This window comes from Halalkalirubrum salinum (assembly GCF_005543295.1).
Lineage (GTDB): Archaea > Halobacteriota > Halobacteria > Halobacteriales > Haloferacaceae > Halalkalirubrum > Halalkalirubrum salinum.
Window position 1 is genome coordinate 1 of the sequence record NZ_SRSG01000013.1, and the last position, 55,367, is coordinate 55,367.

Consider the following 55,367-nt stretch of genomic DNA (forward strand, 5'->3'; position numbering starts at 1 on the left):
CAACAAGTCGACCTCGGACACCATGCCGTACATGGAGATCAACGAGTCGAAAGTCGATGTCGCCCACGAGGCAACCGTCGGGAAGATCGGCGACGAGGACATCTTCTACCTCCAGTCGCGCGGACTGGACGACGATGACGCGAAACAGATGATCGTCTCGGGCTTCATCGAGCCGATCACAGAAGAGCTGCCGATCGAGTACGCTGTCGAGCTGAACCGGCTCGTCGAACTCGAGATGGAGGGATCGCTCGGGTAGTATCGCGCGCCGGACGTCGCTTCGGGCGACGTAGCGCGATATCGATCATCAATTGAGATCATGACACGTACCAACCTCGTCTGTCTCAGCTGTATGACAACCTACGGCTACATTGGCGACGGCCCGCATCCCGGCTCGTGCCCTGAGTGCGGGAGTCGCTGTGTTCCACCAGCCGGTGAACTCATTATTCGTGGGAACACGACCTGGCGAGCACCGAACGGGCTCGCGACCGCCCGAGTGTACGCATACGACGAGTGCGGCCGCCCGTTCGAGTTCGAACTGAGCGCACACAACGATCGCGGAACACTCACGGGCGTCAAAATCGACGGGATCGAGGTGCCACCGGCACTTTTCCAGCGATACCTCCGTGTACCCGATTCGGTCCACAGAACCTGCGCGTCGCTCGGAATTGCCTCCGCCGGACTGGCCCGTTCGGCGGACTGATTGTGCGACGACCGGAGTCAGTCCCGACTACGCGTCCCGTCACTCTAGTAGCTGCGAAGCGATCGTGTTCCGCAGAATCTCGCTCGTCCCCTCGTAGATCTCGTTGAGTTTGGCGTCGCGGTAGTAGCGTTCGACCGGGAAGTCCTTCGTGTAGCCATAGCCGCCGTGGATCTGGATCGCCTCGTTTGCGACCTCACGAGAGATCTCGCTGGCGTACAGCTTCGCCTGTGCGGCCTCTTTGATGAAGGTTTCCCCGCGCATCTTCTTATCGGCGGCCTGGTGCATGAGCAAGCGAGCGCACTCGAGTTTGGTGTCCATGTCCGCGAGCTTGTGTTGGATCGATTGGAACCCAGAGATCGGCTGGTCGAACTGCTCGCGCTGTTGGCTGTATTCGAGCGCGTCGTCGAGGGCCGCCTGGGCGATCCCAATCGATCGCGCGGCGATCGTGATTCGGCCACCGTTGAGCGTCTTCAGCGCGTGGATGAATCCATCTCCTTCCTCGCCTAGCCGTCGATCGACCGGGATCCGCATCGCATCGAAGCGAAGCTCCGCGGTTGGACACCCCTTATCACCGAGTTTGTGCTCGGTCCCCTCGACGATGAAGCCGTCGTCCTCATTGGGTCTGACGATGAACGAGGAGATTCCAGTCCGTCCCGCCTCGGGATCGGTTTTTGCGAACAGTGTCACCGTGTCGGCAACCGAGCCGTTCGAGATCCAGAGCTTGCCCCCGTCGATGACGTACTCGTCGCCGTCTCGTTCGGCGGTCGTCTCCATCGCTGGGACGTCGCTGCCAGCACCGGCCTCCGAGAGGGCGAACGCGCCGATGTCGTCACCACGGTTCAACGGTGAAAGGTACATTTGTTTTTGCTCTTCGCTGCCGAAGGCGTAGAGCATGTTCCCCGCGAGGCTCGTATGCGCGGCGACGATCGTCCCCAGCCCACCAGATCCTCGTGAGAGCTCTGCAAGCCCAAGTGCGTAGCTGTGGTAATCCAATCCTGCACCGTCGTATGCTTCCGGAAACGGCATGCCCATGAGGCCGAGCTCGGCCATTTCGTCGATTAGCTTCGCCGGAAACTCGTCGGTTTCGTCAATCTCTGCCGCGCGTGGTTTGACCTCCTCGTCGACGAACTCTGCAACCATATCCTTGATCTGTCGTTGTTCCGCAGAGAGGCTGAAATCCATGCTTTGTCCTTCGGCCGATCGCTCTTATGCGTTTCCACACGGTTGTTCATGCATTTCTGCGACAATCGATCGACTGCGGCTCGATTCGTGCCAATAACGGGTTCGAGCAAACCCCAAGAGACTTTTTATCCCCGCTACCTTACGATAGGATACTTGAATGAATGGACACGAATCCCGCCCGCCCGGGGCCGATGCTGAAGCCGACCTCGCGTGGTGTCGCGACGCGGTCCAGGACGTTTCGCGGACGTTCGCGCTGACCGTCGACGTGTTGGAAGAACCGATGTCGACGCATATCTGCTTGGGGTATCTTTTGTGCCGTATCGCAGACACAGTTGAGGACGCCGGTCACATCCCGCCCGCGGAGCAAGCCGCAGCCCTCGAAACCTACGATGAAGCAATTGATCCGGCAAGCGACGTATCGATCGACGCCTTTCTAACCGAAATCGACCCCTGGCTCCCACCGGAGCGCGACCGCTCGGCCGACTGGACCGTCGTTGCCAACGCCGATCGCGTCCTTGCGGCGTTCGAAACCCTCCCCGAGGACGTTCAGGCAGCGATCGTCCCGCCGGTGTCAGAGCTCGTCAGTGGGATGGCAATGTTCGTCGAACGCCACGCCGGCAACGGTGGGCTGCGGATCTCCTCGCGGGAGGAACTCGAAGAGTACTGCTACTACGCCGCCGGAACCGTCGGAAACCTCATTACGAACCTCCTGACACGCGGTGACCTTGCCGCTGAGAAGCGCCGAATACTCTATGAGACGGCTGAGGATTTCGGCCTGTTGTTGCAGCTCGTCAATATCTCGAAGGACGTCTACGACGACTATACCGAAGAGAACAACGTCTACCTGCCTGCCGAGTGGCTCGATGAGGAGGGGGTTGAACAAGACGCGCTCGTTGACCCGGCCAATCGCGACGAGGCCGCTGCGGTCGTCGATCGAACGGCCGACCACGCCCGATCATTCTTAGACGACGCAGAAGCGTATCTCACTGCAATGCCACTGAAACACGGTAACACCCTTGCGGCGTGGGGTGTGCCATTTTTGCTCGCGGTCGGAACACTCCGGGAGCTTGCCGCGAGGCCCGAAGACGCGTTGACCGAACGGGGTGTCAAGGTATCTAGAGAGGAGGTGTACGCCGTCGTTGCGGCGATGAGTTCGACTGGTCGTGACTCAGTCTCAGAACTCCGCCACCAGATCGCCGATCAGCCGTTTCACCGCGCGATTTCGAACCCACAGTCGCGATAACACACCTCATCACATTAGGTCTGTTCGAGGAGCTCTCGAAGCTGGGCCCGATCGCGGGTATCTTCCGGGAGCGAATCCGGGTGAAACCACTGTGCATCAGAGATTTCGCCGTCTGGGTCGTTCACCGTCAGCGCTGTAACGTTTGTTTGTGCTTCGAACACTGGCAGGACACCCCACGTGTTATAATTCCCAGAGCGGATCTGCACACGAGTGAGTGACGCCAACCCCTCGTACTGTGCATCGATTCCCGCCTCTTCATGTAATTCGCGAACCGCTGCGCGCTCGTATGTTTCGTCGCGGTGCACACCACCACCAGGAAGCACCCATTTGTCGACGCCGTCGTGTCTCACCAACAGAACCGATTGGCCGTCGTTGGGCGTGACGATCGTGTGTGCACCGTACGGTGCGCCGGAGTCGACAATCCGCGTCGCAAGCGTCCGAAACCGCCGGCGTCGAACTGTGTCGAGCCGTTCAAATGTATGGTACTCGCCGTACTCGCGACTCACGCGGTGATACCGCTGTTCGGCCCGTTGGGACGCGCGATCGGCGAGGAACCATAGGTCGTTGACGGTCGTCATAGCTCGAATCGATAGTGGCATTTGCCGTCGTGGCGAAGGGACAAAACATCTGTCTAGGCCGCGGCAAACACAGTTACGCATTTAATTTTGTCCGAACAGTACAAAAGGCTTCGCTGACGGCGCGATCGAATCCACGGCCCTTTTAGCGTCCCTTCGCCAACGTCAGGTATGAGCTTCGAAAAAGACGACAAGGTCGTACTCTCGGACAAACACAGCGAATACGACGGTGAAACTGGCACAATCACCCAGGTCGTTGAGACGATGTTCGGCGATGCAACGTATACAATTAGCTTTGAAGATGGCCAAGAAGCAGGGATCCCTGAGGATTCACTGACACTCGCTGCGGACGGCGATGGGGCTGAAGACGAAGAATAATACTGTCCAGTGGGAATGATATTCCACTGCTGTTCAGGAACTGCCGGCGCAACCGCTCTCGAACTGAAGGTCGTATCATCTGTTGAAAAGCGTTCCAAACGCTTCGGTATTTATTGAGTACAAAAAGTCCAGCCAAGGCGGCTGGACCGTGTGACTGACCAAGCCACTGCGGGAGCACTAGTCCACAGTGTGTCGGCGCGTTTGCGCCACCTGAACTTTGCACGCATGTCGATTAAAAAGCTTTCTTCCTGCCAAATATAACCAACTGCCCCCGTGTTTACACCTGTTTCTAATACCATATCTGAAAATTTTGTTGTTTATCCGTTTCTCTGCATTTGCTGTGAACAATTGTGGTTCTCCACGCTATTCGAACGCCGAGATTCGGTTTGAACTGATGATATTATGCATGAATGATCATTACTAAAGTTACGTTCGCCATTTCGTTCGAGATGCTATTTTGTGAAGGTTTCAAACGCTCTCCAACCGGACGGAGTATTTGTTGCAAAGCGTTGCAAATGCGACGAGAGGATTCTTGTCAACCGGAGGTCTGTGATGTACCATGGTCGATCGACACAGGACGATTCCACGCCGGATTTCGCTGACAAACACGATATTCGAAGGGAATAACAACGTCTATTTGCTCGACGGAGAGCGTACTATCCTTGTCGACACCGGTGTTTCTGTCCCGGCAATCCGGGAAGAACTCGCTGATGGGCTCGCGGCGTATGGTGTCTCATACGCAGATATCGACGAGATATTTCTTACCCATTGGCATTACGATCACGCGGGGCTTGCCGGTGAAATACAGGCCGAAAGCAGCGCAACTGTCTATGTCCATGAGGCTGATGCCGCCCTCGTTGCTGGCGATCGAACGGCGATCGACGCCGAATCGACACTGAAACGCCAGCGGTTCGACGAGTGGTCGATCCCAGAAGACGCACGCCGCGAACTCGAACAGTACCTCTCCACAGCGATGGAGATTGGCGGCCAAGCGGTTGACGTTACGCCGATCACCGACGGAGATACTTTTGAGCGGAACGGGGGTACCCTCGAGGCAGTTCACCTTCCTGGGCACGCGGCCGGGCTAACTGCTTACGCGTTCGAAGGCGAAACGGGTCGTGAAGCGTTCGTCGGCGATGTGATTCTCCCAAGATACACCCCGAACGTCGGAGGCGCTGACGTCCGGGTCGAACGCCCACTTGAAACGTATCTCAGGAGTCTCGAACGATTCATCGAATTAGATTTCGAACGCGCCTGGCCGGGGCACAGAGCGCCGATCGACGATCCTTCGAGTCGGGCGGCGACGATTATTGCGCACCACCGCGATCGGACCGAGCGCGTCATTTCAGTACTCGAAGACCAGGGCCCTGCAGATGTGTGGACGGTGAGCGCACACCTGTTCGGTTCACTCTCGGGGATCCACATTCTGCACGGTCCTGGTGAGGCGTACGCCCACTTAGATCACGTACGCGCTGCGGGAATTGTAACCGAAACCGATGGGGTCTACGCGCTGTCGCAATCGAATCCGTCGATAGAATCACTGTTCCCGTCGATCGATCAGTAGTGGGTCTTCGCGGGAATTCGGGCGATCTCAGCTGTGTTTCGAAATCCACAGCTGAAGCGCATGTCTGATGTGGAAGTCTTTTTCAGCAGGTTCGTCAGCTTTAAGTGCCTGTTGGAGTTGGTTCTGCAAGCGATCATCGACATCCTGTGCCATATTTGTGTAGTTTGAATAACAGTATATATCGGCTTTTCGGTCGATAGCTTGTGCAGCCTGATGACGACTCATGACGGTTCTTTGAGCCGGACGATGACAGCGATACGAAACACTGAAACAGCAACGTGACGAACTTGAACTATGGAACTTCGAGTCATCGACAAAACCGATGACGAGCTGCGCTTGGAGATCGCTGGTGAGGATCACACCTTCATGAACGTCCTCAAAGGGGTACTCTTAGAGCTCGAGACGGTCTCGGCAGCAACGTACGACGTCAACCCCGAACAGTCAGGTGGACAGACCGATCCGGTGTTGTCGATCAAAACAGAAGGCGGCGCTGACCCGCTTGACGTGCTGGCCGACGCCGCCGATCGCGTCGAAACACAGACAGACGCGTTCCGAGACGCCTTTGCTGCGGCCGCGTAGACGACAAAACAAACCGAGCGTTCTCAGAGACGGATTGCCAGGCCGTGATCGTCGAGATACTGTTTCGTTTCTTGGATGCTGTACTCGCCGAAGTGAAAGATTGACGCCGCAAGTCCGGCGTCCGCGTTCGCCTCGGTGAACACTTCGTACATGTCTTCTGGCCCGCCACAGCCAGACGAGGCGATCACAGGCGTTGAGACATTATCACAGACAGCTTTGGTGAGCGGGATGTCGTAGCCGTCTTTGGTCCCGTCAGTGTCGATCGAGTTTACGAATAGCTCACCAGCACCTCGTGTCTCCGCTTCTCTCGCCCACGAGACCACGTCGACACCAGTCCCTTCACGGCCGCCTTTGACGGTACATTCGAACCAGCAGGACTCGCCATCGATCTCGGCGTAGTGTTCGCCAGCCTCGTCGTAGCGCCGTCGCGCGTCGACAGAGATCACAATACACTGGCTGCCGAACGCAGCCGCACCCTCGCCGATGAGTTCGGGACGATCGAGCGCCGCGGTGTTGATCGACACCTTGTCCGCACCCGCCCGAAGCGTCTCTTTGATGTCCGCTTTCGTCCTGATACCCCCGCCGACCGTCAACGGGATAAAACACTCGTCAGCGACTGCCGAGACGGTGTCAAGCATGGTTTCGCGGCCCTCGGCGCTCGCGGTGATGTCCAAAAAGACGAACTCGTCCGCGCCGGCTGCGTTGTAGGCTTTTGCCATCTCGACGGGATCGCCGGTGTACTGTAGATCTTCGAAGTTGACGCCCGTGTACACCGCAGGGTTGCCGTCCTCGTCGAGATCGACGTCGATACAGGGAATGATGCGTTTCGTGAGCATTCGATATCGAACTCTTTGCGTGGTTGCGGTTTCACCGTTTCGGGTGCGTGTGCCCGCCCCGTCACTGCGTAAACAAACCAAACCCGACGACTCCCGACAGCGGGTTCTCAGACGCAACTAAGCAACTGGAACACCTCGACTGAACGCTACTGTGACTCCTCGATCGCGTACACCCGTGCCTCCCACGGACGAAGCTCGGCGTACCGGTGGCCGACGGCCTCCAGTTCGCCGTCCAGTGGATCGTAGTTGCCGACAAATCGTTCGACTTCGACCGAATCGGCGTCGAACGGAAGTTCGTGATCTGGCAGTTCGATCGCGCCGTCGTGATCTGCGAAGTTCAACAGCACGAGCAGGTGGCTATCCTCGAAGCTCCGAGTGTATGCCCAGATGTGGTCGTGGTCTCCCGCCAGGAGGCGGTACTGACCATAGACCATCACGTCGTTGTCCGCCCGCAGGTCGATCAGCTCGCGGTAGTAGTTGAAGACTGAATCTGGATCCTCGCGAGCGGCCACGACGTTGATCTCCTCGTAATTGGGATTGACGCCGATCCACGGCTCGCCGTCGGTGAAGCCGCCATTTTCGGTGTTGTCCCACTGCATCGGCGTCCGGGCGTTGTCGCGGCTGTTGTGTCGCAGCGCGTCTTTGACCGACTCGAAGGAGTCGATTGTCCCGTTCTCTAGGGCGCTCGTTACGGGGTTGATTGTCTCCACGTCGCGGAACTCCTCAAGGGAATCGAACGGGTAGTTCGTCATCCCGATCTCCGCGCCCTGGAAGATGTACGGCGTTCCACGAAGGGTAAATATCAGCGTCGCGAGCAACGTTGCGGATTCGCGGCGATACTCGTCGTCATTGCCGAATCGGGAGACGAGTCGCGGCTGATCGTGGTTGCTCAGATAGATGCTGTTCCAGCCGTCGTCGGCGAGGCCGTCCTGCCAGCGGGTCAAGACGCCACGGAGGTCGTGGAGGCCCCAATCACTTCGCTCCCAGATCTCACCGCCGTTGTCGAGCAACACGTGATCGAAGTGAAACAGCGTCGAGAGCGGACCGTCGCGGCCGACGTAGCGCTTTGCGGTCTCCATCGACATGTGCTGGCCGATCATCTCGCCGATCGTGAACGCGTCTTCGCCGGCCAACACCTCCTCGTGCATCTCAGCGAGGAATTCGTGGACGCGTGGGCCGTCGATCGAATCCCACATGGGCGATTCGTTCGTCGGCGGGTCGTGGTGGACGACCGAATCCGGCTTCGAGATGAGGTTGATGACGTCCATCCGGAAGCCGTCGATGCCTTTCTCGAGCCACCACTGCATCATGTCAAAGACTTCCTCACGGACCTCGGGATTTTCCCAGTTGAGGTCTGGTTGTTTGCGATCGAACAGGTGCATATACCACTTTTCGAGCTCCTCGTCGTACGCCCAGGCAGGGCCGCCGAAGAACGACTCCCACTCATTCGGCGGTGCCTCCCCTTCGGGCCCGTTGAATCCGGTAAAGCCGTCGACGTCGGTCCGACCGTCTCGCCAAATGTAGTAGTCGCGATATTCCTCATCGACGCGGGACTTGAGGAACCACTCATGCTCGTCAGACGTATGATTCACGACGAGATCCATGATGAGCCGGATGTCTCTGTCGTGGAGGGCGTCTAAGAGCCGCTCCCAGTCGTCCATCGTCCCGAACTCATCCATGATCGATCGATAGTCGGCGATGTCGTAGCCATTGTCGGCGTTGGGTGACTCGTACACCGGATTGAGCCAGATGATGTCGACGCCGAGCTCGTCGAGATAATCAACCTTCTCAATAATCCCGGGAATGTCGCCAACACCGTCACCGGTTGTGTCGTTGAAACTTCGCGGATAAATCTGGTACACGACAGATTCTTTCCACCACGCTCTATCGATCGCTGGCGGGCTTTCCGTCTCGCTCATAAACCGATGAACGTCACCGACACTCATAACGGAATCGACATCGCCAGCCGGCTGCGATCGGAACATGGACAACAGAGATGAATGTGTTTTAGTACGATCCGCCGCATCGGTCGGGTATGGCAGATCACGATCACGATCACGATCACGACCACGAGGAGGATCCAGACGCGCGCATCACATCACCAATGCAGGAATTCACGACGAGCCAGGCACTCACTGGCGGTGCAGTGTTACTCGTCGGATTGCTCGTCGTCTTCGGAATTCCGCTGCTTTTGGGCTGAACGCAGTTTCGTCGATCCGGCTACTCTGGGAACCACGCCAATGGATGATCGGCGACCAACTCGACGCGGACCCGCTCGCCGATTGTAAAGTCGGTGACGTGATTGTGCAGACAGTGAACCGTGTCGCCGCTGTCTAAGTCGACTCGATAAATGAACGAGGGGCCGACGTACTGCCGGGCAACAATCTCTCCGTTTGCGTCCTGCGGCGTCGCCGATCGCGCTCGGAGGTCGTCCGGCCGCGCTAACACCTCGACATCAATCCGATCATACTGTTCAGTGTAGCCTTCGAGCGTGGTCGCGTCGAAAGTGCCGATTCCAGTTTCGATAGTCCCATTCTCTAAGCGGGCGCTGAGGAAACTTGCCCGCCCGAGGAAACTCGCGACGAACTTCGATTCGGGCTGTTCGAACACCCGCTCTGGTTTCCCGACCTGTTCGATCTGACCGTCGTTCATTACCGCAACGCGATCGGAGATCGACAGCGCCTCCTCTTGATCGTGTGTCACGGAAATCGCAGTTACCCCGGCGCGTTTGAGGATCGATCGAACCTCTTCGCGCATCTGAACGCGCAAGCGAACGTCAAGGTTCGAAAATGGTTCGTCCATAAGCAGTAACTCGGGCTCCGGCGCGAGCGAACGAGCGAGTGCAACCCGCTGTTTCTGTCCACCCGAGAGCTGGTCAGGCCGTCGATCGGCGTGGCTTGGCATGTTCACGAGATCCAACAGCTCTTCGACGCGATTGGTCTTTTCGGCGTCAGACTTGTCTGTCAGCCCAAACGCGATATTTTCTGCGACAGTGAGGTGTGGAAACAGCGCGAAGCTCTGGAAAACGATCCCGACGTCACGATCTTCCGGAGAGACGAACGCCCCGTCACCGGCGACGGTGGCTCCTGCAAGCGCGATTGTACCCGTCGTTGGCTCCTCTAGCCCGGCGATCATTCTGAGCGTTGTCGTTTTCCCACAGCCAGACGGACCCAAAAGGGTCACCAACTCTCCGCGCGAAACGGTGAGGTCGATCCCTCGAACCGCCTCTTCTGTGCCAAAGGATTTCGAAACGTCGCGAAGCGAAAGAATTGCGTCCTCGGCACTTCGATCGTCTCGCGTCTGCCCTGCGGATTGGTCCGTCGTCCGCATCCGTTGTATCGTGTTCGAACTAGCCATCATTACCCTCCAGTGCGCCCAATGATCGCGAGCGACACAATGGACGTTCCGGGAACAAACACAGGTCAGCGATCACGGACATTCGTTACCGAGAGAATTGATTTAGGAACGCCTAAAGGATATCGCTCTTTCTCGCGGATCTGCACAAAACGTTGACCGACAGATTCGAGCAAGTGAACGTCACTCGAACGCCGAATCGATCGTCGATCGCAGTGCCGATATCGCCTCATAGTCGTACGTTCGCGAATCGTCTCCAACGCTAAGAGCTAGTTCGCCGTCGGTCGTCGCCTGCCCGAGCGATCGGACGGGGACGCCATTGGCGACGGCGTTGCGAACCGCGTCGGTGTCTGTCGTCTCAACGACGATTCTCCCTGGCGTCTCGTCGAACGCAGCAGCGATCGATTCGAGTGTTACCGCCGCGCCCGCAGTTTCGGTGACGAGTTCAGCGAGCGTGACAGCCAGTCCGCCGGTGCTCACATCGTGGGTCGCAAGTGTTGAATCGAGCGACGCGACACGTGCAATGGACTCGATAACCGCTGCGGGATCGTCCGGGAGCGTCGGGAACCGATCGCTGCCGTTGAACTCTGCGAGGTAGGTCGAGCCACCGAGGCGATCGCCCGTCTCGCCGATGACGAGCAGTTCGCCCTCGCCGGCCAGTGCGGCCGGTGGTGCGTCGTAGCCCGATCGCGCCCCGACCATCGCGAGCGTTGGTGTTGGCGGAATTGGGCCCGTCGCGGAGTCATTGTACAGCGAGACGTTCCCGCCCACGACCGGCGTCGACAGCGCAGAACACATGTCCGCAAGCCCGTCAACGATTGCTTTGAAGCTGCCGTACACCGTTGGCTTCTCAGGATTTCCGCCGTTCAAGCAGTCGACTGCAGCGAGCGGGAGCGCCCCCTTCGCGGCGAGGTTTGTCGCGTTCTCAAGCGCAACGGCCCGCGCGCCCTCGTAAGGCGCGGCGGCAGTCCAGTTCGGCACTGCGCCAGCGCTGATCGCGAGCCCGGTTCCGTCCCCGGAGGTGTCCATCGTATCACCGGTCGTTTCGCGGATCGCCATCACGGCCGCATCGTCGCCAGGCTTCACCGCAGTCCGAGTGCCGACCTCGTGGTCGTACTGTCGGTAGACCCATTCCTTGGAGGCGGCGCTCGGCGCGGAAACCACGGCTTCGAACGCCTCCACGAGGCCGATGTCTGGAACGGCGACCGTCGGCTCAGCGGGCGCTTCGGCGTCGAGATTGTTCATCGGCGCGCCCTCGGTGAGGAAGTCTGAATCCACGTCAACGACGACCTCGCCGTCGAACGTACAGACGTAGTTGCCCTCCGTAACCTCACCGATAACTGAACAGCCGAGGTCGAAGCGATCGGCAATCTCGGCGACTCGATCGACGTTTTCGGGGCGAACTTCGTAGCACATCCGTTCTTGAGACTCCGCGAGTAGGATCTCGAGGGCTTTCATGTTCGGCTCGCGCTGGTGAACGCGATCTAGTTCGATTCGTGCGCCGAACCCGCCCTTGCCGACGAGCTCGGACGAGGCACCGCCAAGTCCAGCCGCACCAAGATCACGAGCCGATTCGACGAGTGACTCGTCGATGAGCGCTTCATTGGCCTCAATGAGGAGCTTCTCCGTGTAGGGATCGCCGACCTGCACCGCCGGACGATCCTCGGTTTCGGCGTCCTCGCTGAGGTCTTCGCTCGCAAACGAGGCCCCGCCGAGGCCGTCGCGCCCCGTGGCGTTGCCGACCAACACGAGGCGGTTGCCCGCGGACTGCGCTTCGGCGGTGACGAGGCGATTGGCGTCGGTCAACCCGACGCAGGCGACGTTGACGAGTGGGTTCCCAACGTAGCCCTCGTGGAACTCGACGCTGCCACCGACGGTGGGGACCCCGATCGAGTTGCCGTAGTCGGCGATCCCCTCGACGACACCGTCAAAGAGGTACTTCGAGTGTTCGCGGGCGAACGGCCCGAAATAAATGCTGTCCGTCAATGCGATCGGGTACGCGCCCATCGACATTGTGTCACGGACGATCCCCCCAACCCCAGTGGCAGCACCATCGTACGGATCGACGTAGCTCGGGTGATTGTGACTCTCGATCCCAAGTGTGATGTACGTCTCGCTGTATTCGTCGGGCGATCGCTTGGCCGCTGGCGTGTTCGCGTGTTCTGAAAGCGGAACTGCGACCACAGCGGCGTCGTCGCCAGGACCGATGACGACGGCGTCACCCTCGCTGTCGAACGCCGACAGCAGCGGTCGAGACGATCGATACGCACAGTGTTCGCTCCATAGGTTCTCAAACAGCACCGACTCGGCAGGTGTAGGCTCACGACCGAGTTCGGAAACGATCAGATCCAGATCCGACTCCGGGAGGCTCATTCACGTGTTTGTTCAGATGCGCACGATTAAACCCTTTTCATGTGCACAAACGTGATTTTTTCGTTCTGGTGCGCGTAGCTTCCGCGGGCGGGCTTGGGGGATGATCGCACTGACCGCAGAAGTGACCGGACCGGCTGCTACGGCGGTCGCTGTTCACATTGATTTTGACGGCGGAAGTCCGAAACTGTTGAGGGTCTCTGGAGATTCGTACTGCCTTTGTTCAAGAGCTGGGGCTTCTTATTGCCCCTGCTCGCGGATCTCCGCGTACGTCTCACCGGACAAAAGCGCGGACACTTCGGTGAACGAGAGCGTCTCGATCATCGATTCGGCCTCACCGTCGACCAATACCGCGCCGATCGCCGGGGTTGTATCAACGATTGAGAGCCCGTCGAGTTCGTCGATATTCGATTCGAAGGCCGAGCCAGCCTCTTCGAGGAGTTCTTGTTCGGTCTCTTGGAGTTGAACCTGTGCTTCCTGTTGGCTGATCTCCTCGTCTTCGAGTTCGGCCTGAATTGACTCTTGGGCTTCTGCGAGCGCTTCTTGATCGGCTTGGAGTGCAACCGTTACCATTCCCTCCTCGACGATCGAGTCTTCACCGCCGGTCTCGTCATCGTCAGTCTGTTCAGTCGTTGTGTCCGAATCGTTCTCCACCGCAGCGGGGTCCGTGTCTGTGCCGTCATCGCCGAGGCAGCCAGCGATCGACAGCGCCGCACCAGTCCCAGCTAGTTCGAGAAATCGACGGCGACCGTCAGTTACCATATTCGGGTTTCAGGGCGGTATGCGTATAGGCCTTTTTGTGCAGACTGTCGAGGTTTCAACTCGGCGTTCAACCGAATCAAGATACCGCGGTCGAATAAAAATACAGGCAAGCGGAACCGGTTAGGCTGGGGTCATCGTCTCAGCCGCGACTTCCGCTTCGATCACGTCCTTGGTGTTCTGGAGGTGATTTTTGAACTGGCGGTTATTGTATCGCGTGGCAACCGGCTCAAGCAGTCGATCGCGGAGCGATTCTCCGAACTCGTAGTCGGCTTGGTGACGAATTTCGGTTCCGGCATCAGTCTCCGAGAAGTAGTTGTGTACTTCTCCTTTCATACCGGTGCTCTCGACAGTGACGAGGATGTGTTCGTTCGGCTGAACGATGGTCAATTCCATCTCAGTATCTAGTGCAATGCCGAGCAGTTTGTAGGTGGCCTGCATCCGGGCCCCATTTTCGGTCTCTTCGAGGACTTCAAGATCTTGAAGACTTGGCATCGTCCGAGACCAATTCTCAGGGTTGGAATCGAACGTGAAGACGCGTTCGATCGGCGCTGCAATCTCGACGATGTGTTCATAGGTTGTCATTAGTTGTAACTCTCTTGTCAAATCTTTCACGCGGTCGCCAACCACGACAGAACTCTCGGCGGCTACGTTGTCTGACTACACTATATAGACGCTCTGAGGTATTAAACAGATCGTACAGATTCTGAAACACCGTCGAATCAGAACGTGAGCGCATGACAGATTGGCCACCTCGCGCAGCACCTCCGCCTATATCCCCAACCATTCGCTGTTTCGGATCTCGTAGCCGTTCGTCCGACAGAACGTCGCCGCCTCCCGACGGACATCTCGAGAACCTGGCAGCGATTCTTTCTCTCGAATGTGTTCGACGATCCAGTCAGCGATCGCAGCGATCCCCTCGTCGTCGTCATCGGCGTCGATCGCTTTGAGTTCTTGAAACGTTTTTTCGTACGCGTCACGCTGTGAGTCCCCGAGTTCTGCGTTGGGAAGCGTATTAGTGGCCTCCAGGACTCGTTTCATCCCCGCAGCGATTGTTGGTCGCTGCAGTCGTACGTTGAGCGCGGACGGGGAGTCGAAGTGCTCTGAATCTACCTCCGGAACGAGTTCCTCAACAGTATAGTGCTCGTCGCCTAATTCGACCGCTCGATCGCCGATCACCGCGACGATCTCCGCCCCGGTTGCTGGAAACTTCAGTGAATCGAGTTCTGTTTCGAAGTAGTCGAGCGGCGAGGTGTCGACCGACGGTTCTGATTCGTCGCCACGTTCTATTTCTGTGTCAATCTCGCGCTCTCGCTGGCGCCTGTCTTCGTCGCGCGCTTGTTTGTCTCGGCCGCTTTTATCATCTGCCATTCGTAAATATTGGCTCTCCAGTCGCATAGACTTGTGGTTGGGTCTGGTAGTATCAGCGTCGCCCGATCAGTGCGACCGACCTGCCGTTTTATTCCCGCCGTAGTCGTAGCTAAGATATGATCTCACGAATTCTCGTTCCGATGGACGACTCGGAGATGGCACATCGAGCCCTTGAGTACGCCCTCGAGAACCATCCGGACGTGGAGATTACCGTCTTGCACGTCGTGGGGAGCCCGTCAGCGATGGGAGGCGTCGTCACCGCACTCGCTCTCGAGGATGATCTCGAAGAAGCTGCCCAAGAGCGCGCACAGGAGGTATTCGATGACGCCCGGGGTCTCGCCGCCACGTACGACGTTGAGATCACGACCGAGGTGCAACTTGGGCATCCAGCACGGGCAATTCTGAACAGGGCCGACGATTTCGATGTGGTAATCATTGGAAGCCACGATGGCTCGCTGGCCGATCGACTCGTCATCGGGAACGTTGCCCAGAAAGTGTTCCGCAACTCTCCGGTCTCTGTAATCGTCGCTCGGTGAGTGCAGCGGCTGCACCCGACGAATCGCCCTATTCGTAGTGTAAACTAATGCGATGATAATTGCGCTCTGGTGACTAATGCGATGATAATTGCGCTCTGGTGAGCACTGCTCGCCGAACGCGACCGGTGATCGTCTGTCACTTTCGTAATAAGATCGCAACCGGCATGAGCAGGAGGGCTCCAGAAATAAATGGCGACCAGTAGGTGAGCACGTAGGCAGCGGCGGCAAGCGGTGGCCCGATCGTCCGCCCGAGGCTCCCTGCTCCCTGTGTGACACCGAAGGCTGCCCCCTGTGTTTCTCCGCTGGCACCCTCCGAGACGAGGGCCGTGAGCCCCACGGTTATCGCGCCGTTGCCGAACGACGCAAGCGCTCCGAAGACGAGCAACACAACGAATCCGCCAGTCACCCATCCAGGCCCACTGGTGAATAGAGATGTTGTTCCGGCAAGCGGAGACGCCGCAAGCAACACAAGCGCAAGAAACAGCGACAAAACGCCGGCTTTGACGACGCGTCGAACCCCAAATACACGCGAAAGTCGGCCGATGAGGACTCCTTGATTGATTATCCCGAGTGCGCCGATATAGGCGAGAAACATCGCTGCCTCAGTCGCGCCGTAGCCAAAGAAATCAGCCATGAACGGAACGAACATCACCGTGATTCCAGTGAACGCAAGAGACGTCAGAAAGAAGGCAATTACGAGCGGACTGAGCTGCCGATCGGCGAGTGCGGTCTGAAACTGTGCGACGAACGTGACACGTCGTGGCGGTGCCCGGATTCGATCTGGCTCTTCCAGGACGACAGCCGCCATCACAAGTGCGAGAAACGAAAATCCCGCAGCGGCAAAACTCGGCACCGAGAAGACAGTCACTGGAATAAAACTCGGGAATACAGCACGGGTGATCGAGACGACCGTGTCACTGGCCAAGAGGCCACCGATCGCCGGTCCAAATACGAACCCCAGACCGAAGGCTGCACCGACGAGACCGAGTGCACCAGTCCGATCTTCTGGTGTCGTCACGTCCGCGATATACGCCTGGGCAGCGGCGATGTTGCCGCCCGCTGCGCCGGCCAGCAACCGGGCACCAAACAGGACGACGAGGCCAAATGTCACGCCGAGGGTGGCACCGATCTCCGCGGCGACACCAAAGACGATCCAGGCCAACCCGGCGACGCCGACAGACAACATGAGTACGGGACGGCGACCACGCTCGTCGGAGATCCGCCCGAGTATCGGCGCGGCGGTGAACTGCGCCAGCGAGTACGATGCCGCAAGCAGCCCGATAAACACGTCGCTCACTCCGAACGATCGCACATAGAACGGCAAAATTGGGATAATGATACCGAACCCGAGCAGATCGATAAAGACGATTCCAACGACGACGGCGACACGCCGGCGTGTTTCCGATGTGGAGGGCGTCGTTGCCTGCTTGCTCGTCGCTGCTTGACTAGAAGCCACTGATCATAGTAACGACTCCAACAAAATAAGAGCAGACGGTTCCCACAAGACGAGATACGAGACCGTCTACGCGGTTGCTTCGTCGCGCATATCCGGTGGGAGGAGGTTTGGAATCCCGTCCTCGATCGGATACGTTTCTCCACATTCTGTACACGTCAGGGTCCCGGCGATGATCTCATCATCGTCGCGTTCCTCGACAGACAGTTCGAGATCGCTTTTGTCGATCGGACAACAGATGACGTCCATCAGTGACTCTTTCATTACCAGAAAATGCGCCCGGAACGATCAAAAGCCTACGGGTTCGCTCTCGGCTCGATCGGATGAAAACGACCAAGCCCACCCCCAACAAACCGGACAGCATGTACGAGGCGGCCCCAGCGTATCCGAGCGCTGACAGCACGGCAAGCAGAATGGCGAAAGCCGCCGCGCAGTACGGGTATGATGGGATCGTCATCCAGACCCGGGAGGCGGAGTACGATCCGGCAGCGATCGCCGAACGCTACGGGGTTGACGTCGCTCGGGGAATCGAGATCCACGCAGAGACGCCGGAAAGTGCCTCCGGGTCGATTGGAAACTTCCGAAACGAGTACACCGTGCTCGCGATCCGCGGTGGGACGAACGCGCTCAATCGCTTTGCCGTCGAACAAGACCGCGTTGACGTGTTGACCCGGCCGATGGCCGGAGATGGGAATTTCAACCACGTCCTCGCCCGTGCAGCGGTTGAACACGGCGTTCGCGTAGAGTTCGATTTCGGCCCCGTCCTTCGCCAGACTGGAGGAAAGCGTGTCCAAGCACTCTCGGCGCTCCGAAAGCTTCGCGAGCTGGTCGCACAGTACGACACGCCGTATGTCGTGAGCGTCCGCCCGCGATCGCATCGTCATCTCAGAGCGCCCCGAGAGCTTCGTGCGGTGGGCGAGACAATTGGCTTCGATCCAGATTGGATCGAGGCAGGACTCGCCGAATGGGGTCGACTCGTCGCGCGCAACCGCGAACGAGCATCCGACTCTTTCATTGCGCCAGGGGTCAAACGAGGGAAATATGAAAAAGACGATCGACGAACACGCTGAGCGATTCTCCGAGAAGGCCACGGAGTACGACGGCTCGAAAAGCGAGGAGTACCACGCCTGCCGATCGCTCGTGATCGAACACGCCGCGCCGACCAGCGAGGACATTGTCCTCGACCTCGGGACGGGGACCGGCGCGATCGCGCTGGCGCTCGCCGCCGACGCAAAGAAAGTTGTTGGTCGCGACATCAGCGACGGGATGCTGGCAGAGGCTCGCCGGAAGGCCGACGAAGCCGGAATTGAAAACATCGAATTCGGTGACGGACGGTTCCGTGATCCGAACTACGACGGACCTGTTTCGATCGCCACGTCGAACTTCGCGTTGCATCACCTCTCGGACGATGAAAAACGTGACGCGATCGAGACGATCGCGGCGCTCGAACCCGATCGGTTCGTCCTCGGTGACGTGATGTTCTTTGAGACGCCAGACCCCGAAGCGCCGTTTTACAGTCCGGAGGTCGACGATCCGGCGACGGTCGGCGCGCTGGCCGATATGTTCACCGACGCGGGGTTCGTGCTTACGGCAGTCGAGCGGGTCCACCCCCAGGTCGGCGTGCTGGTGGGCGAACGAGTACCGATTGACCGCCAGACGATCGATTACGACTCGGATCGCTGAGCCCCGATGAAACACCTCCCGAAACACATCCGGCCACGGTGGCGGTATCTCGCGGTGGAAATCGACGCCCCGATCGACGCGTCGTTTGATCGTGGAGACTTCCAGCGCGAGCTGTGGTATAGCGCGGGGAACCTCCTCGGTGATCCTGGGAGTGCGGATGCGGATCTCACCGTCTATATGTTCTCGTTGACGGACGGCCGCGGCGAGGCGATCGTCAGAACCCGCCGCGGAGAGACTGGACCCGCGCGGGCGGCGATCGCCTGCGTTCACGCCATCGATGACACGCCAGTCGGCGTTCGTGTCCGGGGGATTTCAGGCACGGTTCGAGCCTGTGAAGAAAGGTATTTAGGACGCGCGACCGGAGCAATCTACGAGAACGAGGTCGCCTTCGGTGGCGATCGTCGGCACGCGGACTGCCGCAGCGACGAGCTGGCTATTCACCTGCCGACTGCCACCGTCTGTGCGACCCAGCTCGACATCGAGTGATATCATGCAGGGACAAGCCCAACAACAGGCCTACGATCGTGGGATCACGATCTTCTCGCCAGACGGTCGACTGTATCAAGTAGAGTACGCCCGGGAAGCGGTCAAACGAGGGACTGCCAGCATCGGCGTTCGGACCGAAGAAGGGATCATCCTCGCCGCAGACAAGCGGAGCCGATCGCCGCTCATGGAGCCCGAAAGCGTCGAGAAGATTCACAAAGCCGACGACCACATTGGCGTTGCCTCCGCGGGCCACGTCGCCGACGCCCGCCAGCTCATCGACTTCGCGCGGCGTGAGGCCCAGGTCAACCGGCTGCGCTACGGGGAGCCGATCGGAATCGAAACGCTCACCAAAACGATCACCGATCATATCCAGCAGTACACCCAGATCGGCGGCGCCCGTCCGTTCGGGGTTGCGTTGATCGTCGGTGGGGTCGAAGACGGGGAACCACGGCTCTTCGAGACCGATCCGTCAGGAACGCCCTACGAGTGGCAGGCACTCTCGATCGGCGCCAACCGAAGCGACATCCGAGAGTACCTCGAAGAACACTACGAGGAAGGAATGTCGCTCGACGAGGGCATTGGCCTTGCGCTCTCTGCGCTCGAGGAGGTAACTGACGACGGACTTGAGCCGGGCGGCGTCGGCGTTGCAACGATCGACGTAGAGACCGCGACCTACCACGACCGTAGCGCCGACGAGCTGGCGTCGATCCTGGAAGAACACGGGCTCGTCGCCGAAGACGACGAGTCGGACGCAGACACAGACGCAGAGGAGTAGCCGACACTCGATCGAAGCCTGTTCCGAAGGGCGGTGTCTTCGCTTTTTACAATCCGCGATCGGTTCGGTTGAGCCGCATGGCACCATCGTCAGTCACGACGACGAGGTCTTCGATTCGAATGCCAAATTCATCGGGGAGATAGATCCCCGGTTCGACGCTGAATACCATGCCCGGTTCGAGTTTGCGTTCGTTGCCGGCGACGATATCTGGCGCTTCGTGGACATCGAGGCCGACACCGTGGCCCGTCCGGTGGATGAACCGATCGCCGTATCCGGCTGCCTCGATAACTTCGCGGGCCGCGCGGTCGATCGATTCGGCAGTAACGCCTGGTTCGATCGCGTCGATTGCGGCCGCCTGTGCCTCCTTGACAACCTCGTGCACTGCACAGACCCGATCAGTGGGCTCACCGTCAAAGGCGATCGTTCGCGTCTGGTCTGACGGGTAGCCGTCGACTCTGGTGCCAAAATCAAGGACAACAGGCTCGCCCGGACGGATAGCTCGATCGCCTGAGGTGTGATGTGGGCGCGCACCGTTTGGGCCCGATCCGACAATCGTCTCGAAGGCAGTTCCGGTTCCACCCGCCTCGACGAGTTCAGTCTCGATTCGCCGTGCCAACTCGACCTCTGTCATTCCGATTGCGTCGGATCCGAGCGATCGGATCGCGTTCATCGCCGTGTCTGCGGTCTGTCCCGCGTGTTCGAGTGCGTCGATCTCCGTGGCGTCTTTGCATATTCGAAGCGCAGTGAGTGCCTCACTGGCAAGTCCATACGTCGCTTCAGGATAGTGTGTCCGAATGTCTTGGGTGAACCGTGCCCACATGGTGTCGTCGAGGAGAATCCGATCTGGGGCTAGCACATCGAGCGCGGCACTGAGTGCAGTTTGCGGCCCCTCCTCATCTGTCCACGTCCGGATATCGTCAACCCATGGCGCGGCCGAGTTGAAGTCCGCCGCCGAGAGTTCGGGGACGAGCGCGATCGGCGCTCGATCCGCAGGCACAAAGAACAAAAAGTGTCGTTCAGTCGGTTCCTCGTAAAATCCAGTCAAGTACTGGAGATTACGTCCCGGAAACATGATACAAACGGTGTTTGAATCGGATTCAAGCTGTGCTTGAAGTGAACGAATCCGCCTCGCGGCGTCGGATGACTCCATATGAATAAAACAGCGTTCAATCGGCTAAATCGTTCTGTACATTGATACCACTCGTTCACGAATCCACCGTAGTCAGTCCCTTCTCCCAATCAAGGAGCAATTACTTATGTATCACAACGTGGTATTTTATCACATGGCGGTCGAAGAACACGCACGGTTCGAATGTGGGCACTGTGGGGCAACGGCACGATCGACGGCAGTGGAGTACACTCTCCTCGGTTTCCCGATATGCCCGGTATGTGAAACAGAAACAGGCTATGAGACGATTGTTCGACGCGATCGTGAGTCCGGCTTCGAGTTCGCTGTGTAACTGCAGCTGCGAACACACACATTGCAGTCCTGTGGATGACGGTCTTGGGAGCGACCAGTTGTCCCGTAGGCTCATGAGCAGTGGCGACAACTGTTGGGTATGGAGTGGACCGTCCGCACGGAGACCGATCGGCTCACCGAGTGGCAACGCGAAGATGGATACGTCACGATTCGAAAGCGCGAGCGGCCCGACGGCCGCTTTGTTGTCCGCCTAGACAAACTCGAACAGGCCGAAGGAGGGAGGGCATACGACCACGCGATTGTTGATACCGACGAGGCCGCTGCAGCGATTGTGAGCGAGTGGCGACAGACGAATTCCACGTAGGTATCTCGCTCCCGTGGCAGGCAGTCGCAATTTTGTCGCTCAACCGCTTGGTGAGGTGCCCTCAATCCGTGAGGCGACAAACGTCTCGAAGGACCCAGCGTACTGCATCAGTGTCGTACCGAGGATCGCCATGACCAGCACGTATCCGACGGCAAATGCGTTTATTGTTGCGGCCAGCTCAGCCGGGAACGTCCCTGCCTGTGCACCAGCGAGGGCGATCGTCGCGATAATAAGCGAAAACTCGCCACGAGTCGTCATTCCGAGCCCCACACGCGTCGATCGCCGGGCGTCGAGTCCGAACGCGCGGCCGCCGAAGTAGCCGCTCACGAGCTTCGTCGGCGTGGTGACGACCACTGCAAGGGTGACTATTCCGACCACGCCAGTCAAAAGGAGCGGGTCGGTGATGAGTCCGATCCAAAAGAAAAACACTGCAGCAAACGTATCTCGGATCGGTTCGAGGAGCTGTTCCATCTGGACAAGATCGTCGTGATCGATTGACGAAAACGCCATCCCGACAAAGAACGCAGCTACTGCTTCGCTGACGCCAAGTGCAAGTGCAGCCCCAGCGATAAGGACGGTAACTCCGAGCGCTCGGAGTACAATGAACTCGTGGGTTCCTGTCGCAACGAGTCGCTGGAACCACGCCGTTCCGACATAGACGAGCAGTAATAATCCGAGAATAAACGCCATCGCAATGCCGACGTCCACGGCTGCGGCTCCAAGACTCCCGCCGCCGAGGACGACCGCCGTCGTCACCGCGAGATAAATGGCGATGACAAGGTCTTCGAAGACGAGTGTTCCGAGCATCGGTTCGGCTTCATTATTTGCAATCCACCCGAGATCGATGAGCGACTTGGTGATCACCGCCGACGAAGAGATGTAGACGATCCCTGCAAAGAGAAAGGTGGGAAGAAACGACCCGAACAGGAGCCACCCGAGGACCATCCCTGCACCGAAGTTTACCCCAAGATCGATCACGCCCGACAGTCCAATCTCACGTCGTCGCTCGATGAGCCGATCGAGATTGAACTCCAAGCCGAGAAAGAACAACAACAGGACGATCCCGAGCTCTGCCCCGAGTTCGATAAATTCCGATTCCGTCACGTACGGCAGTCCCGCGCGGCCGACGACAAATTCACTGAGCGCCATCCCGACGATAATGTAAAACGGGATGACTGACTGCCCGACACGGCTTGCGATCGCACCGACTGTCGCGATCGCTGCAAAGACGACGCCAACCTCCAACAGTAGCTCTGCCATGAATACGCTCCGGGCGATCACTCACCAGCCAGCATCGCTTCGAAAGCGTCGCAGTTTTTTCGGGTACCAACAACGATCAGCGTGTCTTCCTCTCGAAAACCCGTGTTCGCCCTGGGACTCGTTATCGTCTCCTCTCCACGCTGAATCGCGATAACGGAGATACCGGTTTTTTGTCCCACTTCGGCGCTTCCGAGTGTCTCACCAATGAGATCGGCACCGGGCGGTACCTCGTACCACTCCAAGAGCAATCCACCGGGGAGCGTCGTCTCGGTCGAGTCGGGTTCGACCGGCTGAAAGTACGCACCTTCGATGATCGAACCAATCTTGCGCGCAAGCGGGTCGTCGAACTCAAACACCCGCTCGGAGTCGCTGTCGGCGTCCGATCGGCGGAACAGCTCTCGCTTGCCGGTGTTGTGGATGACGACGATCATCTCGTCATCGCCGTCAAGATCTATTTCGAATTTCTTGCCGACACCCGGCAGGGCTGATTCGGAAATCGTCATACGAACAGTTCCGCGAAGATCTACATAAATGGCGGGTGTCGCTCGAGCCGCTGGCAAACTAATAGTGTCCAAGGACACCCAACCGTCGCGCCCGATCGGTCGCGCGCATGAAGACGTAATAGCCGATTAGAACGTATCCGACCGCGACGCCGACAAGGACGACGAGATCGGCGATCGGAAACTCCCACAGCCGAACACCTTCGCCCATCGCCGCCTGAAGCATCGCGCTTCCCTGGACGACTGGCAACACAGAAAGCACAGGACTGTCAGCCACCGGCGCAGCGACCAGCCCAAAGATGCCAAACTGTAGCAGGCCGATCAACTCACCGATCCGTTTGTACAGCACTGCGATTCCCGCAAGCACAAGTCCAATGCCGGCGATCGACGTGATCGCGAGCACCGCGATCGGTACGACAGTGAGCAGATCGACTCGAAGCGACACATCCACCGTCACGAGCATCAGCGCGAGAACGCTCACACCCCATAGGAAGCTGAACAGAACCGTCACAGCGGTGGTGACGATCGTCACGCGTCCGAACCCAAGCGGCGACATGTACAGCTGTTCAAGTGTGCCCCACTGTGACTCGCGGGTGATCTTGTTCGTCGTCCCCTGATACGCTGAGATTGACAAGACAACGAGAAAGTACCCAACCACGAGCGCCCCCAACGAGTCGGTGAACGCCTCGCCAGCGACAGCTTCACCCCCAAACGCCGCGAGTGCGAAGAACAAATACGTCGCGACGATCCCAGCGGCTGTGTTGAGCGGATACCGTTTCAGCAGGATCCACTCCTTGCGAACGATCGCCCGCGACAGAAGCCAAATCCCACTCATCTCGCGGGCTCCGATCGATCAAAACGATCTCCGCGCAAGCGACCCTCGCCATCGGTTATCTGGAGGAACGCCTCCGCGAGATCGGGCTCGGCGGCACTGATGGAGACAACGTGCCCGCCAGCGTCGAGCAGCCGCCCCAAGATTGGATGGAGTTCATCGCCGCTTCCCACTGCGACGGTGACCCGGACCTGTTCGTCGGTAGCTGGGGTGACGGTTGGGTTGTACTCGACCAACACACGGGTAAGACGATCGGCCGAGAGCCCGTCAATAACGAGCTCGTACTCTTGGGTTCGAAACAGTTCGAGAAGCCCCGAGACCGAGTCGTCAGCAATGATCGACCCCTCATCCATCACGAGCACGCGATCAGCCAAGTCGGCAATTACGTCCATGTCGTGACTCGAGAGGACGACCGTGAGCGACTCCTTGTCGACGAGCCGACGGAGCTCACGGCGGAGTCCGAGCGAACTCTCGACGTCAAGGCCGAGCGTCGGTTCGTCTAAGAAGACGATCGGAACATCCCGCGAGAGCGTGCATGCGAGCGAGACTTTCTGTTTCATGCCCTGAGAGAGGTCGTTGACGGCGGTGTCTGCCTTTTCGAGAAGGTCAAATCGCTCGAGGAGTTCGTCGTGGCGATCGCGGGCGGCAGCCGGCTCTGTGCCCGCAAGACTCGAAAAGAATTGGAGGTTCTCTCGCACCGTGAGTCGCCAGTACACGTTTCGTGCCCCCTCGAGCATCGCCCCAACAGATCGGTACGCCAGAGTTGGATGACGCCCAACGTCGACACCTGCAACTGTCGCACGCCCGCTCGTCGGCTCGATCAACCCGAGCAGGCACTTTATCAAGGTTGTCTTGCCCGCGCCGTTTGGTCCCAGTAGTCCGACAACAGTGCCCTGGTCAATCTCGACAGAGATGTCATCGACCGCCAACACCTCACCGTAGCGCTTCGTGAGCGAGTCGGCAGCGATCGCTGGACCTGTCTCACGGATTGAGCCGTTTTCGTGCGATCGGAGAGCACGGTCGCCTTGTGAAGAACCCATTGACGCTCGTAGGCGATCCAGCGGCCTGAATGTTGGCCAGTTCTCGAGGCGAGAACTAGCAGTCTCTCAGGCCGCCCGCGTTGTTTAATCGGCTGGGACGACCGAAGAAGTCGGGAGCCCCTGCCTCGCGAAATACGTCAAAGTAGAATTGAAAAACGCTGAGAGTTCACACGCACCACAGGCGCTACACGTGGATCACTGATGTGACCGGAACACTACTGTAACCGCTTTGTCCGCTCGATAAGCGGATGTTTCGCGTAGTCGAGAATCTCAATGTCGTCGATTGAGGTCAGGTTTTCTTTGCGTGCGGTTTTCGCCATCCCGAGCTTGATCGGCTGTTTGGTCTTGATGATGTATGCATCCATTTCATCGATTCCAAGCTGGTCTGCCGCGAGTACGCGGTGATGGCCGTCAGCGAGGTACAATGTTCCGTCGTTGTCGATCACAACGAGCGGTTCGGCGAGCCCACGATCGAGTTCGTACTTTCGACCGTCAAGTTCGTCGGCGTATACCCGCCCTTGGGTCGGAACTAACGATGAGATGTCTACTGTTCGACGTTCCTCGTCCAGTTCTACCTCATGGATCTGTTCGAGTGTTCGAACGAGTTTGCCGACTTTCCCGGGAGTCGCGCGCTCAATCTGGCTGCGGACGACATCTGTATTCGAAATGATGCCCACAAGATTACCCGCGTCATCGACAACTGGGAGTTTCCTAATGCCCGATCGGAGGATCACCCTGGCGGCATCGGTCACCTTCATGTCAGGATGAGCAACAATAAGATCCTCTGTCATTACGGTGAAGATCGGGGCATCGTCATCGGCCAACAACAGGTCGCGAGCGGTGACAAATCCCTCCACTTTGCGGCCCTCACACACCGGAAAGCCGTTATGGCCCTCGCTTTCGATGATCCGTCTGGCGACCGATCGCACCGAATCCATCGGAGACACCGTTGCGACATCCTTCGTCATATACTCGCCGACGGTCGGCTTGTCAGTCATTGCACGCGCTACGATACGGCAGGAAAAAAAGCTGCCTGCTGTGGCGGTCTCAATCGTTGGAGTAGGGCACGGTTCCTATTTTCGGTAGCAATCAGCAGTATTTTGCTGTGAGTGGCTGGGCCTCACTACGTTGCTACTTTCTATTTTCGTGCTTCTGGCGGGACGCACCGGGCGACCGGAGGGATATCCTTCAAATGACGTTCCCAGCACCAGCAACGTGCAGGACGCTTCATCGAAGCACGCACTCCAGCGGAACGGCTTGCTAGAGTGTGGAATGTCACAAAACCCTCCTGAACGTTCGTATAGACCGTGTTTGAGGGCCATGTGACTCTTGTACCTTCGCTACAGGTACTAGTAATAGTTTCGAGTATGAATCATACCATTAGATACTGTTTACTTCTACTTTTTGTAGCTGTTACGCAACCCCACCGATCGTTCTCAGTCTTCAGGGAACTCCACTGTCTGTCCTGCAGTATACGTCGGCGCGGTCGGCGCAGACCGAAGTGTCTCGAAAAATCGACCCGCGACGATGTCCCGAACGATCGGATCGAGGTCGTCTGAGGAGTCCGGATCGATATCTTCGAGGATACCAAGCGAGAGCTGCCCGCCTGCCATGTCTGCGTGGCCACCTGCATCGCCGATCTGATCGAACGCCTCTCGGAACGTCTCGCCGAGATCGATCATTCCGCCACGGGCCCGCCCCGACACGTACACTGTCCCGTCCATGTAGCCGTAGACAACTGTTGTGTCAACATCTTCCATGTTCAAAAGCAGGTCTGCAGCCTGTGAAAGGGTATCTCGATCGCGAAGCGAACCAACACCGGTTGCGAGCACGCCATCTTTGACTTCGCGGTTTCGGATCGCGCGCGCAGTCACTGACAGCACCTCCGCACTCAGACTCGGCGTCTCAACCTGATCAAGCACGTCGTGGTCCGTATACGGACGGAGAAATGCTGCCGCCTCGAAGTCCGCAGTCGCAACCTCGCGAACGAAGTCATTGGTATCCGTTCGTATTCCGTACACGAGTGCGGTCGCAAGCTGCTCGGTCGGTTCGATCCCCAACCGCCGGTAGTACTCTGCAAGTATCGTGCTCGTTGAGCCGATAGCCGGGCGTATATCAACGAATCGACCCGATTGAGAAAGCGGAACACGCGGCGGATGGTGGTCGATGACGAACGAAACCGCCGTATCAATCGGCAAAAAGTCATTGATCCCGGCCCGCGCGTGATCCACGAGCGCGATCGCCCCGAAATCCGCTGGATCAAACGTCGTTGGATCCACTCGAGTAATCGGCAATTCCAGGAGGTTCACGAGCGCGCGGTTTTCTTGATGAGAGATTTCCCCTCCGTAGTACGCGGTTGCTGGAACACCCACGTATTCGGCCAGATAAGCCAACGCCAGTGCGCTCGCGATCGCATCTGGGTCGGGATTGTCGTGGGCGACGACCGCAAGCGGCCCATCAAGCTGACGGAGCCTCAAGAGTAACTCGACAACGGTCTGTCCACCAGGTCCTGCTGCGGCGTCGAGGATTCGCGTTGCAATATATGCGGACATATCCATTGTCTCGTCGGTGCATGAGTCGATCGCTTTCCGTTGATCGAGATCCATCTCGGGCGTGACAACACCAAAGACGAACGCCCCGTCAATCGTATCACAAACCGTATGGGCGATCTGAACCGCAAGATCGGGATCGGTATCACCGACAATGACAGAATCAATGTCTGAGGGATACAGCGTCGAATCAGTTGGATCACCCTCAACTGCTGAGATTCCTGCGTCCCGGAGAGTGGTCACCCATCCCGTATTATTGGTTACTACGTACAACTCGCCGAGATCGTCTTCCATTGCCTCGACGAGTTCGGTCCCGACCGGACTCCGACCGAGTACCAACCGACGGTGCATACCGATAGCTGGAGACGAATTCGGAAAACGGTACCGAGTCACCCACAAAAGACGAGATACTTCAGCGTTTCAGGCGAACAACGCGCTCGCTGCGGCCTCAGCCGTTTCGAGCGCGATCGGGAAGCCGGGCAACAACAGCACGGTCGCGACCGCTGCAAAGATCACCGCGGCGTACAACCCGGTCGGCTTCGAGTCGATCACATCGAGATTCCCGTTGGGTTGCTCGATCCAGAGTGCCTTCACCACACGGCTGTAGTAGTACAGCGACAGTGCGCTCGTGATCGCGCCGACTGCAGCAAGCCACCAAAAGCCCGCTGACACCGCGCTGGCGAACAGCGCGTACTTCGAAAAGAAGCCCCCGAAGACGGGCAATCCAGCGAGACTGAACATGAACACCGCCATCGCGAGCGACGCGAACGGCGCCTTCGTCGACAGTCCAGCGTAATCCTCGAACGTCCGGCCGACGCCCCAGTACTCGACCATCGCGATGAACAGGAACGCCCCGGTGTTCATGAAGCCGTAGATCAACAGGTGCGCCATCGCGGCACCCATCACGTCGCCGTTGTGTGGGCCGCCGGCGGTCAACGCGGCGAGTCCGATCAACGCATAGCCGGCATGGCCGATCGACGAGTACGCCAACATTCGTTTGACGTTCTCTTGGGTCGCCGCGGCGAAGTTTCCGAGTACCATCGTCACCACCGCGAGAACCGCGAACGCGAGCGCCCAGTCGATCGCCGGTGTGGCGTCCAAAAGCGGCATGAACGACGTGGAGAACACCCTGAAGGCGACGACAAAGCCGGCGGCCTTCGAGGCACTTGAGAGGAAGGCACTGATCGGTGCCGGTGCGCCCTCGTAGGCCTCTGGTGCCCAGAAGTGGAACGGCACCGAGGCTGTCTTGTAGGCAAAGCCGCCCGCGATCATCAACACGCCAATGCCGGCGACTCCGGCAAAGCCTGCGACGCCGTCGTCGAATCCGGCCGCAACCTCACTCAAGAGGAGCGATCCGGTAACCGCGTACACGAGGCTGATCCCGAAGGCGAACACTGCCGACGAGAGCGCCCCGATAAGGAAGTACTTGAGGCTCGATTCGACGCTGCCGCGGTTCTTTTTCAAGAACCCGACGAGCGCGTAGGATGGCAGCGAGGCCATCTCGAGGCTCACGAACACTGTCGCGAGCGAGTTCGACACCGCCATGAGCGCCATTCCCAGCGTCGCAAACATCAAAAGCGAATAGTACGAGGCAGCGTTTTCGTGGCCGGCCAGATAGTCGTGGCTCGCGACAACGACGAGCGCGGCGACGCTCGTGAAGATCGCTGTGAAGAACAGCGCCATCCCGTCAACGACGATCGCCTCGCTGAACAGTGTGATCGAACCACCGACCTGACCGGTCCCCGAAACGAGGTACCAGACAGTCACCGCCAGCGCGGTGAGCGATCCAAGCGCAGAGACGATCGCAAACGTCGTGTTTCCGTTCCGCCCGGGCCAGATCGCGTCGATCGTCAACAGCAACAATCCGGTGAGAGCAAGGATCAACACCGGGGCGATCGCGGTCCACTCTGGAAGGACGATCTGCAGTGGCGCGGCCGCAACGGCGTTCGTAACCGATACGGCACTCATCAGAGCCCACCTCCGTTATCGAGGATTGGGCCAACCGCGTCGAATATCATCTCAAGGAACACCTCTGGAGCGACACCGAGTGCGATGATCGCGAGAAGCAGCACTGCCATTGGCGCAATCTCGTGCATTGGTGCCGGGGTAATCTCGTAGTCGGTTTCGAGTCGGAACGGTCCGAACAGTGTTCGCTGCATCGCAAGCAGCAGGTAGCCGGCGACGATCACGATGCCGAACATCGCAAGCGCCGTGAAGATCGGCGCATACGGCAACAGCGTCGAGTCGAACGAGCCGGCGAAGATGAAGAACTCGCCGGCGAAGCCCGCCATGAGCGGCAAGCCCATGTAGGCGAACGCGCCAGCGACGAGGATCCCCACCGCAACGGGCATCCGATCGGCCATCCCGGACATGTCCGAGACGATCCGCGTGTGCGTCGCGTTGTAGATCACGCCGACGGACATGAACATCAGTCCCGAGATGAGGCCGTGGGCGACCATCTGGAAGGTCGCCCCGCCGACACCAAACTCGGTGAACGCGATTAGTCCAAGGATGACGTATCCCATCGACGAGACCGACGAGTACGCGACGATGCGTTTGAGGTCCGTCTGTGCAAGCGCCAACATCGCCCCGTAAATGACCGAGACGACCGCAACGATCGCGATCGGAATCGCGAGCAAACTCGCCTGGTCTGGAAGCATTGTGAAGTTGAACCGCAACAGGGCGTAGGTCCCCATCTTCAACAGCACGCCCGCCAGCATGATCGACACTGGCGTCGGTGCTTCAACGTGGGCATCCGGCAGCCAGGTGTGAACCGGCACAACCGGGACCTTCACTGCGAAGCCGACGAACAGTGCGAGGAACGCGATCAGCTTGAGTGTCTCAGGCGCGAGGCCGAACCACGCACCAAGTTGGTCGTTCGCGAGCGCCTGGGTGATCTCGGGCAGCCCGAACGTCGAGGGGCCGAGCCCGAAGACCAGCGCCATGAAGCCAATGAACATCGCAAGCGACGCGATGTTCGTATACACGAAGAACTTGATCGCGGCGTATTTGCGGCGCGGTCCGCCCCAGACGCCGATGAGGAAGTACATCGGCACCAACACCGCCTCCCAGAAGATGAACCACAGGAAGAAATCGAGCGCGGTGAACACGCCCAGCAGGTTCGCTTCCATGAACAACATGAGCCCGTAGAACTGGCTCTGTCTGTCGTCGATCGGCGTCCACGCGCTGACGATCGAAAGCGTCGCGAGGAACGTCGTCAGTACGACGAGCGGCAGACTAATTCCGTCGACGCCGACGAACCACTGTACCTGAATTCCAGCGATTTCTAGCCACGGAATCACCGTCTCGAAGGCGATTTCGCCGCCGGTCAGTGCGTTCCCACCGGATTCGAACGCCGACCACATGTAGAGACTGCCGGCGATCGGCACCAGACTGAGTGCGAACGCTGTTTTTCCAGCGTATTTGTTCGGAACGGCGAAGGTGAAAAGCGCCGCCGCGAACGTGAACGCAATGAGTGCTTCGATGATCACAGGAACCACCCCCCGAGCAGCCCGAACGCGAGCAACAACGCGGTCAACCCAAGCGTTAGCAGTGCCGCGTAGTTGGTCACGACGCCGGTCTGGATCCGTCTGATCCGGCTGCCACTGAAGAGGCTCACCGAGGAGACGCCGTTGACGACGCCGTCAACCACACCCTGGTCGAACGTATCGGCGACCGAGGCGACAGCGCGGGTTCGGTTCGCGATCCATACCTGGAACTCGTCCTGATAGTAGTTGTTGTACAGCACGTCTTTAATCGCCCCGAGCTTGGCGGTGTGTTCGGTCGGTTCGGCGACGTTGTAGAGCTGTGTCGCCAACAGGAGACCCCCGAGTGCGAGGCCAAGCGAGACCGCCGCGCCGACCAGCACGGTCGTCGCCTCGCCACCGATGTAACCGCTTGAGTACGGCGACACCTCGGCGTAGTGGTGTGCAGTGAGTGGATCGAAGCTCTGGTCGAGCCACTGGTGCAGATAGTCGATTCCTTCGAGACCGAGGACCTTCTGGACCGGTACCATATTCACGAGTCCCGCGGTCACCGCGAGCACACCGAGCACCGTCAGGGGGAACTTGACGTTCCACCGAACGGGCTCTGGATCGCGCGCGGTGTCCGATCGCGGTTCACCGTGGAACGTAAGATACACCATCCGGAAGGTGTAAAACGCCGTCACTGGCACTGCGAGCAGTCCCATAGCGTACGCGCCAAGTAACAGCGGACTGCCGCCAAGACCGTGAATCAGCGCCTCGTAGAGCACCTCGTCTTTCGACCAAAAGCCCGAGAACGGGAAGATGCCCGCCAGCGCGAGTGAGCCAGCGAGGAATGTCCAGTAGGTTACCGGCATTTTGTCCTTGAGGCCACCCATGTCCCACATGTTCTCATTGTGGTGCATCGCAATGATGACCGACCCCGCACCGAGGAACAAAAGCGCCTTGAAGAAGGCGTGGGTCATGAGGTGGAACGTCGCCGCGACGTACCCGCCCGCACCGAGCGCGAGCATCATGTAGCCGTACTGTGAGATCGTCGAGTATGCCAGCACTTGCTTGATTTCGCGTTTGACGACACCCATTGTTGCCGCGAACAGTGCGGTGAAGCCGCCGATAAACGCGATGATCGCGAGCGCGGTCGGCGACACCGCATAGAAGCCGTACATCCGCGCGACGAGGTAGACGCCAGCAGCGACCATCGTCGCAGCGTGGATGAGTGCCGAGACCGGTGTCGGGCCTTCCATCGCGTCAGGCAGCCACGTGTGCAGTGGGAACTGCGCGGACTTACCGACCACGCCGCCGAGCATCAACAGGCCAACGATCGTGAACCACGTCGTCGGATCGAAGCCGAAGGTGTTCACCGTCACATCACCCGCGACTGCCTCCTCAGCGAGGACTGGGAACGACTCTGCGCCGGCGAAGGCGGCTGTGCCGAACGTCGCAAAGACGGCAACGACGCCAATGAGGAAGAAGTAGTCACCAAAACGGGTGACGAGGAACGCCTTCTTCGCCGCCGATGGCGGGCCATCTTCGCGGAACGAAAAGCCGATCAGGAGATACGAACACAGCCCAACCAGTTCGAAGAACATGAACGCCATGAGCAGGTTGTCCGCAACAACGAATCCAAGCATCGACGCCGTGAACAGCCCAAGCCCGGCGTAGTACCGCGGCAGGCCCGTTTCGCCCTCGTCGTTCATGTAGCCGAGACTGAAGACGTGGACGAGCGTCGCGATCAGCGTCACGATGACGAGCATCATCGCCGACAGCGGATCGATTAACACGCCGAAGGTCAGCTCCCACGGCTGCTCACCGAAGCCACTCGCCCACGTGTAGATTGTCTCCTGATACGCGCCCTGTGATCGAACCGTCAGGAACGCCCAGATCGACAACAAGAGCGATCCCGCAGTCGCCGCAATGCCGGCCAGCGCGCCGCCCTTCGGGAGGTATTTTCCCGCAAAGAGCGCGATCAAAAACGACAGGAACGGGAGCAACACGATCGCCGGAACGTACTCAAATGCCATCTGTTACCACCTCATTGTCGCTGCGTCTGTCACGGAGACGCTACCGAAGTTGCGGTACAGTACGAGGATGATCCCGATCCCGATCGCGACCTCGGCGGCCGCGAGCGCAATCACGAACAGCGCGAATGTTTGACCCGTCAGGTTCCCCCAGAACAGCGAGAACGCGACGAAGTTGATGTTTGCCGCATTGAGCATCAGCTCGACGGACATCAAAAAGTACAGCGCGTTGTCTCGTGTGAGGACCCCGAAGAGCCCGATACAGAAGACCGCCGCAGACAGGAGCAAATAGTACTGTGCTGGAACCATCAGCGAGATCCCTCCGTTGTATCAGTGCTGTCGGGTGTGTCTGTTTCCATGGATGCCTCCTCGGCCGTGGCCGCTGTGGTGGCCTCGGCGGTATCAAGCAGCTCTCGACCGCCGTCGGTCAAGAGCGCGACGATCGAGCCCTCCTCCTCGCGCTTTGCGAGAAAGAGCGCGCCGTCGACGGCCACATCAAGCCCGATCGCGATGATCAGGAAGGCGGCCAAAAAGCCCTCCGAGGCGATCGTTCCCATGTCACCCTGGAGATCGAACATTGCATAGCCGATGTGGGCCACGATGCTTTCGCCCTCAGGGAACGCAACTGCGGTCCCGAACGAGGACTGCACGATTGCGACCGCCATCACGACGAACAGGGCGACCGCCGCGAGGCCCGGAACCAGGCTTGAACCGGAATTACCGGTCTCATCGGTTGTCATACGCTACTCACCTCCGGATCGGTTCGCGTCAGCATCACGGCGAACGTGATAAGAATGAGAACCCCGCCGACGTACACGAGGATCTGCATCGCTGCGATGAACTCCGCTTGCAGCATCACGTAATGCACCGCGACGCTCAACAGCGCGCCGCCCAAAAGCAACGAGGCGTGAAACACGTCTCGGGCCAGGACGACGCCCAGGCTGCAGCCCAGTGTGATGAGGGCGAACAGCGCGAACGCGATGGTCTCATAAACCATTGTGTGTGTGTCCAGTAGGAATCCCTTTGAAGATTTCGAGAACGATCGGAACATCCCCCCGATAGCGGCATCGATGTATCACTAATCCGGACCAAAATTTTGCCTCAGTCCGAATATCCCAGCGGTTCACCGTGGATTCAACGGGGGTCGGCGTCGCGAGCGCGCGTCTGGTCGCTGATGATTACTGGTAATCGATTTCGCCGTCGCCCTCGCCAACCCACGCGCTCCGATCGGGGTTCCGCGAGTTGAGCGGGTCGATCCCTTTGTACCACGGAACGTTTTTGAGCTGTTCTTTGTTGTAGACGAAGTCGTTTTTCGTGTCCGCGGTGAACTCGAAGTTCTGCGTCAGCAAGATTGCGTCCACCGGGCAGACCTCCTCACAGAGCCGACAGTAGATACACTGCCCGATGTGAAGATTGTACTGTTCGCCGTTGCGCATGTCGTCTTGAACGATCTGGATCGTATCGTTCGGACAGACGTTCTCACACTGTCGACACCAGATACAGCGCTCTTGGCTGAACTTGTGCACACCGCGGAAGCGCGGACTCACCTCGGGTGCAGTTTCTGGGTACTCGACGGTGAACGTCTTGCCGTCCAGCGCGTGTTTCATCGTCGTTGCCATCGATTTGAGTAGTCCGATCATATTAGAGTAACACCCCCACGATTACTGCTGTGAGAACTAGGTTCCCAAAGGAGAGCACGAGCATCCCCTTCCAACCAATTTCGATAAGTTGATCGATCCGCACCCGCGGCAGCGCCGAGCGTGCCCACTGGGTGAACAAGAAGAACGCCCACATCTTGATCACGAACCAGACGAACCCTGGAACGAACGACAGCGCCGAAATCGGCGCAGCCGCCCCGCCGAGGAACACCACGGCCATGATCGCGCCGCCGAGGAAGATGTGGATGAACTCCCCGAGGTAAAACAGCACGAAGTACACAGAGGAGTACTCCGTCTGGTAGCCAGCGACGATCTCCGTCGGCGCTTCCGGAATGTCGAACGGATTGCGGCCGATCTCAGCCATGTTCGCGACGAGGAACAACACGAACGCGAACGGATTCACGAACGCGTACCACGCCGGAATCGAAACGCCGGCGATCGTCACGAGCGCATCGCCTTGCGCGGCGACAATCTCGCTCATCTGTAATGTCCCCGCAAAGATCACGACCGACAGCGCGGTGATAATAAGCGGGATCTCATAGGCGATGTTCTGTGCAACCGCCCGAAGCCCACCCATGAGCGAATACTTGTTGTTCGATGAGTAGCCGGCCATAATCAGCGCGACCGACGCAATCGAGGCGAACGCGAAGACGATCGCGAGTCCTGCTTCTGGATCCGCGAGGTGGAAATTAATCGGGCCGAGATCGCCCATCGGAATGACCGCAAACCCGAGCAGTGCCGACGCTGGGAGCACTATCGGTGCCAGATCCCACGAGGGACGATCGACACCCTCAGGGACGATCAACTCTTTCGAGAGCAATCGCACCGCGTCAGGGATGATCACGAGGATCCCGAACGGACCGATCCGATTTACGGCGATTCGGTCGGTGAACGCCGCGGTGATCTTTCGTTTTGCCCACGGACCGGCAACTGCCGTCATCGCGAGCATGATGTTCGCGATCAAGAACGCGCCGATCAGGCCACCGACGATCTCACCGAGCACGCCGCTCAGTCCTAACATGCTGGCGATCTGTTCGGGCAACAACGCCGACTGGAGTGGAGCCGCCATCAGCGATCCACCTCACCGAGCACGATGTCGAGGCTGCCGAGCGCGGCGATCATGTCAGGGACGTACTCGCCGTTGGACATCTCCGGTAGCGTCTGGAGATTCGAAAAGCACGGGCTGCGAATCTTAAATCGCGCGGGTTTTTCCGTTCCGTCCGCACGCATGTAGATGCCGAGTTCGCCTTTTGCGCCCTCGACCGCGCGGTAGATCTCCTTGTCGTCGTCCGGACGCAGCGTCCGTGGGACGTTCGACTGGATGTTGCGTTCGTCTTCTGGCCAGTCTTCGAGTAGGTCGATGCACTGTTCGACGATTTTCGCAGACTGCTCGACTTCGAGCATCCGGACGAGCAGTCGGCTGTAGTTGTCACAGCCATCTTTGACGATCACGTCCCAATCGAGTTCGTCGTAGTAGCCGTACGGATCGTCCCGGCGGAGATCGTAATCGATTCCCGAGCCGCGGGCGACGGGTCCGGTCGCACCATAGCTCTTTGCGACCTCCGGCGGCAGAATACCGGTATCGACCGTCCGCATCTGCAGGATCTCGTTGCCTGTCACGAGGTCGTGGTACTCCTCGAGGTGTTCGGGGAGTCGATCGAGATAATCGCGCGTCATCTCGAAGAACTCCTCGCGTGGTTCCGGCAGGTCCCAGACGACTCCACCGAGCCGGAAGTAGTTGAACATCAGTCGCTGGCCGGTCAGGTCTTCGAGGATGTTCTGGACTTCCTCGCGATCGCGGACCGCGTACATGAAGATCGCCGTGAAGTCACCGTAGACGTCCAGCGCAAACGTGCCGAGTGCGAGGAAGTGTGCGGCCATCCGACACAGTTCTGCACCCATTGTGCGGATAATCTGCGCGTACTCGGGGACCTCAATATCGTTGAGATCTTCGGCCGCCCGTGCATAGGCCCACTCGTTGAGCAGCCCTGCAGAAATGTAGTCCCAGCGATCGGGATACGGCATAATCTGGTGCCGATACGTCTTCGTCTGACACATCTGCTCCTCACAGCGGTGCAGATACCCGATGTCGGATTCGACGTCGGCAACCTGCTCGCCGTCCAGCGTCGCCTTTACGTGGAGCACGCCGTGGGTTGCCGGATGATGCGGCCCGATGTTGAGGAACATGGTGTCGCTGTCGGAGTCAGATCGTTGATCCTCCTGTAGCGGGTTCGCGTGCTCGCGGAGCGAGACGATCTGTGGCCGATCCTGATCGTAGTCCATCGACAGCGGATGACCTTGCCAGGTATCGGGCAGCAGAATTCGACGGAGATCTGGGTGCTCGTCGTAGTCAATCCCGATCAGGTCGTAGGCCTCTCGTTCGTGCCAATCAGCAGTCCGAAACACCGGTTCTGCGGACTGGCTGACTGGATGTTCTTTGTCTGCAGGCACGACGACACTCGCCTCCTGGGTCGGGTCGTCGTATTTTTTCAGGTGGTAAATCGACTCGTAGCGGTCCTCATACTCCTGGGCGGTGACACACGAGAGGTGATCGAAGCCCGCATCGTCGCGGAGGCGTCGAAGCGCGTCCTGAACGGTGTCTGGACGGATGACGAAGCCAGGCGCATTGACGTGGTCTTCGCGATCGATCACGAGATCGCCGAGCAGTTCGGCGAGTTCGTCCGCAGACTGTCCCTCCTCGACAGTGTCAGGCAGTTGTTCTTCGAGGCTCATGGTGAGTCACCCCAGTTGTACCGCATGACGAGGTCGTCGGTGTCAATATCCTCGGCGAGTTGCTCGACGATTTCGTCGCGTTCGAGGTCGCCGAACTGTTCGAGCTCGTAGGGCTTGACCACAACCGGCGAGGATTCACCGTTTGCGATCCGCTCTTGGAGCTTCGCGACTCCGTAGACGAGCGCTTCGGGCCGTGGTGGACAGCCGGGGATGTGGATGTCGATCGGGATAACCTCCTCGGCACCCTTGATGACGTTGTATCCCTCCTGAAACGGCCCGCCGGAGATGGTACACGAGCCCATACCGATGACAAACTTGGGCTCCGGCATCTGGTCGTAGACGCGCTTCATCCGCGGGGCGAACTTCGAAACGATCGTCCCGGGGATGATGATGACGTCGGCCTGCCGCGGTGACGCACGGGGGACGCCCGCGGCGAAGCGGTCAAGATCGTGTTTGACCGCGTAGGTGTGCATCATCTCGATGCTGCAGCAGGCGATCCCAAACTGCAGCATGAACATCGAGGAGCCACGAACCCAGTTCATGAACTTGTCGAACTTCGTGAGGATGAACGGGGTCGAGCCGAACGCCTCGCGCAGCCGCGAGTTAAACCGATCGTCCTGGCCCGCGAGTCGGGCGTCGCGCGTTTCGGTCAGTACTTTCGAGTCGTCGGTGACAAAGGGGTGTTGTTGGCTGCTCATGCGTCTTGTTTTTGTGTCTTACGACGGGTAGCGCGGGGACTTTTGATCCACTCGACCGCACCGTTCCGCCACGCCCATACGAGACCGATCACGAGGATACCGATGAAAAGCAACATCGGCCCGAGTGCTCGTGTAAGGCCGACCGTGCTCACCGCGTCGTTGTAGATGACGGCCCACGGGAACACGAGGACGGTTTCGATGTCGAACACGACAAACAGCAGCGCAACCATGTAGTATTGGATGTTAAACTTGAAGCTGCGGGCTGTGCCGGTCGGTATCTCACCGCTCTCGTACGTAGCGCTTTTACCTTGTTCGGGTACGCTTGGGCGAAGCAGCGCCGACACGACCATCATCGCGATGGGGATGCCCACGCCGATAAGCGCCAACGCACCGATTGCGATCCATGACATTCCGAATTCTCCGTAACGTCTGAGCGTTAGGAACCCACCGGTATAAGCGTTGATTTTCTGCCCCCGCTGTCAACCGAACAATACCTCACGACGATCGACCGATACCGCAAGACAACACACCGTAATCAAAAACAGTTACTCGTCGAAGCCGTCTCGGCCACGATCGTGCAGCCGCTTCGACACGTCCCCAACGCCGCTTTGCAGCTCTTCGTGGTAGGCAACGAGCCGATCGCGGAGTTCGGCGTGTTCGCGCGAAAGCACTTGTACTGCCGATAGCGCGGCATTGAACGACTTGCCCGCGTCGACGGCGACAATTGGCGCACCCGTGGGCATCCCGATAACCGAGTCGACGGATTTCTCCTGGACTGGGACGCCGATTACCGGAATCGGGTAGGCGATTGAGGCGGTCATGTTCGGCAGGTCAGCTGATTTCCCACCCGCCCCGGCGATGAGTACGTCAAGGCCGCGATCGGCCGCCGTCTCGCCGTAGACGTACATCAGTTCGGGTGTGCGGTGTGCGGAGACAACGTAACTCTCGAACGTAAATCGACTTTCCGGCGGATTCTCGAAGTCAGTCTGTTCAGCGAAGCCGAGTTCGAAGAGCGCCTCGTACGCGCCGTCCATCGTCGGCAGGTCCGAATCCGATCCCATGATGATCCCTACGTCGGGGGTTTCGGCGGGATCGCGGTTCTGTTCGGCTTCGGCTTCAAGTCGATCGATCAGGGTTGAAACGCTTTGTGGAAGTGCCATTTGTGATCACTCGAACGTCAGGTCTGCAGTGAGGTCTCTCGCGTTCGCCAGGAGTGTTTCGATCGCGTTCGGGTCTGCAGCATCTGCGGTAGTATCCGTCACAGTGACGTGGCCCATCTTCCGTAGTGGTCGAACCTCACGCTTGCCATACCAGTGTAGGCTGGCGGTCGGCGATTCGAGGATAGGATCGACACCGGTGAGGATTGCGGCCGCAGGCTCGTCGACATCTCCGAGGATATTGACGCTTACCGTCGGCTCACGGAGTTCTGTCGAGCCAAGCGGCCAGCCAAGAACCGCGCGGATGTGGTTTTCGAACTGCGAGGTTCGAGCGCCTTCGATCGTCCAATGCCCCGAGTTGTGTGGCCGCGGTGCGATCTCGTTGACCAGAATCTCGCCACCTTGGGTCTCGAAGAGCTCGATTCCGTAGACGCCGCGCCCATCAAGCATGTCGAGAACGTCTGTGGCAACCTCGGTTGCTCGATCGCGGACCTCGGCGTCAGCTCGCGGCGGCGAGACGCTCTCGCGGAGAATTTCGGCCTCGTGAATCGTCTCGGTGACGGGATAGGTTGCGACCTCATCGGCACCTTTGACGCCGATCACCGACAGCTCTCGTTCGAACGGGACAAACGCCTCCGCCATCGCATCGCCGCCGACCGCAGAGAGGGCGGCTTCAGCCTCGTCGGGTTCGATCGCCGGCGCGTTACCGCGACCGTCGTAGCCGCCGCGACGGGCCTTCACCATTACCCCATCAAGTTCTTCGATCGCGTGCACGAGATCACGCTCTCCACCGACGCCAACGAACTCCGGCACCGGAATCCCGGCATGCGCAAGCGCCTCGTTTTGGACGAGTTTGTCCTGGATCGTCCGAAGCGTGTCTGGATCGGGATGAACGGGGACGTCGTACGCCTCACTCACGCGATCGAGCACGTCGGGATCGGCCAGTTCGATCTCGAAGGTGAGCAGATCGACTCGCTCGGCAAGTCGCTCGACAGCCTGCTCGTCGTCGAAGTCTCCCACGACCTGTTCGCGCGCAACCAACGACGCAGGGCACTCGGGAGTTGGATCAAGGACCACAAGTTCGACGCCGAGCGGGGCGGCCGCCTCTGCAAGCATCCGTCCGAGCTGACCGCCGCCGATCACGCCGATCGTCGGTCCGGGAATTCGTCGTGTCACGGTCGATCGATTACGGATGATACTGCATAAACGTTCCCACAAAGGACGGATGAATAGTCACAAACTTGGATACGATCGGCCGCGAACGGTAGTTCTTTGCGGCAACCACGATATCGGTGAGCTATGGTAAGACTTGGGCTCGTCGTCGCACAGTTCAACTCGTCTGTGACCAAACCGATGCGCGAGGCCGCGGAGGCGGCTGCGGACGAACGGAACGCCGAAATTGTCGAGAAGATCGAGGTTCCGGGCGCATACGACTCGCCGCTGGCAGCCGATCGGCTGGCGCGGCGGTCGGATGTTGAGGCCGTTGCGGTGCTCGGCGCAATCGTGACGGGTGATACCGAACACGATCGAGTAATTGGTGACGCAACCGCGAAATCGCTGACTGAGGTGAGTCTCGATCGGGACAAACCCGTGACCTTCGGCGTGAGCGGCCCGGGAATGAGTGCTGCGGAGGCACGTGAACGGACTGACAAAGGAGCGGAAGCGGTAAACGCAGCGATCGACATGGTTGAGGTACTAGCATGACACTGGACTTTGCGGACCGAGTCGAGCGGGTCGAGCCGAGCGCAACGCTCGCGATCAGCAACCTTGCGAGCGAACTGGAAGCAGAAGGCAAAGACGTGGTCGACCTCTCGGTCGGCGAGCCGGATTTCCCGACGCCCGACAACGTCGTCGAAGCCGGGAAAGCGGCCATGGACGCCGGCCACACCGGGTACACATCCTCGAACGGGATCCGCGAGCTTCGAGCGGCGATCGCCGAGAAGCTCCGCGGCAACGGCCTCGACGCCGACGCAGACGAGATCATCGTCACACCCGGCGGCAAGCAGGCGCTCTACGAGGTCATCAACACTCTCATCGACGGTGGTGACGAGGTCGTCCTGCTCGATCCTGCCTGGGTGTCCTACGAGGCGATGGTCAAACTCGCCGGTGGATCGCTCTCGCGGGTCGATCTCTCTCCGTACGAATTCCAACTGGAACCCGCGCTCGACGATCTGGCCGAGGCCGTCTCCGACGACACAGAGTTGCTCGTCGTGAACTCCCCGTCGAACCCGACGGGCGCAGTGTACTCCGACACAGCACTGGAGGGCGTCCGCGATCTGGCAGTCGAACACGACATCACCGTCATTTCCGATGAAATCTACGAGCGAATCGTTTACGGCGTCGAGCAGACGTCACTCGGCTCGCTTGAGGGCATGGGCGATCGCACGATCACAATCAACGGCTTCTCGAAGGCCTTCTCGATGACCGGCTGGCGGCTCGGTTACTTCCACGCCCCCGAGGCACTCGTCTCGCAGGCGGGCAAACTGCACTCGCACTCGGTGTCGTGTGCGGTCAACTTCGTCCAACACGCCGGCGTCGAAGCACTCTCGTCGGCTACCGACAACGCGGTCGAAGAGATGCGTGTCGCATTCGCCGAGCGCCGGGATATGCTCGTCGAGCTGTTGGCCGACCACGGCGTCGACGTGCCGGTCGGCGACGGCGCGTTCTACATGATGTTGCCCGTCGACGACGACGATCAGGCGTGGTGTGAGGGTGCGATCGAAGATGCACAGGTTGCGACCGTACCGGGCAGCGCGTTCAATGCGCCAGGCTACGCGCGGATCTCCTACGCTGCAAGTGAGGAACGACTTCGCGAGGCGGTCGATCGGCTCGCAGAGAACGGCTACCTGTAGGCAACGATTGTACGGCCGCCTGTTACTCGAAAACTGCGACCACGGTCCCCTCCGTGAGCGGATCGGGCATCTGATCGCGTCGTTCGCGTTCCTCGTACTGTGCAGCCTCACGATACTCGACCCGCGCTGCACCTGTCTCGTCGACCGCATACACGACGCCGTCGGTTCCCATATCCGCAACCCAGTGTGAGCCGTCGTCGCTCACCCCTTCGCTTGCCCCACCGATCACGAGCAGCATGACGATCGAGATGGGCCCAGCGCGATCAATGACGGTCGTTTCTTGAACTGAGTACTCCACGCGTAAAATGTAGTCCGATGATTCGCATATCGAACGATGGTGGACGTACGCGCCCTCGAAATCGGTGACATACTCGACAGCGCTGTCGTCTGTGACCGTACTCGGTGGATCTGGGTACGGGATCGTTCCGACTGTCTCGACTGTCCGGGATTCTCCGCCCTGTTCGATCTCGATCGTTTCGGGATCGCGGTCGCACTCGGGGCGGTTCGGCTCTCCGTCGAACTGGTCGGCGATCGACGGGTGAGAGTCTGAGGCATTGTCAGCACTCAGGCAGCCAGGCAAGGCGATCCCGACTGCGCCGATAGAGGTGAGGTACGTACGGCGGTAGATCATGGCTGAACATCTCTCAGTGTTGCTGAAAAACATGCGAAGGCACAAACAGGTATTTGTGATATGGCGATCGGCTCTTCGACGAACAGCATCGCGAGACTGACTCAGCCGCTATCCACAAACCGGAATCCGTCATCCGGCTCGTCACTCGTTTTCAACGCTTCGTCGCCAGGATCGGCGGCTTCGGCGGCCTTGGCGATCTGCTCCGCACGGGTGAAGTCGCCCACGCCGCCGGTTCCCATCACGTCGCCGCCGTCGTCGTGGGCGAAAATTAGGCTGTCAGCGATCGATGAAAACGCCGCCGCTGCGGGCGAATCCGGACGGTAGATCACGATCGGCTCGCTTCGATCCTGTGCATCCGCCACGGCTGGATCGTCTGGCACGGCTCCGAGCAACTCGGTGTCAAGAAACGACGCTAGCCGATCCGGAGGCGGCGCGTTGCCGGTTCCGCTGCGGTTGAAAATCACGCCGGCAACGGTCCCGTTAACCCGGTTTGCGAGCTCGATCGTCTTTTTTGTGTCTCTAACGGCGGCGACCCGTGGGGTCGAAACGACGATCACCTCGTCAGCGAGTCGCAGCGGGTAGATCGTCTCGGGGCTGACTCCCGCAGCGGTGTCGATGAGTACAAAATCGTATTTTGGCCGCAGCGCCCGGATAACCGGTGCGATCGTCGCGACGTTGACCGCGTTGAAATCGTCCAGGGAGGTGTCAGCGGGGATCACATCAACGCCCGGCGGAACACGTGACACGGCCTGAGAGACGGTTGCCGTACCTGAGAGGACGTCGTGGATTGTCGTCTGCGGATCAATCTTCAAAAAGTCTACAACATTCGCCATTGCGAGATCGAGTTCGACGACGGCTACCCGTTCGCCGGCATTGGCGAGCGCAGCTCCGAGGTTCAACGCAGTCGTCGTCTTGCCAACGCCGCCTTTTGCGCCGGCGATTGCGATTACAACGCCATCGGCCATGTGCTATGTTGTACACCTCCATTTGATAAATACCCGGGTGTTGGAGCTACGCCAAGTCGGCTACGCAGTGGTATTTGCACAGTCACTCCATGCGGATTACAGTCACTGGTCGATCGGCATTAAGGATGATATCTTGTGTAACGCTACCGAACAAGGCCTTCCCAGCCGGCGATCGCTTTCGCCCACCAACGAGAATCATGTCTGCGTTCACCGCTGTTGTGAGCGATCGAATCGCCTCGCCGGGCTCACCGCTGTCCTCGTGGACTGTAACGTCGATTCCCGTTCGATCGAGTGCCTCGACAAATCGCCGGACGGATCCGACCTGGGTAGCGGATGCGCCGCTTGGATTGTCTTCGAACGAATGGAGTACGTGCACGTCGAATTCTGCAGGGTCTCCGGGAAGTGCGGTTACCTGCTCAGCAAGTTGTGTGCCGTGTGTTTCCACGTCGTCGACACCGACTACGATGGTGTACATACACGATCGTTCGGATAAGAGGTATTTATTTCATCCAGTTATGGACTCTTCGGAGATGCCAGGAAGCCGATCAGACGTCCAGTGCTTCGGCCAACTGGAAAAACGTCTCGATCGTGAGATCAGGCTCAGTCCCAAACGATTCCCACGGAGTTTTCTTTCGATTGACCCAGACGGTCTGCAATCCGGCGTGACTCGCGCCCATCACGTCGAACCAGCCAGCACTCACGTGGGTGATCTCCTTGAGTGGGGTACCGGTCCGACCCGCAGCGTACCGGTAAAGATCTGCGGCCGGTTTGAACGTCTCAATCTCATCAGCACTGACCGTATCCACGATGAGGTCGCCGATATCGGCGTGGTCGACCATCGACGCGAGCATCTCTGGATTGCCGTTCGAGACGACATAACAGTCGTAACCGCCATCGCGGAGGCGTTCGATTCCCGCTCGGACGTCGTCGAACACGTCCAGTTCGTGGTAGACCGCCAGAATCTCGTCGCGCTCCTCGGTCGTGATTTCGACACCGTGGGTATCGAGGGCGTACTGGAGCGCGTCACGGTTGATCTCGTAAAACGGCTGGTATGCGTCGATCTGGTTGGCAACAAACGTGTACGCGAGCGATCGTGAGCGCCAGAGCTTCGAGACGGGTTCAGGGTCTTCGACTCGTGCGTCAAGTGCCTGTTCGGCGGCGTCAACGTCGACGAGCGTGCTGTAGGAATCGAATGTTATGGTCGAAACGCGATCGGGATCGAATGACATGACTCACCAGAGGGTCGCCAAGGTGGTAACCGTTGGCTCACTGTGGCTCTGGTGGCTCAGCGTCGTCAACGTTCTCGGAGACGTACGTGACGAGCCACAGGAAGAAGCCGAGAATAACACCGATCGTGATTGCGCCGTAGGCAGCCAGCCCGATCGAGGTCGGTGGTAACTCAATCAGAAAGAACAATCGCGGCGGCGTGACCGAGGAGACGACCATCGGGAGCAAGTAGCCGGTGACGCCAGCAAACGCGACAATCCCGAGATACAGAATGAGAATGATCCGTTTGCCGCTGCGCGATCGGGTGGACACATCCGTCGATATGGACTGTGTCCTGTAGGACCTTACGATTCTTCGTGCAATTGCTGGACGTGCAGAACCGTCGATCGGACCGATGTGGCTTTGAGGGACGATCACGAACGAGTTGTATGGAAGACCGAGACCTCCTCGGGCTCGTACTCGCAGGAATTGCCGTGATGATGTTCCTCACTGGAATCGTCCTCATCATGTGACCACAGACGGTATTGGATGATCTTGAGCGGAATAAAAAGCGTCGTATCGCATAACCTATCTGCATAGATTCCACTCTCGATCGCTTGAGCCGCAGATTCACTTGGTTAGGTATCACGTCGTTTGTCCTGTGATTTTTGTGCCTGCTCGTCTATCTCGTTGAGCTCTCGCTCGATTTCTGTATCAGAGCCGCCATGCGAAGCCCGCACAGACAAATCCAGTGGAGATGGAACAAAATTTCCACCATCTTTTTCACGGTCTTCGTCTCGCTTTTTGTTCCGTTTGAACAACGAAATAAACACCTCCCAGAGTGTCCGGCTCATAATTTCAGTATCCCCGGTTCCTTGGTAAGTGTTCGTATTGTTAATTGGTAACGTGATCTGAGGGGCTGCGGACTATACGACCTGATCTACGACACGATCGTGAAAAAGTGTAACAAAAGACTAACTGTTGCGTCGCAAGCGCGATCAGTCGTCGTCAGATTCGGTACCGCCGTCGGTCCGAACCTCACCGCCGTCGGCGATCGGCTCTTCGTCGCCACCGTCGGTGAGTGCTGTTTCGATACGACGATCGAGCCACTGCCATTCGACAGTGTGAACGCCGTCTTCTTTGAGGTTCCACGGGTCACCCGACTCGATCCGCTTGCCACCGAGCCAGGAGGTCACGAGGTTCCACACGAAGATGATCTGCCCCACGAGGAGGATCATCGCACCGACCGTCGCGATCGCGTTCAGCGTGAAGAACTGCGGGAGGTACGTCGCATACCGACGTGGCATCCCACCGTATCCAAGCAGGATCATCGCGAAGAACGTGATGTTCGTGCCGATGAACGACAGCGCGAAGTGCGCCTTTCCGAGCGTCGCCTGGTACATTCGGCGAGTCACGAGCGGGAACCAGTAGTAGATACCCGCAAAGCCAGCGAAGGCGATCGCCCCCATGACAATGTAGTGGAAGTGCCCGACGACGTAGTAGGTATCGTGCAACACGAGGTCGACCGGAATCGACGCGAGGAAGACACCAGTCACGCCGCCGATGATGAAGTTCGAGACGAAGCCAATACAGAACAACATTGGTGTGGTGAGCCGAAGCCGGCCGTTCCACAGCGTCGTGATCCAATTAAATGTCTTCACTGCCGAGGGGATCGCAATTGCGAGCGACACCGCCATGAACGATGCGCGAAGCCGGGGATCCATCCCGGTCGCGAACATGTGGTGGGCCCACACACCGAACGAGAGGACACCGATTGCGAGCGTCGAATAGACGACAAATTTGAACCCAAAGAGCTGTCGGCCCGCAAACCGCGGCAGGACGTAGCTGACGATACCCATCATCGGCAACACGAGGATGTACACCTCGGGATGTCCGAAGAACCAAAACAGGTGCTGCCACAGCATGTTGCCGCCGTCAGTGAGGAAGAACGTCGTGCCAAATTTCCGATCGGCGAGTAGCATCAACAGCGCACTACCCAGAAGCGGGAAGGCGAAGAGGATAAGCCCAGACTGGGTGAGGATCGTCCACGAGAAGATGTCAAGGTTTGCCCACGAGACGTTCTCATCGCGCTGGGTGAAGATGGTCGCGATGAAGTTGATCGCGCCCATCGTTGCGGCGACCCCAGAGAGGTGCAGTCCGAGCAGCATGAGGTCGATTCCAGCGCCGCCGGCAGGGTCGTTACCGACACCAGCAGAGAGCGGCGTGTACATTGTCCAGGCGGTCTGTGCGGGGCCGAAGCCGAGCCCAAGCGGCTGGGCGAAAAAGCCCGCCCAGATCATGATCGCCGACGGCGGCAATAGCCAGAACGCGATCGCGTTGATCCGCGGGAACGCCATGTCATCTGCGCCAATAATGAGCGGAACGAGGTAGTTCGCGAACGCAGCAATAATCGGCGTCCCAAAGAGGAACAACATCGTGATGCCGTGGCTCGTCAAAAGCGAGTTGTACACAGCGGGCTCAATGAAGGTGGTGTTGGGTGTCGCGAGTTCGATCCGCATCGCGGCCACCATCAATCCGCCAACGGCGAACGCGAACAGCCCGTAGGCCCCGTATAGAATGCCGATATCCTTGTGGTCAACTGTTGTGAGCCACCGCACGATTCCTGCCGGTTTCTCCTGTTCGATGTACTCGGACCGCTCGCCCTGACTGACGACGCCGCCGGCAGACGCAGAGTACGACCGCCAGTCTTCGATCCGAGTGAGCCACGCGATGACGGCGATGAGGAGGACCCCCATGAACACCGTCAGCGCGATCTGTGCGTTGATTGCCATGGAGGACATTCAGGCATGGATGGTAAAGAAAGGTTCGGCTTTCCCCTGTGTTGATCGATCGATACGTCAGGACAGCGAGACGATTTCAACGCCAATCAGTTGTCGCTCTTGGAGGATTCGTCGTCGTTGTCAACGGTGGCTTCCTCGTCGTTGTCAGCGGTGACTTCCTCGTCATTGTCAGCGGTGGCTTCCTCGTCGTTGTTAGCGGTGACTTCCTCGTCACTCTCAGCGTCCGTCTCCTCGTTGTCGGCTCCAGCGCCCGTTTCGTCATCGTCTGTCTCATCCACAGCGTGATCGTTCTGATCCACATCGTGGTCAGCCTCCTCGTGCTCGATCGGCTCGGAGTCGTCGAGGAATGCTTGCCCCTGCGAGTAGACCGGTTTGGTCTTCTCATCCCCGGCGATCGCCTTCCCGGAGAGGTACGTCAACACGCCGAGCGCCGTGAACATGATAATCATGACGGCGTACATTATTCCGGAGGCGCGAATGTCGAAGCCCCAGGGACTCACAACCGCGAAAACGGCGATGAAGGTGAGAATAATCCCCAACGGAATGAAGTTCACCGTCAGGTCAAGGAGCGTCTCCTTGTCGAATATCTTCGATTCCATACCTCCCGGTTGCCTCCCGATCCCAAATAGGTTGTTGGTTCCTCGTGGCCGTCATTCAACCACGCAGTGGTCGGGTCAATCAGGTAGGGATCCCGCGCTTCGGGACGAATAGCTTCCCGGCGACAACGCCAAGCGCCATGACGATCGCAGCGGCAAACGTCGCGTACGCCCGTGTGAGAAGCGTCACATCGGTCGTTCCATCAGCGACGATAAGCAGTCCACCGAACACCCCGAGTAGTCCGCTCATCACGATCAGCGGTTTCCACATGGTGGTTGCGTACTCCGATTCGAGTAACAGCCCGACGATGCTCCCACAGAAAAGTAACAATCCGCCGACAGCGATCGGAAACAGGTCGAAGACGAGGCCGATCTCAGAAAGCGGCAGGCCAAGCGCAACGAACACAGGCCACGGGCTCGCCTTACGATACTGATCGCTCAGTCCCGGTGATTCGTCCATATCACCATTACGGGAGAGCCCATAGAAAGCCCTTCGGAACGACACGTCAATCAAATCAACGGATGCTACAGCAGCCAATGGCTGGGGGCGATCGGTTGCCTGGGGGTCACCAGATTACGGCAGTGAAACGCCGTGGCGAATGAGAAAATCGTTCACGGCTTTAATCTCCACTGGACTCCCGATAATCCGGTAGTGACTGTCGCCGGCCGAACAGACCGTCACCGTGTAGTCGGCTTCGAGTTTCGATCGGATACCGTTGAGTTCGCCACAGGGTAGGACGATCTGCGTGCTGTCACGCAGCCGCGAGGGATCCGGCATTGAGTCTCGAGTAGAGAGTGTCAGTCGGCCAGTATAATAGTGTCGAGTTCTCCCTGCTAGGTGTCCAATTAAGCGCTGAAAATCGACCCGAACAGCCGGTTCATCCGTGCAGCCTCGATTCAGGTAGTATGTCTACTAGCTGAAGGTCGATTCAAACAGCGGGTTTAGTAGCTGAGGATCGACCCGAAAGAACACCTTTTTCGACGGCGACGGCGGACAATCGGCTAATGGGACTGGAGGAGGAAATCGAGGCGATCGAGGACGAGATCGCCACCACGCCGTACAACAAGGCGACGGAGGCCCACATCGGACGGCTGAAGGCGAAGCTCGCCGAAAAAAAAGAGAAACTCGAAAACCAGTCCTCCGCCGGCGGTGGGACGGGGTATGCCGTTGAAAAACACGGTGACGCGACGATCGCACTCGTCGGATTTCCGAGCGTGGGAAAGTCGACGCTAATCAACGCGCTCACGAACGCTGACAGCGAGATCGGCGAATACGAGTTCACGACACTCGACGTCAATCCCGGGATGTTGCAGTACAACGGCGCAAATATTCAGGTGCTCGACGTTCCGGGACTCATTGAGGGTGCTGCAAGCGGCCGCGGCGACGGGAAAGAGGTGCTGTCAGTCGTCAGAACCGCTGATCTCGCGGTGTTTGTCCTATCCGTCTTCGAGATCGAAAAGTACGATCGGCTCAAAGAAGAACTGTACAAAAACAAGATCCGTCTCGACACCGAGCCGCCAAGCCTCCACGTCGTAAAGCGTGGGAAGGGCGGCATCAAAGTAAACAAAACAGATTCCGTCGAACTGGACGAGGAAACGATCAAGGACGTTCTCCGAGAGTACGGCTACGTCAACGCCGAGGCGACGATCCGCGGTAATCCGTCGATCGACGAACTGATCGACGCGCTCATGGACAATCGAGTGTACATCCCGTCGATCGTGACGGCCAATAAGGCCGATCTCATTGACGAGGACTACCTGCCGACAGTCAACGAAAACCTCAGAGAACACGGGCTCGATCCCGAGGAGGTGACGTTCATCTCCGCGGAGAAAGAGAAGGGACTAGACGCGCTAAAGGAGCGGATCTGGGACGCACTGGGGCTCGTTCGCGTGTACATGGACAAGCCCGGACGCGGGGTCGACTACGAAGAGCCGCTCGTCATGTTCGAGGGATCGACTATTGAAGACGCCTGCAAGAAACTCGGCAAAGACTTCGAGAACCGTTTTCGGTTCGCCCGCGTGTCAGGTCCGAGTGCGAAACACGACGACCAGCAGGTAGGCAAAGCCCATGTACTCGAAGACGAGGATGTACTCCGTATCATCGCCCGGCGGTGAGGGCCCGGACCGTCGATCGCCACGCGCGGGGAGATCGCAATGACCGATCGTCCCTCGGGAGTAGACACCCAGGCCACCAACGCCGAGGAGCGGCGCTCGCCGCAAATCGCAGTCGTCGCGCTGCTCCTCTGTGGCGTTCTTCCGTGGGTTGCGATCGGAAACGCCCCCGGAGATACGACATACGTCATGGGCTACGGCCTCGTGAATACGAACCCGTTTGTCCTCCTCACGCTCCCCGAGTTCTTCTCGCAGACGCTCGGGTTCGAGTCGCTGCCACGTTCACTACAGGCGTGGCCGGTCGGATTGGTATGTTACGTGGGTGCGCTCGCGAGTGCGATCGGCGGCGCGGTGTTCGATCGAGAGGATCCGCGCGTAACCGGCGGGCTCGTGGTGTTGACCGCGGTCGCCGGGCTGTTCGTCTGGTCTCGGTTTGCGTTTCGGACGGGCTCGCAGGCGATCCCGATCGCGCCGATTGCGTTCGCTGCCGTCGCCTGGTGGTGGTATCTTCCGGCGTTCACCAGCGGGCTTCCAGCGAGCGAGCGATCTGAGTGAGGAAGAACGGCTTGCCGGTGCCTGCGATTGGTCCGCGATCAGTCGTCTGCGGCGACCGCGTCAGGTCGATATGCCTCGCTAATCCGTTTCCACTTACCGGTTCGAAAGCGCCAGTAGTTGATCGCCGCAGGCACGCTCGTCTCGGCAACGAACGCGAGGTACAGTCCCCACAATCCCAGCGACGTAGTCGCACCCACGTACGTCAGCGGGATCGAGCAGCCGAACATTCCGAGCGCCTGGCTGTAGAAGGGCCATTTGGTGTCACCACTGGCATCAAGCGGTCCAGCAGCACCGCCCGAGACTCCCTGAAGCGTGACCGCAATACAGGCGGCGTATACCAGCGACACGGCGATCGGCACCACAGGTGAGTTTGGATCGTCAACAAACGCCCCGACAATCTGGACCGCAAAGATCGCGACCAGGGCTGCCGAGACGAGATAGGTCGCCACAGCAAACCGGATGATCTCGTGGCCGTAGGATTCGGCGGTGTCCTCGTCGTTTTTCCCGAGACTCTGCCCGACCAGACTCGACGATGCAAGCCCGAAGCCCCAGCCCGGCGTGTTCATGATCCCCCAGATTCGGCGGGCGATCACGAACGCTGACACCACGTCGCGGCCGAAGATGTCGAGGATAGACAACATTGGGAACTCTGCGACGGTCCACACGAGGTTGCGACCCATGACCGGCAGTCCGATCGTCACCAGATCACGCAGTGTTGCGGGATCGACATACGATCCGGTTGGATCAATTTTAACCGGAAACACCCCGATACCTGGGAGGTGTCCGCGAGTGAGTCCGATCGCAAAGGCGACAACAACAATGAGATTCGACAGGACGGTCCCGATTGCCGCTCCTTCAACGCCCATCCCGAGGCCGAAAATCAATACGGCGTTGATGACGATATTAGCGATCGCACCGCCAGCCCGCAACATCATGGCAATGTACGAATCATCCGCACCGACGAGAACCCGGCTCCCGATGAGATTCAACCCCGCGAGCGGGACGCCGAGTCCGACGAGTTTGAGATAGGCCGCGCCGAGCGCGATCGCCTCGGCGTCCGAACTCAAAAGCGAGACCAACTCCGTGGGAATCGTCCAGAAGATCGCCGCGACCGGGAGGGTGACCACAACGACCAACAGCACGCTCGATCGGACCGCCTGCCCAAGATCCTTGTGGGCATCCGCGCCGTAGGACTGGGAGACGAGCGCGATCGTTCCACCGGCGACCCCACCACCCAGCGCGAACGCGAGCCCCCAGAATGGACCGGCAAACCCAACCCCAGCGATCGCCGCAGAGCCGACCGCGACCCCAACCATCGCCACGTCAACGGCGTTTTTCGACATCCGCGCGACACCGGTAACCACCCGCGGCCACGCAAGTGCAGTCGTTCGCTTGGCTCTGTGCGGGTCGATCAGTCCAAGCCGACCCAGCGCGAGCCCGATGTAGAGGATGACAATTCGAACGGGGTTGGGGATACCGAGCACGTCAGAGACAGTTTATTCGCTGATAATAAGGCCCTTCGTCAGTGGGCATGCGTCGCCGGTTTGCGTGCGTTACGTTGACAGCGACCGAGCGATCGATATCCGCTCTCTGTATGTGTCATCCGTTTTCGTGTCGTCGGAGCGCAGCAGCGATCGACGACGGCGTCGCCCCCTGGCCGTCTCGAACGCGGTGATCCGGGACAAAAAGCGGCACCGGATTCTCTCGGAGTGCGTCCTGAACCGTCTCGCGGACACCGTCCTCAGCGGGATCGAGCCCGGCGAAGCTGGCGAGTCGATCGATCGTCACAGTTCGCCCGGAGGGAATCTCTCGAAGCGTCTCTAACACCCTGCGCTTGTCCGTCGGCATCGTGAGCGCGATGGAAATCTCAGTGAGTCCCTCCCGCTCGCCAGCGAGATAGGCATCGACGGCGTCGAGATAGTCGTGTGCAACGGAGGCATCTTCCGGAACAGCATCGGGAAACGAGACGCTAATAACTTGACCACCGACAATCCCAAGCTGTACGACCCGTCCGATCGACTCTAACTCTCGAGCGTAGACGCCCGCGTCTTTCATATCCGGCGTTGGCCGCTCACCGGGCTTGAACCTTCCACCTCGGACGCAAGGCTTTTGTACATATCCGTCCATTAATGTACACTAATGGACGATACTGAGGAGGCACTCGCACCGGCAGTGCGTGAGATCCTCGACTCTGCGCGGACGCGCCCGGGCGGAGACGAACCACTGTCTGTCGAGGCCAGATCACTTCCCGATGCGTTCGAACGCGCGGAGTCGGACGGACGAGTCCCAATACTCGCGGAGGTCAAGCCAACGAGTCCCACGACCGACGGGACGAACGACGGCGACCCCGTTGCACTGGCGAAAACAATGGTCGACGGCGGTGCAGCGGCGCTGTCGGTGCTCACCGAGCCCGATCACTTCGGGGGATCGATCGATAATCTCGAACGGATCAGGGCGGCGGTTGACGTGCCGGTCCTGCGGAAGGACTTCATCCTTCGAGAGGAGCAACTTGATCTCGTCGAGTCCGATGTCGTGTTGCTCATCGTGCGGTTTCTCGATGAAGCGACTCTCTCGGAGTTGATTGAGGCCGCCAAGGCCCGTGGGTTTCAACCGCTCGTCGAGGTACACACCGAGCCCGAATTGGAACAAGCAATCGACGCGGGTGCGTCCATCATCGGCGTCAACAACCGCGACTTGGCGCGACTGGAGGTCGATCTGGCGACGTTCGAGGCGATCGCACCGCAAGCCCCAGAGGACGTGTTGTTGATCGCCGAAAGCGGAATTTCGACCCCTGCTGAGGTCCGTCGAATGATCGACGCCGGCGCGGACGGCCTGCTTGTCGGTACCGCAATAATGGACGGCGATCCTCGCGAAAACACTCAACAGCTCGTCGGTGCAATGCACACCGACAGCGCGGCTAAAACCACGGACCAAGTGGATAGAATTGGCAAGAACGACGGAGGCGGGGAAACAGCGGTCAATGAAGACGGGCCAACACAATCAAAAGCGCGCGAACCTGAGACAGAGACATACAACACCGAGACACAATCATGAGCACTGACGGAAAATTTGGCGACTACGGCGGACAGTACGTGCCGGAAGCGTTGATGCCGGCGATCGAAGAACTGACCGAGGCGTACGAACAGTACGTCCTCGAAAACAAAGACGGCTTCATGGACGAATTCCGCGACCGACTCACGGACTTCGGCGGCCGACCGACACCGTTACAGCGGGCCGATCGACTCTCAGAGCGATACGATCTCGACATCTATCTCAAACGAGAGGATCTCCTACACGGCGGCGCACACAAGCTGAACAACGCGCTCGGGCAGGTGCTTCTCGCGAAGTACATGGGCAAAGAACGAATCATCGCCGAAACCGGCGCGGGCCAACACGGCACCGCGACGGCAATGGCGGCGGCGCATCTTGACATGCCATGTACGATCTACATGGGAGAACGGGACATCAACCGCCAGCGGCCCAATGTCTTCCGGATGAAGCTCAACGGCTCAGAGGTCAAGCCGGTCACCACGGGGCGAGGGACGCTCAAAGAGGCGATCAGTGAAACAATGCGCGACTGGGCGACCACGGTTGAGACGACCCACTATGTTATCGGTTCAATTGTCGGCCCACATCCATTCCCGGTGATGGTTCGGGATTTCCAGTCAGTCATCTCCAAGGAGGCCCGCGAGCAGACGATCGAAAAGACCGGCTCGCTGCCAGATTCGGTGATCGCCTGCGCGGGTGGTGGCTCGAACACGATGGGTTCGTTTGCGAAGTTCGTTGACGACGAGTCGGTTTCGCTCTACGCGGTGGAGGCGGGCGGCTCGTCGCTGCGCGTCGACGAGGACACCGGCGTCGCGCCGAACTCCGCGTCGCTGTCGACGGGCAACGAGGGCGTGCTCCACGGCGCACGGACCAAGCTCTTACAGGACACCGCCGGACAGATCATGGAGTCACACAGCGTCTCCTCAGGGCTCGATTACGCCGGCGTCGGACCCGAACTCGCGTATCTTGTCGACACCGATCGCGTGACGCCAGTGACAGTCGACGACGACGCGGCGCTTGAGGGGTTCCACCGACTCTCACAAACA

The 55,367-nt window shown here is 59.1% G+C and carries 65 protein-coding genes (1 of these 65 running past the window's edge); 21 read left to right on the plus strand and 44 right to left on the minus strand.

Going from position 1 to position 55,367, the window contains the following annotated elements:
* A partial coding sequence (locus E5K03_RS05520) for a SufD family Fe-S cluster assembly protein (protein WP_171006605.1) occupies positions 1-256 on the plus strand: 256 nt, incomplete at its 5' end.
* Positions 257-316: 60 nt separating this feature from the next.
* A complete protein-coding gene (locus tag E5K03_RS05525; protein WP_138005358.1) occupies positions 317-700 on the plus strand; it encodes a hypothetical protein in 384 nt (127 codons plus the stop codon).
* A 39-nt stretch (positions 701-739) separates the two neighbouring features.
* On the opposite strand, the gene E5K03_RS05530 is transcribed toward E5K03_RS05525, so the two are convergent.
* Complete coding sequence (locus E5K03_RS05530) at positions 740-1,882, minus strand: acyl-CoA dehydrogenase (RefSeq protein ID WP_138005359.1); 1,143 nt, start codon at positions 1,880-1,882, stop codon at positions 740-742.
* A 157-nt stretch (positions 1,883-2,039) separates the two neighbouring features.
* Between E5K03_RS05530 and E5K03_RS05535 the strand changes: the two genes are divergently transcribed.
* Positions 2,040-3,125, plus strand: coding sequence for a phytoene/squalene synthase family protein (locus E5K03_RS05535; RefSeq protein ID WP_138005360.1), 1,086 nt, complete (start codon positions 2,040-2,042; stop codon positions 3,123-3,125).
* Positions 3,126-3,139: 14 nt separating this feature from the next.
* Here the strand turns inward: E5K03_RS05535 and E5K03_RS05540 are convergent, their stop codons facing one another.
* Positions 3,140-3,703: an NUDIX domain-containing protein gene (locus E5K03_RS05540; RefSeq protein ID WP_138005361.1), complete on the minus strand. Its 564-nt coding sequence runs from the start codon at positions 3,701-3,703 to the stop codon at positions 3,140-3,142.
* Positions 3,704-3,871: 168 nt separating this feature from the next.
* Between E5K03_RS05540 and E5K03_RS05545 the strand changes: the two genes are divergently transcribed.
* Both E5K03_RS05545 and E5K03_RS05550 read left to right on the plus strand, forming a co-directional pair.
* Positions 3,872-4,078, plus strand: coding sequence for a DUF1918 domain-containing protein (locus tag E5K03_RS05545; protein WP_138005362.1), 207 nt, complete (start codon positions 3,872-3,874; stop codon positions 4,076-4,078).
* A 559-nt stretch (positions 4,079-4,637) separates the two neighbouring features.
* Entirely contained in the window at positions 4,638-5,642 is a 1,005-nt protein-coding gene (locus E5K03_RS05550) for an MBL fold metallo-hydrolase (RefSeq protein ID WP_138005363.1), read from the plus strand.
* 27 nt (positions 5,643-5,669) lie between these two features.
* Here E5K03_RS05550 and E5K03_RS17670 read toward each other — a convergent pair whose 3' ends face one another.
* Positions 5,670-5,795: a hypothetical protein gene (locus E5K03_RS17670; RefSeq protein WP_265338712.1), complete on the minus strand. Its 126-nt coding sequence runs from the start codon at positions 5,793-5,795 to the stop codon at positions 5,670-5,672.
* Between the two features lie 141 nt (positions 5,796-5,936).
* On the opposite strand from E5K03_RS17670, the gene E5K03_RS05555 reads away from it, so the two are divergent.
* The gene (locus tag E5K03_RS05555; RefSeq protein ID WP_138005364.1) at positions 5,937-6,221 is read left to right on the plus strand and encodes a DNA-directed RNA polymerase subunit L; all 285 of its coding nucleotides are present in this window, start codon (positions 5,937-5,939) and stop codon (positions 6,219-6,221) included.
* 23 nt (positions 6,222-6,244) lie between these two features.
* Here E5K03_RS05555 and hisF read toward each other — a convergent pair whose 3' ends face one another.
* Both hisF and E5K03_RS05565 read right to left on the minus strand, forming a co-directional pair.
* The gene (gene hisF, locus E5K03_RS05560; RefSeq protein WP_138005365.1) at positions 6,245-7,057 is read right to left on the minus strand and encodes an imidazole glycerol phosphate synthase subunit HisF; all 813 of its coding nucleotides are present in this window, start codon (positions 7,055-7,057) and stop codon (positions 6,245-6,247) included.
* 146 nt (positions 7,058-7,203) lie between these two features.
* Entirely contained in the window at positions 7,204-8,976 is a 1,773-nt protein-coding gene (locus E5K03_RS05565; RefSeq protein ID WP_138005366.1) for a glycoside hydrolase family 13 protein, read from the minus strand.
* Between the two features lie 116 nt (positions 8,977-9,092).
* On the opposite strand from E5K03_RS05565, the gene E5K03_RS17105 reads away from it, so the two are divergent.
* Positions 9,093-9,257 (plus strand): DUF7550 family protein, encoded by a 165-nt coding sequence (locus E5K03_RS17105; protein WP_171006606.1) that lies wholly within the window; start codon positions 9,093-9,095, stop codon positions 9,255-9,257.
* Between the two features lie 20 nt (positions 9,258-9,277).
* Here E5K03_RS17105 and E5K03_RS05570 read toward each other — a convergent pair whose 3' ends face one another.
* The 5 genes from E5K03_RS05570 to E5K03_RS05590 form a co-directional block, all read right to left on the minus strand.
* Entirely contained in the window at positions 9,278-10,414 is a 1,137-nt protein-coding gene (locus tag E5K03_RS05570) for an ABC transporter ATP-binding protein (RefSeq protein ID WP_138005367.1), read from the minus strand.
* A 180-nt stretch (positions 10,415-10,594) separates the two neighbouring features.
* Entirely contained in the window at positions 10,595-12,784 is a 2,190-nt protein-coding gene (gene purL / locus E5K03_RS05575; RefSeq protein WP_138005368.1) for a phosphoribosylformylglycinamidine synthase subunit PurL, read from the minus strand.
* 237 nt (positions 12,785-13,021) lie between these two features.
* Positions 13,022-13,543, minus strand: coding sequence for a hypothetical protein (locus tag E5K03_RS05580; RefSeq protein ID WP_138005369.1), 522 nt, complete (start codon positions 13,541-13,543; stop codon positions 13,022-13,024).
* A 120-nt stretch (positions 13,544-13,663) separates the two neighbouring features.
* Complete coding sequence (locus E5K03_RS05585; protein WP_138005370.1) at positions 13,664-14,125, minus strand: SRPBCC family protein; 462 nt, start codon at positions 14,123-14,125, stop codon at positions 13,664-13,666.
* 186 nt (positions 14,126-14,311) lie between these two features.
* A complete protein-coding gene (locus E5K03_RS05590; protein WP_138005371.1) occupies positions 14,312-14,911 on the minus strand; it encodes a DUF5789 family protein in 600 nt (199 codons plus the stop codon).
* A gap of 116 nt (positions 14,912-15,027) precedes the next feature.
* Between E5K03_RS05590 and E5K03_RS05595 the strand changes: the two genes are divergently transcribed.
* Positions 15,028-15,447 carry a universal stress protein gene (locus E5K03_RS05595; protein ID WP_138005372.1) on the plus strand — a complete coding sequence of 140 codons (420 nt, stop codon included), beginning with the start codon at positions 15,028-15,030 and terminating at the stop codon, positions 15,445-15,447.
* Positions 15,448-15,583: 136 nt separating this feature from the next.
* Here E5K03_RS05595 and E5K03_RS05600 read toward each other — a convergent pair whose 3' ends face one another.
* Complete coding sequence (locus tag E5K03_RS05600) at positions 15,584-16,903, minus strand: MFS transporter (protein ID WP_138005373.1); 1,320 nt, start codon at positions 16,901-16,903, stop codon at positions 15,584-15,586.
* Between the two features lie 66 nt (positions 16,904-16,969).
* Positions 16,970-17,164, minus strand: coding sequence for a methytransferase partner Trm112 (locus E5K03_RS05605; protein ID WP_138005374.1), 195 nt, complete (start codon positions 17,162-17,164; stop codon positions 16,970-16,972).
* 98 nt (positions 17,165-17,262) lie between these two features.
* Between E5K03_RS05605 and E5K03_RS05610 the strand changes: the two genes are divergently transcribed.
* The 4 genes from E5K03_RS05610 to psmA are packed head-to-tail and all read left to right on the plus strand — an operon-like array spanning position 17,263 to position 19,844.
* Positions 17,263-17,970, plus strand: coding sequence for an RNase P subunit p30 family protein (locus tag E5K03_RS05610; RefSeq protein ID WP_138005375.1), 708 nt, complete (start codon positions 17,263-17,265; stop codon positions 17,968-17,970).
* Entirely contained in the window at positions 17,942-18,583 is a 642-nt protein-coding gene (locus tag E5K03_RS05615; protein ID WP_138005376.1) for a class I SAM-dependent methyltransferase, read from the plus strand. The genes E5K03_RS05610 and E5K03_RS05615 overlap by 29 nt, the downstream gene beginning before the upstream one ends.
* A 6-nt stretch (positions 18,584-18,589) precedes the next feature.
* On the plus strand, positions 18,590-19,069 hold the full coding sequence (locus E5K03_RS05620; protein WP_138005377.1) for an Rpp14/Pop5 family protein: 480 nt from the start codon (positions 18,590-18,592) through the stop codon (positions 19,067-19,069).
* A 4-nt stretch (positions 19,070-19,073) separates the two neighbouring features.
* Positions 19,074-19,844 (plus strand): archaeal proteasome endopeptidase complex subunit alpha, encoded by a 771-nt coding sequence (gene psmA, locus E5K03_RS05625; RefSeq protein ID WP_138005378.1) that lies wholly within the window; start codon positions 19,074-19,076, stop codon positions 19,842-19,844.
* Positions 19,845-19,890: 46 nt separating this feature from the next.
* On the opposite strand, the gene E5K03_RS05630 is transcribed toward psmA, so the two are convergent.
* Positions 19,891-20,994: an aminopeptidase P family protein gene (locus tag E5K03_RS05630; protein ID WP_138005379.1), complete on the minus strand. Its 1,104-nt coding sequence runs from the start codon at positions 20,992-20,994 to the stop codon at positions 19,891-19,893.
* Positions 20,995-21,127: 133 nt separating this feature from the next.
* On the opposite strand from E5K03_RS05630, the gene E5K03_RS17110 reads away from it, so the two are divergent.
* Both E5K03_RS17110 and E5K03_RS05635 read left to right on the plus strand, forming a co-directional pair.
* A complete protein-coding gene (locus E5K03_RS17110; RefSeq protein WP_171006607.1) occupies positions 21,128-21,304 on the plus strand; it encodes a hypothetical protein in 177 nt (58 codons plus the stop codon).
* A gap of 99 nt (positions 21,305-21,403) precedes the next feature.
* Positions 21,404-21,628 (plus strand): DUF7543 family protein, encoded by a 225-nt coding sequence (locus tag E5K03_RS05635; RefSeq protein ID WP_138005380.1) that lies wholly within the window; start codon positions 21,404-21,406, stop codon positions 21,626-21,628.
* A gap of 39 nt (positions 21,629-21,667) precedes the next feature.
* On the opposite strand, the gene E5K03_RS05640 is transcribed toward E5K03_RS05635, so the two are convergent.
* The 19 genes from E5K03_RS05640 to E5K03_RS05730 form a co-directional block, all read right to left on the minus strand.
* Positions 21,668-22,888 (minus strand): cation:proton antiporter, encoded by a 1,221-nt coding sequence (locus E5K03_RS05640; RefSeq protein WP_138005381.1) that lies wholly within the window; start codon positions 22,886-22,888, stop codon positions 21,668-21,670.
* A gap of 17 nt (positions 22,889-22,905) precedes the next feature.
* Positions 22,906-23,391 (minus strand): cation:proton antiporter regulatory subunit, encoded by a 486-nt coding sequence (locus E5K03_RS05645; protein ID WP_138005382.1) that lies wholly within the window; start codon positions 23,389-23,391, stop codon positions 22,906-22,908.
* A gap of 58 nt (positions 23,392-23,449) precedes the next feature.
* On the minus strand, positions 23,450-24,223 hold the full coding sequence (locus E5K03_RS05650; RefSeq protein WP_138005383.1) for an ABC transporter permease: 774 nt from the start codon (positions 24,221-24,223) through the stop codon (positions 23,450-23,452).
* Positions 24,220-25,260, minus strand: a complete 1,041-nt coding sequence (locus E5K03_RS05655) for an ABC transporter ATP-binding protein (RefSeq protein WP_138005384.1) — start codon at positions 25,258-25,260, stop codon at positions 24,220-24,222. The genes E5K03_RS05650 and E5K03_RS05655 overlap by 4 nt, the downstream gene beginning before the upstream one ends.
* 215 nt (positions 25,261-25,475) lie before the next feature.
* Positions 25,476-26,258 carry a CBS domain-containing protein gene (locus E5K03_RS05660; protein ID WP_138005385.1) on the minus strand — a complete coding sequence of 261 codons (783 nt, stop codon included), beginning with the start codon at positions 26,256-26,258 and terminating at the stop codon, positions 25,476-25,478.
* A gap of 438 nt (positions 26,259-26,696) precedes the next feature.
* Positions 26,697-28,160, minus strand: coding sequence for a DHH family phosphoesterase (locus E5K03_RS05665; RefSeq protein WP_138005386.1), 1,464 nt, complete (start codon positions 28,158-28,160; stop codon positions 26,697-26,699).
* Positions 28,161-28,229: 69 nt separating this feature from the next.
* The gene (locus E5K03_RS05670) at positions 28,230-29,777 is read right to left on the minus strand and encodes an NADH-quinone oxidoreductase subunit N (RefSeq protein WP_138005387.1); all 1,548 of its coding nucleotides are present in this window, start codon (positions 29,775-29,777) and stop codon (positions 28,230-28,232) included.
* Entirely contained in the window at positions 29,777-31,300 is a 1,524-nt protein-coding gene (locus E5K03_RS05675; protein WP_171006609.1) for a complex I subunit 4 family protein, read from the minus strand. The genes E5K03_RS05670 and E5K03_RS05675 overlap by 1 nt, the downstream gene beginning before the upstream one ends.
* Complete coding sequence (nuoL, locus tag E5K03_RS05680) at positions 31,297-33,312, minus strand: NADH-quinone oxidoreductase subunit L (RefSeq protein WP_138005388.1); 2,016 nt, start codon at positions 33,310-33,312, stop codon at positions 31,297-31,299. Before nuoL ends, E5K03_RS05675 begins: the two co-directional genes overlap by 4 nt.
* A gap of 3 nt (positions 33,313-33,315) precedes the next feature.
* Positions 33,316-33,618: an NADH-quinone oxidoreductase subunit NuoK gene (nuoK, locus tag E5K03_RS05685; protein WP_137198853.1), complete on the minus strand. Its 303-nt coding sequence runs from the start codon at positions 33,616-33,618 to the stop codon at positions 33,316-33,318.
* A complete protein-coding gene (locus E5K03_RS05690) occupies positions 33,618-34,049 on the minus strand; it encodes a proton-conducting membrane transporter (protein ID WP_138005389.1) in 432 nt (143 codons plus the stop codon). Before E5K03_RS05690 ends, nuoK begins: the two co-directional genes overlap by 1 nt.
* Positions 34,046-34,306, minus strand: coding sequence for an NADH-quinone oxidoreductase subunit J (locus tag E5K03_RS05695; protein ID WP_137198855.1), 261 nt, complete (start codon positions 34,304-34,306; stop codon positions 34,046-34,048). Before E5K03_RS05695 ends, E5K03_RS05690 begins: the two co-directional genes overlap by 4 nt.
* A 181-nt stretch (positions 34,307-34,487) precedes the next feature.
* Positions 34,488-34,949 carry a NuoI/complex I 23 kDa subunit family protein gene (locus E5K03_RS05700; protein ID WP_138005390.1) on the minus strand — a complete coding sequence of 154 codons (462 nt, stop codon included), beginning with the start codon at positions 34,947-34,949 and terminating at the stop codon, positions 34,488-34,490.
* Between the two features lies 1 nt (position 34,950).
* Positions 34,951-36,039: a complex I subunit 1/NuoH family protein gene (locus tag E5K03_RS05705; RefSeq protein ID WP_394343964.1), complete on the minus strand. Its 1,089-nt coding sequence runs from the start codon at positions 36,037-36,039 to the stop codon at positions 34,951-34,953.
* Positions 36,036-37,700 carry an NADH-quinone oxidoreductase subunit D gene (locus tag E5K03_RS05710; RefSeq protein WP_138005392.1) on the minus strand — a complete coding sequence of 555 codons (1,665 nt, stop codon included), beginning with the start codon at positions 37,698-37,700 and terminating at the stop codon, positions 36,036-36,038. Before E5K03_RS05710 ends, E5K03_RS05705 begins: the two co-directional genes overlap by 4 nt.
* A complete protein-coding gene (locus E5K03_RS05715) occupies positions 37,697-38,398 on the minus strand; it encodes an NADH-quinone oxidoreductase subunit B (RefSeq protein ID WP_137198859.1) in 702 nt (233 codons plus the stop codon). Before E5K03_RS05715 ends, E5K03_RS05710 begins: the two co-directional genes overlap by 4 nt.
* A complete protein-coding gene (locus E5K03_RS05720) occupies positions 38,395-38,808 on the minus strand; it encodes an NADH-quinone oxidoreductase subunit A (RefSeq protein ID WP_137198860.1) in 414 nt (137 codons plus the stop codon). Before E5K03_RS05720 ends, E5K03_RS05715 begins: the two co-directional genes overlap by 4 nt.
* 135 nt (positions 38,809-38,943) lie before the next feature.
* Positions 38,944-39,558 carry a 5-(carboxyamino)imidazole ribonucleotide mutase gene (gene purE / locus E5K03_RS05725; RefSeq protein ID WP_138005393.1) on the minus strand — a complete coding sequence of 205 codons (615 nt, stop codon included), beginning with the start codon at positions 39,556-39,558 and terminating at the stop codon, positions 38,944-38,946.
* Positions 39,559-39,564: 6 nt separating this feature from the next.
* Positions 39,565-40,731: a 5-(carboxyamino)imidazole ribonucleotide synthase gene (locus E5K03_RS05730; protein ID WP_138005394.1), complete on the minus strand. Its 1,167-nt coding sequence runs from the start codon at positions 40,729-40,731 to the stop codon at positions 39,565-39,567.
* A gap of 123 nt (positions 40,732-40,854) precedes the next feature.
* Between E5K03_RS05730 and ribH the strand changes: the two genes are divergently transcribed.
* Together ribH and E5K03_RS05740 are read left to right on the plus strand one after the other, a co-directional pair.
* Positions 40,855-41,259 (plus strand): 6,7-dimethyl-8-ribityllumazine synthase, encoded by a 405-nt coding sequence (ribH, locus tag E5K03_RS05735; protein WP_138005395.1) that lies wholly within the window; start codon positions 40,855-40,857, stop codon positions 41,257-41,259.
* Positions 41,256-42,407, plus strand: coding sequence for a pyridoxal phosphate-dependent aminotransferase (locus E5K03_RS05740; RefSeq protein WP_138005396.1), 1,152 nt, complete (start codon positions 41,256-41,258; stop codon positions 42,405-42,407). Before ribH ends, E5K03_RS05740 begins: the two co-directional genes overlap by 4 nt.
* Before the next feature lie 22 nt (positions 42,408-42,429).
* On the opposite strand, the gene E5K03_RS05745 is transcribed toward E5K03_RS05740, so the two are convergent.
* From E5K03_RS05745 to E5K03_RS05765, 5 genes are all read right to left on the minus strand, one after another.
* Positions 42,430-43,038, minus strand: a complete 609-nt coding sequence (locus tag E5K03_RS05745; protein ID WP_138005397.1) for a hypothetical protein — start codon at positions 43,036-43,038, stop codon at positions 42,430-42,432.
* Between the two features lie 101 nt (positions 43,039-43,139).
* Positions 43,140-44,003, minus strand: a complete 864-nt coding sequence (locus E5K03_RS05750) for a MinD/ParA family ATP-binding protein (RefSeq protein WP_138005398.1) — start codon at positions 44,001-44,003, stop codon at positions 43,140-43,142.
* A gap of 82 nt (positions 44,004-44,085) precedes the next feature.
* On the minus strand, positions 44,086-44,478 hold the full coding sequence (locus tag E5K03_RS05755; protein ID WP_138005399.1) for a universal stress protein: 393 nt from the start codon (positions 44,476-44,478) through the stop codon (positions 44,086-44,088).
* Positions 44,479-44,548: 70 nt separating this feature from the next.
* Positions 44,549-45,232 (minus strand): haloacid dehalogenase type II, encoded by a 684-nt coding sequence (locus E5K03_RS05760; protein ID WP_138005400.1) that lies wholly within the window; start codon positions 45,230-45,232, stop codon positions 44,549-44,551.
* A 37-nt stretch (positions 45,233-45,269) separates the two neighbouring features.
* Complete coding sequence (locus E5K03_RS05765) at positions 45,270-45,542, minus strand: DUF7520 family protein (protein ID WP_138005401.1); 273 nt, start codon at positions 45,540-45,542, stop codon at positions 45,270-45,272.
* A 44-nt stretch (positions 45,543-45,586) separates the two neighbouring features.
* Between E5K03_RS05765 and E5K03_RS17115 the strand changes: the two genes are divergently transcribed.
* Positions 45,587-45,742 carry a hypothetical protein gene (locus tag E5K03_RS17115; protein WP_171006604.1) on the plus strand — a complete coding sequence of 52 codons (156 nt, stop codon included), beginning with the start codon at positions 45,587-45,589 and terminating at the stop codon, positions 45,740-45,742.
* Between the two features lie 105 nt (positions 45,743-45,847).
* Here E5K03_RS17115 and E5K03_RS05770 read toward each other — a convergent pair whose 3' ends face one another.
* The 5 genes from E5K03_RS05770 to E5K03_RS05790 form a co-directional block, all read right to left on the minus strand.
* Complete coding sequence (locus E5K03_RS05770; protein WP_138005402.1) at positions 45,848-46,063, minus strand: hypothetical protein; 216 nt, start codon at positions 46,061-46,063, stop codon at positions 45,848-45,850.
* A 144-nt stretch (positions 46,064-46,207) separates the two neighbouring features.
* Positions 46,208-47,965 carry a cbb3-type cytochrome c oxidase subunit I gene (locus E5K03_RS05775; RefSeq protein WP_138005432.1) on the minus strand — a complete coding sequence of 586 codons (1,758 nt, stop codon included), beginning with the start codon at positions 47,963-47,965 and terminating at the stop codon, positions 46,208-46,210.
* A 131-nt stretch (positions 47,966-48,096) separates the two neighbouring features.
* Complete coding sequence (locus E5K03_RS05780) at positions 48,097-48,609, minus strand: DUF6684 family protein (RefSeq protein WP_138005403.1); 513 nt, start codon at positions 48,607-48,609, stop codon at positions 48,097-48,099.
* 79 nt (positions 48,610-48,688) lie between these two features.
* Entirely contained in the window at positions 48,689-49,066 is a 378-nt protein-coding gene (locus tag E5K03_RS05785; RefSeq protein WP_138005404.1) for a DUF7541 family protein, read from the minus strand.
* Between the two features lie 114 nt (positions 49,067-49,180).
* Positions 49,181-49,384: a VNG_1110C family protein gene (locus E5K03_RS05790; protein ID WP_138005405.1), complete on the minus strand. Its 204-nt coding sequence runs from the start codon at positions 49,382-49,384 to the stop codon at positions 49,181-49,183.
* A gap of 227 nt (positions 49,385-49,611) precedes the next feature.
* On the opposite strand from E5K03_RS05790, the gene E5K03_RS05795 reads away from it, so the two are divergent.
* Positions 49,612-50,721, plus strand: coding sequence for an OBG GTPase family GTP-binding protein (locus E5K03_RS05795; protein ID WP_138005406.1), 1,110 nt, complete (start codon positions 49,612-49,614; stop codon positions 50,719-50,721).
* 39 nt (positions 50,722-50,760) lie between these two features.
* Positions 50,761-51,273 (plus strand): TIGR04206 family protein, encoded by a 513-nt coding sequence (locus E5K03_RS05800; protein WP_138005407.1) that lies wholly within the window; start codon positions 50,761-50,763, stop codon positions 51,271-51,273.
* Positions 51,274-51,311: 38 nt separating this feature from the next.
* Here E5K03_RS05800 and E5K03_RS05805 read toward each other — a convergent pair whose 3' ends face one another.
* Together E5K03_RS05805 and E5K03_RS05810 are read right to left on the minus strand one after the other, a co-directional pair.
* Positions 51,312-52,757, minus strand: coding sequence for an MATE family efflux transporter (locus E5K03_RS05805; protein ID WP_138005408.1), 1,446 nt, complete (start codon positions 52,755-52,757; stop codon positions 51,312-51,314).
* 115 nt (positions 52,758-52,872) lie between these two features.
* Positions 52,873-53,328, minus strand: coding sequence for an MGMT family protein (locus E5K03_RS05810; RefSeq protein ID WP_138005409.1), 456 nt, complete (start codon positions 53,326-53,328; stop codon positions 52,873-52,875).
* An 84-nt stretch (positions 53,329-53,412) separates the two neighbouring features.
* On the opposite strand from E5K03_RS05810, the gene trpC reads away from it, so the two are divergent.
* Both trpC and trpB read left to right on the plus strand, forming a co-directional pair.
* The gene (trpC, locus tag E5K03_RS05815) at positions 53,413-54,327 is read left to right on the plus strand and encodes an indole-3-glycerol phosphate synthase (protein WP_138005410.1); all 915 of its coding nucleotides are present in this window, start codon (positions 53,413-53,415) and stop codon (positions 54,325-54,327) included.
* Positions 54,324-55,367: the 5' portion of a tryptophan synthase subunit beta gene (trpB, locus tag E5K03_RS05820; RefSeq protein ID WP_138005411.1), read on the plus strand. The gene runs 198 nt beyond the window's last position; 1,044 of the gene's 1,242 nt are visible here — the first part of the coding sequence; it begins with the start codon at positions 54,324-54,326; the stop codon falls past the right edge of the window. Before trpC ends, trpB begins: the two co-directional genes overlap by 4 nt.

Coding starts and splice junctions, on each gene's coding strand:
- E5K03_RS05525 (WP_138005358.1), top strand. CDS start 317: ATGACACGTACCAACCTCGTCTGTCTCAGCTGTATGACAACCTACGGC.
- E5K03_RS05530 (WP_138005359.1), bottom strand. CDS start 1,882: ATGGATTTCAGCCTCTCTGCGGAACAACGACAGATCAAGGATATGGTT.
- E5K03_RS05535 (WP_138005360.1), top strand. CDS start 2,040: ATGAATGGACACGAATCCCGCCCGCCCGGGGCCGATGCTGAAGCCGAC.
- E5K03_RS05540 (WP_138005361.1), bottom strand. CDS start 3,703: ATGACGACCGTCAACGACCTATGGTTCCTCGCCGATCGCGCGTCCCAA.
- E5K03_RS05545 (WP_138005362.1), top strand. CDS start 3,872: ATGAGCTTCGAAAAAGACGACAAGGTCGTACTCTCGGACAAACACAGC.
- E5K03_RS05550 (WP_138005363.1), top strand. CDS start 4,638: ATGGTCGATCGACACAGGACGATTCCACGCCGGATTTCGCTGACAAAC.
- E5K03_RS17670 (WP_265338712.1), bottom strand. CDS start 5,795: ATGGCACAGGATGTCGATGATCGCTTGCAGAACCAACTCCAACAGGCA.
- E5K03_RS05555 (WP_138005364.1), top strand. CDS start 5,937: ATGGAACTTCGAGTCATCGACAAAACCGATGACGAGCTGCGCTTGGAG.
- hisF (WP_138005365.1), bottom strand. CDS start 7,057: ATGCTCACGAAACGCATCATTCCCTGTATCGACGTCGATCTCGACGAG.
- E5K03_RS05565 (WP_138005366.1), bottom strand. CDS start 8,976: ATGAGCGAGACGGAAAGCCCGCCAGCGATCGATAGAGCGTGGTGGAAA.
- E5K03_RS17105 (WP_171006606.1), top strand. CDS start 9,093: ATGGCAGATCACGATCACGATCACGATCACGACCACGAGGAGGATCCA.
- E5K03_RS05570 (WP_138005367.1), bottom strand. CDS start 10,414: ATGGCTAGTTCGAACACGATACAACGGATGCGGACGACGGACCAATCC.
- purL (WP_138005368.1), bottom strand. CDS start 12,784: ATGAGCCTCCCGGAGTCGGATCTGGATCTGATCGTTTCCGAACTCGGT.
- E5K03_RS05580 (WP_138005369.1), bottom strand. CDS start 13,543: ATGGTAACTGACGGTCGCCGTCGATTTCTCGAACTAGCTGGGACTGGT.
- E5K03_RS05585 (WP_138005370.1), bottom strand. CDS start 14,125: ATGACAACCTATGAACACATCGTCGAGATTGCAGCGCCGATCGAACGC.
- E5K03_RS05590 (WP_138005371.1), bottom strand. CDS start 14,911: ATGGCAGATGATAAAAGCGGCCGAGACAAACAAGCGCGCGACGAAGAC.
- E5K03_RS05595 (WP_138005372.1), top strand. CDS start 15,028: ATGATCTCACGAATTCTCGTTCCGATGGACGACTCGGAGATGGCACAT.
- E5K03_RS05605 (WP_138005374.1), bottom strand. CDS start 17,164: ATGAAAGAGTCACTGATGGACGTCATCTGTTGTCCGATCGACAAAAGC.
- E5K03_RS05610 (WP_138005375.1), top strand. CDS start 17,263: ATGTACGAGGCGGCCCCAGCGTATCCGAGCGCTGACAGCACGGCAAGC.
- E5K03_RS05615 (WP_138005376.1), top strand. CDS start 17,942: ATGAAAAAGACGATCGACGAACACGCTGAGCGATTCTCCGAGAAGGCC.
- E5K03_RS05620 (WP_138005377.1), top strand. CDS start 18,590: ATGAAACACCTCCCGAAACACATCCGGCCACGGTGGCGGTATCTCGCG.
- psmA (WP_138005378.1), top strand. CDS start 19,074: ATGCAGGGACAAGCCCAACAACAGGCCTACGATCGTGGGATCACGATC.
- E5K03_RS05630 (WP_138005379.1), bottom strand. CDS start 20,994: ATGGAGTCATCCGACGCCGCGAGGCGGATTCGTTCACTTCAAGCACAG.
- E5K03_RS17110 (WP_171006607.1), top strand. CDS start 21,128: ATGGCGGTCGAAGAACACGCACGGTTCGAATGTGGGCACTGTGGGGCA.
- E5K03_RS05635 (WP_138005380.1), top strand. CDS start 21,404: ATGGAGTGGACCGTCCGCACGGAGACCGATCGGCTCACCGAGTGGCAA.
- E5K03_RS05640 (WP_138005381.1), bottom strand. CDS start 22,888: ATGGCAGAGCTACTGTTGGAGGTTGGCGTCGTCTTTGCAGCGATCGCG.
- E5K03_RS05645 (WP_138005382.1), bottom strand. CDS start 23,391: ATGACGATTTCCGAATCAGCCCTGCCGGGTGTCGGCAAGAAATTCGAA.
- E5K03_RS05650 (WP_138005383.1), bottom strand. CDS start 24,223: ATGAGTGGGATTTGGCTTCTGTCGCGGGCGATCGTTCGCAAGGAGTGG.
- E5K03_RS05655 (WP_138005384.1), bottom strand. CDS start 25,260: ATGGGTTCTTCACAAGGCGACCGTGCTCTCCGATCGCACGAAAACGGC.
- E5K03_RS05660 (WP_138005385.1), bottom strand. CDS start 26,258: ATGACTGACAAGCCGACCGTCGGCGAGTATATGACGAAGGATGTCGCA.
- E5K03_RS05665 (WP_138005386.1), bottom strand. CDS start 28,160: ATGCACCGTCGGTTGGTACTCGGTCGGAGTCCGGTCGGGACCGAACTC.
- E5K03_RS05670 (WP_138005387.1), bottom strand. CDS start 29,777: ATGAGTGCCGTATCGGTTACGAACGCCGTTGCGGCCGCGCCACTGCAG.
- nuoL (WP_138005388.1), bottom strand. CDS start 33,312: ATGGCATTTGAGTACGTTCCGGCGATCGTGTTGCTCCCGTTCCTGTCG.
- nuoK (WP_137198853.1), bottom strand. CDS start 33,618: ATGGTTCCAGCACAGTACTATTTGCTCCTGTCTGCGGCGGTCTTCTGT.
- E5K03_RS05690 (WP_138005389.1), bottom strand. CDS start 34,049: ATGACAACCGATGAGACCGGTAATTCCGGTTCAAGCCTGGTTCCGGGC.
- E5K03_RS05695 (WP_137198855.1), bottom strand. CDS start 34,306: ATGGTTTATGAGACCATCGCGTTCGCGCTGTTCGCCCTCATCACACTG.
- E5K03_RS05700 (WP_138005390.1), bottom strand. CDS start 34,949: ATGATCGGACTACTCAAATCGATGGCAACGACGATGAAACACGCGCTG.
- E5K03_RS05710 (WP_138005392.1), bottom strand. CDS start 37,700: ATGAGCCTCGAAGAACAACTGCCTGACACTGTCGAGGAGGGACAGTCT.
- E5K03_RS05715 (WP_137198859.1), bottom strand. CDS start 38,398: ATGAGCAGCCAACAACACCCCTTTGTCACCGACGACTCGAAAGTACTG.
- E5K03_RS05720 (WP_137198860.1), bottom strand. CDS start 38,808: ATGTCATGGATCGCAATCGGTGCGTTGGCGCTTATCGGCGTGGGCATC.
- purE (WP_138005393.1), bottom strand. CDS start 39,558: ATGGCACTTCCACAAAGCGTTTCAACCCTGATCGATCGACTTGAAGCC.
- ribH (WP_138005395.1), top strand. CDS start 40,855: ATGGTAAGACTTGGGCTCGTCGTCGCACAGTTCAACTCGTCTGTGACC.
- E5K03_RS05740 (WP_138005396.1), top strand. CDS start 41,256: ATGACACTGGACTTTGCGGACCGAGTCGAGCGGGTCGAGCCGAGCGCA.
- E5K03_RS05745 (WP_138005397.1), bottom strand. CDS start 43,038: ATGATCTACCGCCGTACGTACCTCACCTCTATCGGCGCAGTCGGGATC.
- E5K03_RS05750 (WP_138005398.1), bottom strand. CDS start 44,003: ATGGCCGATGGCGTTGTAATCGCAATCGCCGGCGCAAAAGGCGGCGTT.
- E5K03_RS05755 (WP_138005399.1), bottom strand. CDS start 44,478: ATGTACACCATCGTAGTCGGTGTCGACGACGTGGAAACACACGGCACA.
- E5K03_RS05760 (WP_138005400.1), bottom strand. CDS start 45,232: ATGTCATTCGATCCCGATCGCGTTTCGACCATAACATTCGATTCCTAC.
- E5K03_RS05770 (WP_138005402.1), bottom strand. CDS start 46,063: ATGAGCCGGACACTCTGGGAGGTGTTTATTTCGTTGTTCAAACGGAAC.
- E5K03_RS05775 (WP_138005432.1), bottom strand. CDS start 47,965: ATGGGGGTCCTCCTCATCGCCGTCATCGCGTGGCTCACTCGGATCGAA.
- E5K03_RS05780 (WP_138005403.1), bottom strand. CDS start 48,609: ATGGAATCGAAGATATTCGACAAGGAGACGCTCCTTGACCTGACGGTG.
- E5K03_RS05785 (WP_138005404.1), bottom strand. CDS start 49,066: ATGGACGAATCACCGGGACTGAGCGATCAGTATCGTAAGGCGAGCCCG.
- E5K03_RS05790 (WP_138005405.1), bottom strand. CDS start 49,384: ATGCCGGATCCCTCGCGGCTGCGTGACAGCACGCAGATCGTCCTACCC.
- E5K03_RS05795 (WP_138005406.1), top strand. CDS start 49,612: ATGGGACTGGAGGAGGAAATCGAGGCGATCGAGGACGAGATCGCCACC.
- E5K03_RS05800 (WP_138005407.1), top strand. CDS start 50,761: ATGACCGATCGTCCCTCGGGAGTAGACACCCAGGCCACCAACGCCGAG.
- E5K03_RS05810 (WP_138005409.1), bottom strand. CDS start 53,328: ATGAAAGACGCGGGCGTCTACGCTCGAGAGTTAGAGTCGATCGGACGG.
- trpC (WP_138005410.1), top strand. CDS start 53,413: ATGGACGATACTGAGGAGGCACTCGCACCGGCAGTGCGTGAGATCCTC.